This window comes from Agromyces solani (assembly GCF_058349925.1).
Genome location: NZ_JBYRER010000003.1, coordinates 168,928 through 226,598 on the forward strand (window position 1 = coordinate 168,928; position 57,671 = coordinate 226,598).

General features: G+C 70.3%; 48 protein-coding genes and 3 tRNA genes (2 of these 51 only partly in view). 4 read left to right on the plus strand and 47 right to left on the minus strand.

Going from position 1 to position 57,671, the window contains the following annotated elements; all coding sequences use genetic code 11:
- The 24 genes from AC3RJ7_RS13240 to AC3RJ7_RS13355 all read right to left on the minus strand — a co-directional run.
- Nucleotides 1-143, minus strand: the start of a protein-coding gene (locus AC3RJ7_RS13240) for a class II fructose-bisphosphate aldolase (protein ID WP_491456324.1). Its footprint begins 817 nt before the window's first position; the window shows 143 of its 960 coding nt (coding positions 1-143); its start codon is at nt 141-143; its stop codon lies beyond the left edge, outside the window.
- A 7-nt stretch (nt 144-150) separates the two neighbouring features.
- Nucleotides 151-801 (minus strand): class II aldolase/adducin family protein, encoded by a 651-nt coding sequence (locus AC3RJ7_RS13245; protein WP_491456325.1) that lies wholly within the window; start codon nt 799-801, stop codon nt 151-153.
- Nucleotides 798-2,300, minus strand: coding sequence for an FGGY-family carbohydrate kinase (locus AC3RJ7_RS13250; protein WP_491456326.1), 1,503 nt, complete (start codon nt 2,298-2,300; stop codon nt 798-800). Before AC3RJ7_RS13250 ends, AC3RJ7_RS13245 begins: the two co-directional genes overlap by 4 nt.
- Nucleotides 2,297-3,187, minus strand: a complete 891-nt coding sequence (locus AC3RJ7_RS13255) for a carbohydrate ABC transporter permease (protein WP_491456327.1) — start codon at nt 3,185-3,187, stop codon at nt 2,297-2,299. Before AC3RJ7_RS13255 ends, AC3RJ7_RS13250 begins: the two co-directional genes overlap by 4 nt.
- Entirely contained in the window at nt 3,184-4,074 is an 891-nt protein-coding gene (locus AC3RJ7_RS13260; RefSeq protein ID WP_491456328.1) for a carbohydrate ABC transporter permease, read from the minus strand. Before AC3RJ7_RS13260 ends, AC3RJ7_RS13255 begins: the two co-directional genes overlap by 4 nt.
- Before the next feature lie 54 nt (nt 4,075-4,128).
- On the minus strand, nt 4,129-5,451 hold the full coding sequence (locus tag AC3RJ7_RS13265; protein ID WP_491456329.1) for an ABC transporter substrate-binding protein: 1,323 nt from the start codon (nt 5,449-5,451) through the stop codon (nt 4,129-4,131).
- A gap of 263 nt (nt 5,452-5,714) precedes the next feature.
- A complete protein-coding gene (locus AC3RJ7_RS13270) occupies nt 5,715-6,710 on the minus strand; it encodes an aldose 1-epimerase family protein (protein ID WP_491456330.1) in 996 nt (331 codons plus the stop codon).
- A 5-nt stretch (nt 6,711-6,715) separates the two neighbouring features.
- Nucleotides 6,716-8,239 (minus strand): L-arabinose isomerase, encoded by a 1,524-nt coding sequence (gene araA, locus AC3RJ7_RS13275; protein ID WP_491456331.1) that lies wholly within the window; start codon nt 8,237-8,239, stop codon nt 6,716-6,718.
- Between the two features lie 161 nt (nt 8,240-8,400).
- Entirely contained in the window at nt 8,401-10,116 is a 1,716-nt protein-coding gene (locus AC3RJ7_RS13280; protein ID WP_491456332.1) for a xylulokinase, read from the minus strand.
- Nucleotides 10,113-10,859, minus strand: coding sequence for an L-ribulose-5-phosphate 4-epimerase (locus AC3RJ7_RS13285; protein WP_491456333.1), 747 nt, complete (start codon nt 10,857-10,859; stop codon nt 10,113-10,115). Before AC3RJ7_RS13285 ends, AC3RJ7_RS13280 begins: the two co-directional genes overlap by 4 nt.
- A 261-nt stretch (nt 10,860-11,120) precedes the next feature.
- Entirely contained in the window at nt 11,121-12,191 is a 1,071-nt protein-coding gene (locus tag AC3RJ7_RS13290) for a LacI family DNA-binding transcriptional regulator (protein WP_491456334.1), read from the minus strand.
- Between the two features lie 59 nt (nt 12,192-12,250).
- Nucleotides 12,251-13,519, minus strand: coding sequence for a D-arabinono-1,4-lactone oxidase (locus AC3RJ7_RS13295; protein ID WP_491456335.1), 1,269 nt, complete (start codon nt 13,517-13,519; stop codon nt 12,251-12,253).
- A 10-nt stretch (nt 13,520-13,529) separates the two neighbouring features.
- Nucleotides 13,530-15,041, minus strand: coding sequence for an arabinosylfuranosidase ArfA (gene arfA, locus AC3RJ7_RS13300; protein WP_491456336.1), 1,512 nt, complete (start codon nt 15,039-15,041; stop codon nt 13,530-13,532).
- Between the two features lie 70 nt (nt 15,042-15,111).
- Nucleotides 15,112-16,068, minus strand: coding sequence for a carbohydrate ABC transporter permease (locus AC3RJ7_RS13305; RefSeq protein ID WP_491456337.1), 957 nt, complete (start codon nt 16,066-16,068; stop codon nt 15,112-15,114).
- A complete protein-coding gene (locus AC3RJ7_RS13310) occupies nt 16,068-17,015 on the minus strand; it encodes a carbohydrate ABC transporter permease (protein ID WP_491456338.1) in 948 nt (315 codons plus the stop codon). The genes AC3RJ7_RS13305 and AC3RJ7_RS13310 overlap by 1 nt, the downstream gene beginning before the upstream one ends.
- Before the next feature lie 81 nt (nt 17,016-17,096).
- Nucleotides 17,097-18,428, minus strand: a complete 1,332-nt coding sequence (locus AC3RJ7_RS13315) for an ABC transporter substrate-binding protein (RefSeq protein ID WP_491456339.1) — start codon at nt 18,426-18,428, stop codon at nt 17,097-17,099.
- 172 nt (nt 18,429-18,600) lie between these two features.
- The gene (locus AC3RJ7_RS13320; protein ID WP_491456340.1) at nt 18,601-19,650 is read right to left on the minus strand and encodes a LacI family DNA-binding transcriptional regulator; all 1,050 of its coding nucleotides are present in this window, start codon (nt 19,648-19,650) and stop codon (nt 18,601-18,603) included.
- A gap of 167 nt (nt 19,651-19,817) precedes the next feature.
- A complete protein-coding gene (locus AC3RJ7_RS13325) occupies nt 19,818-22,775 on the minus strand; it encodes a carbohydrate binding domain-containing protein (RefSeq protein WP_491456341.1) in 2,958 nt (985 codons plus the stop codon).
- A gap of 215 nt (nt 22,776-22,990) precedes the next feature.
- Entirely contained in the window at nt 22,991-24,046 is a 1,056-nt protein-coding gene (locus AC3RJ7_RS13330; RefSeq protein WP_491456342.1) for an ABC transporter permease, read from the minus strand.
- Nucleotides 24,043-25,128, minus strand: a complete 1,086-nt coding sequence (locus AC3RJ7_RS13335) for an ABC transporter permease (RefSeq protein ID WP_491456343.1) — start codon at nt 25,126-25,128, stop codon at nt 24,043-24,045. Before AC3RJ7_RS13335 ends, AC3RJ7_RS13330 begins: the two co-directional genes overlap by 4 nt.
- Nucleotides 25,125-26,753, minus strand: a complete 1,629-nt coding sequence (locus tag AC3RJ7_RS13340) for a sugar ABC transporter ATP-binding protein (RefSeq protein ID WP_491456344.1) — start codon at nt 26,751-26,753, stop codon at nt 25,125-25,127. Before AC3RJ7_RS13340 ends, AC3RJ7_RS13335 begins: the two co-directional genes overlap by 4 nt.
- A gap of 130 nt (nt 26,754-26,883) precedes the next feature.
- Nucleotides 26,884-27,879 carry an ABC transporter substrate-binding protein gene (locus AC3RJ7_RS13345; RefSeq protein ID WP_491456345.1) on the minus strand — a complete coding sequence of 332 codons (996 nt, stop codon included), beginning with the start codon at nt 27,877-27,879 and terminating at the stop codon, nt 26,884-26,886.
- 253 nt (nt 27,880-28,132) lie between these two features.
- Nucleotides 28,133-29,695, minus strand: a complete 1,563-nt coding sequence (locus AC3RJ7_RS13350) for a sugar ABC transporter ATP-binding protein (protein ID WP_491456346.1) — start codon at nt 29,693-29,695, stop codon at nt 28,133-28,135.
- On the minus strand, nt 29,692-30,720 hold the full coding sequence (locus tag AC3RJ7_RS13355) for a LacI family DNA-binding transcriptional regulator (RefSeq protein ID WP_491456347.1): 1,029 nt from the start codon (nt 30,718-30,720) through the stop codon (nt 29,692-29,694). The genes AC3RJ7_RS13350 and AC3RJ7_RS13355 overlap by 4 nt, the downstream gene beginning before the upstream one ends.
- A 224-nt stretch (nt 30,721-30,944) precedes the next feature.
- On the opposite strand from AC3RJ7_RS13355, the gene AC3RJ7_RS13360 reads away from it, so the two are divergent.
- Nucleotides 30,945-31,379 carry a DUF1761 domain-containing protein gene (locus AC3RJ7_RS13360; protein WP_491456348.1) on the plus strand — a complete coding sequence of 145 codons (435 nt, stop codon included), beginning with the start codon at nt 30,945-30,947 and terminating at the stop codon, nt 31,377-31,379.
- A 66-nt stretch (nt 31,380-31,445) separates the two neighbouring features.
- Here AC3RJ7_RS13360 and AC3RJ7_RS13365 read toward each other — a convergent pair whose 3' ends face one another.
- The 5 genes from AC3RJ7_RS13365 to AC3RJ7_RS13385 form a co-directional block, all read right to left on the minus strand.
- On the minus strand, nt 31,446-31,679 hold the full coding sequence (locus AC3RJ7_RS13365; protein WP_491456349.1) for a hypothetical protein: 234 nt from the start codon (nt 31,677-31,679) through the stop codon (nt 31,446-31,448).
- Nucleotides 31,680-31,708: 29 nt separating this feature from the next.
- Entirely contained in the window at nt 31,709-32,176 is a 468-nt protein-coding gene (locus AC3RJ7_RS13370; protein ID WP_491456350.1) for a hypothetical protein, read from the minus strand.
- A gap of 214 nt (nt 32,177-32,390) precedes the next feature.
- Nucleotides 32,391-32,467, minus strand: a tRNA-Met gene (locus tag AC3RJ7_RS13375).
- A gap of 44 nt (nt 32,468-32,511) precedes the next feature.
- Nucleotides 32,512-32,583 (minus strand) — tRNA-Thr (locus AC3RJ7_RS13380).
- A gap of 118 nt (nt 32,584-32,701) precedes the next feature.
- Complete coding sequence (locus tag AC3RJ7_RS13385) at nt 32,702-34,621, minus strand: glycoside hydrolase family 13 protein (protein WP_491456351.1); 1,920 nt, start codon at nt 34,619-34,621, stop codon at nt 32,702-32,704.
- A gap of 107 nt (nt 34,622-34,728) precedes the next feature.
- Here AC3RJ7_RS13385 and AC3RJ7_RS13390 point away from each other — a divergent pair, with 107 nt between their 5' ends.
- On the plus strand, nt 34,729-35,661 hold the full coding sequence (locus AC3RJ7_RS13390; protein WP_491456352.1) for a hypothetical protein: 933 nt from the start codon (nt 34,729-34,731) through the stop codon (nt 35,659-35,661).
- Nucleotides 35,662-35,805: 144 nt separating this feature from the next.
- Here AC3RJ7_RS13390 and AC3RJ7_RS13395 read toward each other — a convergent pair whose 3' ends face one another.
- The 3 genes from AC3RJ7_RS13395 to AC3RJ7_RS13405 form a co-directional block, all read right to left on the minus strand.
- Entirely contained in the window at nt 35,806-36,741 is a 936-nt protein-coding gene (locus AC3RJ7_RS13395; protein WP_491456957.1) for a sugar ABC transporter permease, read from the minus strand.
- 92 nt (nt 36,742-36,833) lie between these two features.
- The gene (locus AC3RJ7_RS13400) at nt 36,834-38,456 is read right to left on the minus strand and encodes an ABC transporter permease subunit (RefSeq protein WP_491456353.1); all 1,623 of its coding nucleotides are present in this window, start codon (nt 38,454-38,456) and stop codon (nt 36,834-36,836) included.
- A 180-nt stretch (nt 38,457-38,636) separates the two neighbouring features.
- Nucleotides 38,637-39,872, minus strand: coding sequence for a sugar ABC transporter substrate-binding protein (locus AC3RJ7_RS13405; RefSeq protein ID WP_491456354.1), 1,236 nt, complete (start codon nt 39,870-39,872; stop codon nt 38,637-38,639).
- A 240-nt stretch (nt 39,873-40,112) separates the two neighbouring features.
- On the opposite strand from AC3RJ7_RS13405, the gene AC3RJ7_RS13410 reads away from it, so the two are divergent.
- Complete coding sequence (locus tag AC3RJ7_RS13410) at nt 40,113-41,906, plus strand: glycoside hydrolase family 13 protein (protein ID WP_491456355.1); 1,794 nt, start codon at nt 40,113-40,115, stop codon at nt 41,904-41,906.
- 461 nt (nt 41,907-42,367) lie between these two features.
- Here AC3RJ7_RS13410 and AC3RJ7_RS13415 read toward each other — a convergent pair whose 3' ends face one another.
- The 3 genes from AC3RJ7_RS13415 to AC3RJ7_RS13425 all read right to left on the minus strand — a co-directional run bounded on the left by AC3RJ7_RS13415 (nt 42,368) and on the right by AC3RJ7_RS13425 (nt 46,607).
- Nucleotides 42,368-43,102: an endonuclease domain-containing protein gene (locus AC3RJ7_RS13415; RefSeq protein ID WP_491456356.1), complete on the minus strand. Its 735-nt coding sequence runs from the start codon at nt 43,100-43,102 to the stop codon at nt 42,368-42,370.
- Nucleotides 43,103-43,615: 513 nt separating this feature from the next.
- Nucleotides 43,616-44,680 (minus strand): M23 family metallopeptidase, encoded by a 1,065-nt coding sequence (locus AC3RJ7_RS13420; RefSeq protein WP_491456357.1) that lies wholly within the window; start codon nt 44,678-44,680, stop codon nt 43,616-43,618.
- A gap of 1,090 nt (nt 44,681-45,770) precedes the next feature.
- Complete coding sequence (locus AC3RJ7_RS13425) at nt 45,771-46,607, minus strand: inositol monophosphatase family protein (protein ID WP_491456358.1); 837 nt, start codon at nt 46,605-46,607, stop codon at nt 45,771-45,773.
- A gap of 63 nt (nt 46,608-46,670) precedes the next feature.
- On the opposite strand from AC3RJ7_RS13425, the gene AC3RJ7_RS13430 reads away from it, so the two are divergent.
- Nucleotides 46,671-47,111 carry a VOC family protein gene (locus tag AC3RJ7_RS13430; protein ID WP_491456359.1) on the plus strand — a complete coding sequence of 147 codons (441 nt, stop codon included), beginning with the start codon at nt 46,671-46,673 and terminating at the stop codon, nt 47,109-47,111.
- 55 nt (nt 47,112-47,166) lie between these two features.
- Here the strand turns inward: AC3RJ7_RS13430 and AC3RJ7_RS13435 are convergent, their stop codons facing one another.
- The 12 genes from AC3RJ7_RS13435 to AC3RJ7_RS13490 form a co-directional block, all read right to left on the minus strand.
- Nucleotides 47,167-47,754, minus strand: a complete 588-nt coding sequence (locus tag AC3RJ7_RS13435; RefSeq protein ID WP_491456360.1) for a hypothetical protein — start codon at nt 47,752-47,754, stop codon at nt 47,167-47,169.
- Nucleotides 47,755-47,866: 112 nt separating this feature from the next.
- Nucleotides 47,867-47,951: transfer RNA gene (locus AC3RJ7_RS13440), tRNA-Tyr, on the minus strand.
- A gap of 150 nt (nt 47,952-48,101) precedes the next feature.
- Nucleotides 48,102-49,451, minus strand: coding sequence for a hypothetical protein (locus tag AC3RJ7_RS13445; RefSeq protein WP_491456361.1), 1,350 nt, complete (start codon nt 49,449-49,451; stop codon nt 48,102-48,104).
- Nucleotides 49,452-49,535: 84 nt separating this feature from the next.
- Nucleotides 49,536-50,312, minus strand: coding sequence for a PH domain-containing protein (locus AC3RJ7_RS13450; RefSeq protein WP_491456362.1), 777 nt, complete (start codon nt 50,310-50,312; stop codon nt 49,536-49,538).
- 18 nt (nt 50,313-50,330) lie between these two features.
- Nucleotides 50,331-50,495 carry a hypothetical protein gene (locus AC3RJ7_RS13455; protein WP_491456363.1) on the minus strand — a complete coding sequence of 55 codons (165 nt, stop codon included), beginning with the start codon at nt 50,493-50,495 and terminating at the stop codon, nt 50,331-50,333.
- A gap of 185 nt (nt 50,496-50,680) precedes the next feature.
- Nucleotides 50,681-51,169 carry a YajQ family cyclic di-GMP-binding protein gene (locus AC3RJ7_RS13460; RefSeq protein WP_491456364.1) on the minus strand — a complete coding sequence of 163 codons (489 nt, stop codon included), beginning with the start codon at nt 51,167-51,169 and terminating at the stop codon, nt 50,681-50,683.
- A 135-nt stretch (nt 51,170-51,304) separates the two neighbouring features.
- Nucleotides 51,305-52,324 carry a LacI family DNA-binding transcriptional regulator gene (locus tag AC3RJ7_RS13465; RefSeq protein WP_491456365.1) on the minus strand — a complete coding sequence of 340 codons (1,020 nt, stop codon included), beginning with the start codon at nt 52,322-52,324 and terminating at the stop codon, nt 51,305-51,307.
- A 220-nt stretch (nt 52,325-52,544) separates the two neighbouring features.
- Nucleotides 52,545-53,501 (minus strand): alpha/beta hydrolase, encoded by a 957-nt coding sequence (locus AC3RJ7_RS13470; protein ID WP_491456958.1) that lies wholly within the window; start codon nt 53,499-53,501, stop codon nt 52,545-52,547.
- A 131-nt stretch (nt 53,502-53,632) separates the two neighbouring features.
- Complete coding sequence (locus AC3RJ7_RS13475; RefSeq protein WP_491456366.1) at nt 53,633-54,526, minus strand: type II secretion system F family protein; 894 nt, start codon at nt 54,524-54,526, stop codon at nt 53,633-53,635.
- Nucleotides 54,526-55,482 carry a type II secretion system F family protein gene (locus AC3RJ7_RS13480; RefSeq protein WP_491456367.1) on the minus strand — a complete coding sequence of 319 codons (957 nt, stop codon included), beginning with the start codon at nt 55,480-55,482 and terminating at the stop codon, nt 54,526-54,528. Before AC3RJ7_RS13480 ends, AC3RJ7_RS13475 begins: the two co-directional genes overlap by 1 nt.
- Nucleotides 55,479-57,014, minus strand: coding sequence for a TadA family conjugal transfer-associated ATPase (locus AC3RJ7_RS13485; RefSeq protein ID WP_491456368.1), 1,536 nt, complete (start codon nt 57,012-57,014; stop codon nt 55,479-55,481). The genes AC3RJ7_RS13480 and AC3RJ7_RS13485 overlap by 4 nt, the downstream gene beginning before the upstream one ends.
- Nucleotides 57,001-57,671 carry the end of a CpaE/TadZ family protein gene (locus AC3RJ7_RS13490; protein ID WP_491456369.1) on the minus strand. It continues 673 nt past the right edge of the window, so only the last 671 of its 1,344 coding nucleotides appear in the window; the start codon falls outside the window, past its right edge — the gene reads right to left on this strand; it ends in the stop codon at nt 57,001-57,003. Before AC3RJ7_RS13490 ends, AC3RJ7_RS13485 begins: the two co-directional genes overlap by 14 nt.

Here is a 57,671-nt window from a genome sequence, read left to right on the forward strand (position 1 = left end):
GCCTGGACGATGACCGGCGACCGGTTGGCCTCGGCCGCGTCGAGCACCGCGATGGCCTGATCGAGGCTCGACACGTTGAACGCGCCGACCGCATAGCCGCCTCGCTCCGCATCGGCGAGGGCTTCGTCAAGGGTGAGCAGCATGGGCGGTTCAGAGCGCGTGGTCGATGCCGAGCTTGTCGTACTCGAGCACGATGGGCGTGTCGGTGATGCCGCGCGCGTACGCCTGCACCTTCGCCGCCGACTCGACGGCGACGCTCGTCTTGAATGCGTCGCGGAGGTTCGGCCCGACCGTCAGCAGGCCGTGGTTCGCCCACACCACCGCGTTCAGGTCGCCCATGACGTCGCACATGTGCTCGCCGAACGAGGTGTTGTTGCTGAGCTCGAAGGGCATGATCGGCACATCGCCCTTGGTGTAGATCACCATGTTGACGAGGGTGCCGAGGATCGGCTCGCCGATGACGCCCCACACGTTGGAGAACACCGGCTCCGAGTGGACGATGGCGTTCACGTCGGGGCGCCGCTTGTAGACCGCCATGTGGACGGTGACCTCGCTCGACGGGCCGAGGCGACCGTCGATGACCTCGCTGTCGCCATTCACGAGGACGATGTCCTCCGGCGACATCTTGTCGTACTCGAGATCCGTCGGAGTGATGAGGAAGCGGTCCTCGACACCGGGAACCCTGATGGAGATGTTGCCCTGGGTGTTGAAGTTCAGGCCGTACTCCATCGACCGCAGGCAGTAGGCGTGGATCTCGCGCTTCGCAGCTGCGAGGTCGAAGGCGGTCTCGGTGATGCTCATGGTGTGTTCTCCTTCTTCTGAGCAGGTTCTTCGGCCTCGAAGGGCCCGGGTATGAGGGATCGGGTGGTCTCGTAGAGCGCGCGGTATCGTCGGCGCTGCGCGACGTACCAGGCGCGCGTCGAGGGATCGGGGAACTGGGTCTCGCCGGTCGCGGCGGGCACCGCCCGGAGGCCCGGCGCATCGACACCGACTCCGCGAGCGGCGAGGACCGCCGCGCCACGCGCGGAGGCATCCTTCGTCACCGGGGTGAGTGGCGAGCCGGTCGCATCGGCCCGCGCACGCAATGCCGCGGCGTTCTGCGCACCCGTGCCGCTGACCCTGAGCACGCCGAGCCCGACACCGCGCTCGGCGAACGCGTCGATGATCTTCGCGAACTCGAAGCCGGCGCCCTCGACGACCGCGCGAGCGAGTTCGGGCGTCGTCGTCTCGAGCGTGAGACCGACGACGATCCCGCGCGCGTTCGGGTCGTTGTCGAGGGTTCCGGAGCCGGCGAGATACGGAAGGACGATGAGCGACGGAGGTTGCGGGGCGAGGTCGCCGAACACCTCGCCGACGGCGCCGCCGACGAGCGCGGCGAACCACTCGAGCGCCCAGCCGCCGGCCGCCGTTCCGGCGAGCGTCACCCAGAGGTCGTCGTCGACCCGGTACGACGCGAAACCGGTGCCGTCGAGGCCTTCCGGGCGACGGGCCGTGCCGACGGTGACGCAGTCGCTGGAGCCGAACGCGATGACCGAGCTCTCGCCCGGAACTCCGCCGCCGCCGAGATAGGCGGCGGCCTGGTCGTGCGCGCCCGCGACGACCGGCAGTCCGGCATCGAGGCCGAGCCGCGCGGCGGCCTCGGTCGTCACGCGGCCGGCAATGAGCCCGCCGGCGACGGGCTCGGGCAGCCGCTCGCGGCGCAGCCATGGCGCGTCTTCGGCGAGCGCGTCGATGATCTCGTCGCTCCACGTCGCGCGCTCGACGTCGAACAGCCCGGTGCGGGCGGCCTGGCTGAAGTCGATGGCGGCGCGGCCGGTCCAGTGCTCGGTGACGTAGTCGCCGACGCAGCGATACGCGGCCGCGCTCTCCCAACCGCTTCCGCCTGCGGCGATCTTGAAACCCGAGAACATTCCGTGCAGCGGTTGACCGGTGATGGCGGTGAATCGTGCCGCGCCGAGCCGATCGTCCAGGCGGCGGGCCGCCGGCTCTCCCCGGCCATCCATGCTGACCGCGACCCGGGCGAGCGCGCTGCCGTCAGCGGCGAGCGGAAGCACCGCCTCGCCGAGCACTGCGAACGCGAGCGCTTGCGGTCGGTCGCCCTGCGTGGTCGCAGAGGTGGCGACCTGGGCCACCACCGACTCCGCGGCCCGCAGCACCTCCGCCGGATCGAGCTCGACCCGGCCGGGCGCCTCCCGGCGCAGTACGAGCGGTTCGTCGGCCTCGGCGAGTACGCGACCGTCGGCCGCGAACACGACTGCCCGGACGCCGCTGGTGCCGAGGTCGACGCCGAGAACACTCATTTGATCGCCCCCGACAGTCCGTTCACGAGGTACTTCTGAATGAAGATGAACAACGCGACGACCGGGATCGAGATCAGGACCAGGATCGCGAACAACGCACCGGGCTGGCTGAGGTACATGCCCCGGTACGCCAGTGGCACGAGCGTCAACGGTTTGAGCGCATTGTCACTGAGTGCGACGAGCGGGAGCAGGAAGTCGTTCCAGCTCATCATCGTCTGCCAGATCGCCACGACGGCGAGGGCCGGCTTGCCCAGGGGCAGGTAGATGCGCCAGAAGATCTGCCAGGCACTCGCGCCGTCGAGGCGGGCCGCCTCGTAGGTCTCGAGGGGGATGGCCAGGTACGAGGTCCGGATGATGATCACCGCGAACGGAAGTCCGAGCGCCGTGTAGACCAGGACGAGGCCGAGCAGGTTGTTGTACAGCTGCAGCGACTGCAGGATACGGAACGTGGCGACGACGATGCTCGACATCGGAAGGATGAGCGCGAGGATCAGGGCGCCGAAGATGAGCGCCTTCAGCGGGACCCGAAGCCGGGCCAGTGCGAACGAGGCCATCGAACCGAGCAGGCAGACCAGCAGCACCGAGGGCACCGTGATGATCAGGCTGTTGAGCAGGTGCAGGAAGATCGGGTTCTGCTCCCAGATGATGACGTAGTTCTTGAAGCTGAACACCTCGGGCAGCATCCCGAAGAACTGCGTCGAAGGATTCTCGGGCGGCATCAGCGACAGCCCGACGGTCATGATGAGCGGCACCATCCACAGCACCGCGAGCGGAATGAGCACGAAGTGCAGCCAGTTGCGGTGGACCCCCGGCGTACCGCGACGATGCGGGCGTAGTTGCTCGGCCTCCGGCACGGTGATATGCCGGGTCTCCGTCATGACGGTCATTTCTCGTCTCCCGTGATGAAGCCGGCTCCGAACACGCGGACCATGGACAGCGAGCTCGCCACTGCGATGATGAGGAGCACGACGCTGATCGTCGAGGCGTACCCGACGCTCTGCAATTGGAAGGCCTCTTGGAATGCGAACGTCGGCAGCATCTCCGACGCGTGGTTCGGCCCGCCCTGCGTGAGGACGTAGACGAGCTCGAACGTCTTGAGCGAGCCGATGACACCGAGCAGCACGAGCGAGAGGGTGGTGTTCTTCAGCAGCGGGAAGGTGATCCGCACCATCGTCTGGAACCCGTTGGCGCCGTCCATGCGCGCCGCTTCCGTCAGGCTCGGGTCGATGAGCTGGAGGCCCGCGAGGTAGAAGAGCATCGAGAACCCGGTCCACATCCACACGTTCACGAAGATGACGGTGAAGATCGCCGTGTCGGGGTTCGTGAGGTAGTCGCCGGAGAGGAACGTGAGCCCCGTCGCCCGCCCGAACTGGGCGAGCACTCCGTTGAACGGGTCGAGGATGCTCTGCCACACGATGCCGACGACGACCGGCGAGAGGATCGCCGGGATGAAGAACAAGGCCCGGTAGACGGTGCTCCCCCGGATCTTCTGGTTCAGCGCGACCGCGAGCAGGAATCCGCCGACGGTCTGCGGGATGATCGTGAGCACGATCCAGAAGACCGAGTTCCGCAGGGTGATGAGGAACGTCTGGTCCTGGATGAGCTCGAGGTAGTTGCCGAACCCGACGAACGTCCCCGCGTTCACGCCGTCCCACTTCAGCGTGCTCGCCTGCAGGTTGTAGAAGATCGGGTAGACGACGAACACGAAGAAGAGGACGAGCGTCGGGAGCAGGAATGCCAGGCCCGTCAATCGCTCGCGCGTGAGTTGCTTCATGGAATGCCTCCGAGGGAGAGGGCGCCCGGTTCGTCCCGGGCGCCCTTCAGAGCGTTAGCCGTTCGAGTCCTGGACCTTCTGGACCGACTCGGCCGCCTCCTGCGGCGTCATGTCGCCGGTCGCGATCGCGGCGAGGGCGTCGGCCACCGCCTGATCGATGTCGGGCGACTCGAAGTACCGGGAGTACTTCACCTGGGGAAGCCAGTCGTTCACGAAGGTGTTCCAGATCTCCTCCTGCTTGTCACTCGTGAACTCCTCGGGGTTCAGCCCGGTGACGGCGGGGATGTCGTTCATCGTGTTGATGAGCTTCTGCGCACCCGCACCGGCGATGAAGTCGGTGAGCACCTTGCACGCGAGGTCCGGGTTCTTCGAATCCTTCGAAATGCCGAGTGCGACATCGATGCCGCCCACGTACTGCGACTCCGCCGCACCCCCGGGGATCGTCGGGAACAGGAACGGCTCGTAGCCGGCCATGCCCTTCGAGAGCTCGGGGATCGTCGACTGGTCCTTCGTCGGGTCCGACTGCTGGATCCACCACGCACCGAGCGGGATCATCGCGGCCTTCCCGGCCTCGAACTGGTTCACACCCGACGGGTACGCGTCGAGGCCGATCGCGCCGTCCTGCGCGATGCCCTCGGTGAAGAGCTTCTGCCAGTAATCGAACGCCGAGACGATGCTCGGGTCCGTCCACGCGACGTCGCCGTCCTCGGCCGCCTCGACCACGCCCGGCTCGATGTTGTTCGCGATCTGCATGAACACGACGTTTCGGAGCCACGAGTCCTTGGCGGGCAGGAGGAACGGTGCGAAGTCGTTGCCGCCCATCGCGTCGGCGCTCGCCTCGAGATCGTCCCAGGTGGCCGGGACCTGCTGGCCCTGCTCGTCGAGGATCTCGGTGTTCGCCCAGAGGTTGACCGTCTGGGTGAGCAGCGGCAGCGAATAGAAGTTCTCGTCGCCCTCGGGATTGCCCATTCGAGCCTGGTCGATGCCGATCGGGTAGAACTTGCTCTGCCAGTCGTCGCCCCAGGTGTCCGCCGCGCAGTCCTGCAGCGGCATGAGGTAGTCGCGGTACTGCTGCGTGAGCGCCCCCGGCTGGAGGCCGACGAGGTCGGGCAGCGTGTTCGAGCTCGCACGGTTCTGGAGGTCGACGATGTACTCGGGGTAGTTGAAGATCGTCGCGTCGATCGACCCGTCGTTCTCGGCCTCGAATGCATCGATCATCTGACGTGTGGTCTGCTCGATCGGGCTCCATGACCGGAACGACACCGTGTCGGCGCTGCCGCTCTCGGTGTTGGTCGGTGCCGCGCCGCCCGCGCACGAAGCAAGCGTGACCGTTGCGACGATCGCACCTGCGGCGGCGAGGATCTTTCGCTGCGCCATTGCTGTGTCCTCTCTTTACTGCGTTGTAACGAGGCAGCCACGTCGGGTCCCGTGCTGCGATTTCGACGTTAGAACATTTGCGTTCTCGCCCCCAAGAATCCGCGGAGCAATAGTCGATATCTGGCCGAACCTTACGAATGGCTCATCGAATTCCTTTCGAATTCGAAAGTCGACGACGAGCGACGAGGTGGCATCGGGATGGCAGGCATCATCGGCGTCCGGCCGCCGGAACGCATCCGAGACCAGACCGATGGAAGAGCTGCTCAGCGCGCCGCGATCCGCCATCCGCTCGCGTGCGCGGCACCCGGAGCGAGCACGACGAGGTCGACCCCCGCGTTGAAGGCGTCGGGCGGGCACGTCATCGGCTCGACCGCGAGCCCGATGCGATGGGTCGCCGCCGGGCCCGGGGTGTCGGCGGTGTGCACCTGCACCCACGGGCAGGCCGCATCCCACACCATCTCGACGCCGGTGCCGCCCGGCGCGGTGAGCACGACCCGATGCGTGGATGCCGCGCCGGAGTCCCCGGCGGACGCGTCGACGTCGCCCGAGGCCGCGAGGCCCGTGAACGCGTGGTCGATGAACGTGCCCTCGATCGCGCGCGGCACGCGGAAGTCGAAGCCGGGGTGCACCTCGACGGGTTCGACGGCGACGGGGCTCAGCCGATCGGGCGTGACGGTCAGCACCTCTGCGGCGGGCAGCTCGAGCGTCCAGTCGTCGACGCGCCCGGGGCCCGCGACGAGGTACGGGTGCGGGCCCGCGCCCCACGGCGCCGCATCGGCTCCGAGGTTGCGGCCGGTCACCGTCTGCGCGAGCCCATCGGCGTCGAGCCGGTACTCGACCTCGACATCCACCCGGAAGGGGTAGCCGGCCTGCGGCTCGACGACCGCGCCGAGTACGACCCGGTCTCCCTCGACGACGCGGGGCCCGAATTCGAGCCACGCGGCGAGGCCGTGCAGGGCCTGCCCGCGCGCGGGCTCGGTGAGCGGCAGCTGATGCTGGACCCCGTCGAACGTGTACCGCCCGTCGACGACGCGGTTCGGCCAGGGGGCGAGCGTCGCGCCCCGGTAGCCGGGTCGCACCTCGTCGGCCTCGAACGGCACGACGAGGTCGCGCCCCTCGAAGCGCAGCGTGCGCAGGCTCGCGCCGATGCTCGCGACGTCGGCGGTGTACCCGTGGGCCGCGAGCGCGAACTGCCGGCCCGAGCGGGGCACGAGATCGGCCGAGGTCGACCGCCCCGAGGCATCCGTCGCCGTCGTCATCGCCGTCAGAGTCCCTGGGCGAGCCGGTAGTACGCCTGGTTCCAGCGCACCTGTCGGCCGAACTCGGCGGTCGTGGTGTCCTCGTCGATGACGAGGAGCTCGAGTCCGGCCATCTCGGCGAAGTCGCGGAAGACGTCGACGCCGACGGCGTTCGACATGACGGTGTGGTGCGCGGCGCCGGCGGCGAGCCAGGCCGCGGCGCTGGTCGTGAAGTCGGGCGCGGGCTTCCAGACGGCGCGGCCGACCGGGAGCTTCGGCAGCGGCTGGCGCGGCGCGACGTTCTCGACGACGTTCGCGGTGAGGCGGAACCGGTCGCGCAGGTCGCTCATCGCGACGACGACGGCGGGGCCGGGGTCGGCGGTGAAGACGAGGCGCACGGGGTCGTCCTTGCCGCCGATGCCGAGCGGGTGCACCTCCAGGGTGGGGCGAGCCGTGGTCAGCGAGGGCGAGACCTCGAGCATGTGCGCGCCGAGGATCAGCTCGTCGCCCGGGGTGAGGTCGTAGGTGTAGTCCTCCATCAGTGAAGCGCCGCCGGGCAGGCCCGCGCCCATCACGTTCGCGATGCGCACGAGCACGGCGGTCTTCCAGTCGCCCTCGGCGCCGAAGCCGTAGCCCTCGGCCATGAGCCGCTGCACCGCGAGGCCCGGCAGCTGCTTCAGCTCGCCGAGGTCTTCGAACGACGTCGTGAACGCGCCGAAGCCGCCCTCCTCGAGGAACGAGCGCAGGCCGAGCTCGATCGCCGCGCCGTCGCGAAGCGACTGGTGGCGGTCGCCGCCCCGGCGCAGCTCGGGGGCGACGTCGTAGAGCTCCTCGTACTCGGCGACGAGCGCGTCGACGTCGGCCTCCGCGGCCGCCGCGACAGCCGCAGCGAGCTCGCCCACGCCCCACGTGTTCACCTGCACGCCGAGCCGCAGCTCGGCCTCGGTCTTGTCGCCCTCGGTGACGGCGACGTAGCGCATGTTGTCGCCGAAGCGGGCGAGCTTCAGGTCGCGCGAGGCGGCGAGGCCGGCGGCGGCGCGCTGCCAGGTGCCGAGCTCCCGCTGCACGGCCGGGTCGGACGCGTGCCCCACGATCGTCTTGCGCGGCACGCCGAGCCGGGTCTGGATGTACCCGAACTCGCGGTCGCCGTGCGCGGCCTGGTTGAGGTTCATGAAGTCGAAGTCGATGTCCGACCACGGCAGCTCGACGTTCGCCTGCGTGTGCAGGTGCGCGAGCGGCTTCTGCAGCGCGTCGAGGCCGGCGATCCACATCTTGGCCGGGCTGAACGTGTGCATCCACGCGACGAGGCCGATGACCCGGTCGTCGGCGTTCGCCTCGAGCGCGGTGCGCTTGATCGCGGCGGAGTCGGTGAGAACGGGCTTCCAGACGATGCGGACCGGCACGTCGGACGCCTCGTCGAGCAGCCGCGCGATGGCCTGCGACTGCTCGGCGACCTGGGCGAGGGTCTCGGGGCCGTAGAGGTGCTGGCTGCCGGTGAGGAACCAGACCTCGTAGCCGTCGAGCGAGGTGGTGAGCTTCGTGCGGGTCATGCGCGTTCCTTCTGCTGGTCTGCTGATGCGGTCGATCTGGTTCGGATGATCTCGATACGGCGCAGGGCGCCTACTCGATCCGGCGGCTCCGGGTCCGAGCCCGGCGGGGGCGCGAGGCCCCCGCCGGAACGGTGGTGGCGCGCCGCGGCCACCGAAGTCGACTACTTACGTTTCGTCGACTCGTCCGGAAGGTCTCGGGTCGGCTCGAGCGCACGCACCGCGGCCGCCTCGGCGGCGAGGCCCGCGCGGTAGCGCTCGAGGTGGGCGGTGAACCCCGCGACGTCGGATGCCTCGGGCACGACGACCTCGACCGCCGAGCCCGCGAACACGCGGTCGTCGAGGTAGGTGCCGAGTGAGGCATCCCCGCCGGCGGTCGCCCGCTCGCGGAGGTGGGCGGCGAGCACCGCGATGCCCCACGCCCCGCCCTCGGCCGCGGTCTCGCCGACCGCGACGGGGGCGTCGAGGGCGCCGGCGAGGAACCGCTGCGCGACGCCCGCCGTGCGGAAGACGCCGCCGTGACCGAACATGCGGTCGATCTCGACGCCCTCGCCGTCGAGCACCCGCATGCCGAGCGCGAGCGTGCCGAACACGCCGTACAGCTGGGCGCGCATGAAATTCGCGAGCGTGAAGCGGCTGTCCGGGGTGCGCACGACCATCGGCCTGCCCTCGTCGAGCCCGGCGATCGGCTCGCCGGCGAGCGTGTTGTAGGCGAGCAGGCCGCCCGCGTCGGGCTCGCCGTCGAGCGCCTCGCGAAAGAGGGTCTCGAAGACGTCGTCGCGCCCGATCGGCGCGCCCTCGCGGGTCGCGCCGACCGCGGTCGAGAACCGCTCGAACAGGCCGACCCACGCGGCGAGTTCGGAGGCGCCGTTGTTGCAGTGCACCATCGCGACGGGGTCGCCCGCGGGCGTCGTGACGAGGTCGATCTCATGATGCGCGCTCGCGAGCGGGCGTTCGAGCACGACCATCGCGAAGATGCTCGTGCCCGCGCTCACGTTGCCCGTGCGGGGTGCGACCGAGTTCGTCGCGACCATGCCCGTGCCGGCGTCGCCCTCGGGCGGGCACAGCGGGATGCCCGGTGCCAGGGCGCCGGTCGGGTCGAGCAGCCGGGCGCCCTCGGCCGTGAGCGCGCCCGCCGGCTCACCCGCGGCGAGCACCTCGGGCAGCAACTCGGCGACCCGCATGCCGCGACCTCGACCCGCGCGCTCGGCCGGCTCGGCGGCGAGGTCGTCGTAGCGCGCGAGCAGGCCGGCGTCGTAACCGCCCGTGGCGGAATCGATCGGGAACATGCCCGAGGCGTCCCCGATTCCCAGTACTTTCCGGCCCGTGAGCCGCCAGTGCACGTAACCGGCGAGGGTGGTGAAGAAGTCAAGGCGGTCAACATGCGGCTCCGCGTCGAGCACCGCCTGGTGCAGGTGCGCGATCGACCAGCGCAGCGGGATGTTGAGCCCGAACGCCGCGCTCAGCTCGGCCGCCGCCCGGCCCGTCGAGGTGTTGCGCCACGTGCGGAACGGCACGAGCAGCCCGCCCTGCGCGTCGAACGCGAGGTAGCCGTGCATCATCGCCGAGACGCCCATCGCTCCGAACGTCGTCGGCCGCACACCGTGACGGCGCTCGGCGTCGGCGACGAGCCCGACGTAGGCCGCCTGCAGTCCCGACCACACCGCGTCGAGCCGATAGCTCCAGCGGCGGTCGTCGGTGAACTCGTTCTCCCACTCGTGGCTGCCGACGGCGAGCACGCGGGTCGGGTCGCCGGCGTCGACGAGGCACGCCTTGATGCGGGTCGATCCGAGCTCGATGCCGAGGGCGGTGCGGCCGTCGAGGATCGCCCGCGCCGAGGCATCCGTGCCGGTGTTCGCGGTGCCGGTGTCGTCGCTCATCGCCGTGCGTCCCCCGCCTGTCCGTAGACGTTCTGGTAGCGGTCGTAGAGGCGGTCGATCGCCTCCTGCGGAATCGGGATGAGCTCGCCGGCCTCGCGGGCGTGGTGCACGGTGCGGGCGACGTCCTCGACCATGACCGCGGCCTTCACCGCGTCCTTCGCGTCTTTGCCGATCGTGAACGGGCCGTGGTTCTGCATGAGCACCGCGCGCGAGCGGTGACCCGTCAGGGTCTCGACGATGCCGCGGCCGATCGAGTCGTCGCCGATGATCGCGAAGGGGCCGACCGGGATCGGCCCGCCGAATTCGTCGGCCATCGCCGTGATCACGCACGGGATCTCCTCGCCGCGGGCCGCCCAGGCGACGGCGAAGGTCGAGTGGGTGTGCACCACTCCCCCGACCTCGGGCATGTTGCGGTAGACGTAGGCGTGCGCGGCCGTGTCGCTCGACGGGCTCCGTTCGCTACCCGGGGTGCCCGGCACGACCTCGCCGTCGAGCGTGCAGAGGATCATGTTCTCGGGCGCGAGATCGTCGTAGACCACGCCCGACGGCTTGATCACGAAGAGCTCGGCGCCCGGCACCCGGCCCGACACGTTACCGCCCGTCCACACCACGAGGCCGTTGCGCGTGAGCTCGCCGTGGAGCCGGGCGACGTCGGCGCGGACCTGCGCGATGGCGGCCTCGACCTCGGCGGTGAACGGCGGTGCCGACGGCGCCGCGCCTGGCGTCTGGGCTTCATTGCTCACGATGTGCGACCTCAGGTTCCGTGACCGGTCACTGTGACCGGTCACGGAACATGGAACCACGACCGGCCGAGCGCGTCAAGCCGGGGCGATTCCGAAGTGTAGGAACTTCCGTGGCGGGCGCGGCACGTCGTCGGCTCCGGCACGGCGTGTCGGACGATTCTTCCTACATCGGCGAAGCGGGCACGACGCCACTCGCGAACTGCGCACGACGCCACTCGCGAACTGCGCGCGACGCGTCGACGGCGAACGGGGCCGCTTCGATCAGGGTTGCGGCGGCGTGACCGACGCGCGCTCGACGAGCACGGGCACGATGCGCTCGGCCTCGGTGCCCGACACCGCGGTGGATGCTTCGACCGTCGCCCCGCTCGCCCCAGCGAGCAGCGCCTCGACGGCGCGATGCGCGAGCTCCTCGAAGTCCTGCCGCACGGTCGTGAGCGGGGGCCACAGGTAGGCCGCGTCGGGGATGTCGTCGAACCCGACGAGACTCACCCGTCCCGGCACGTCCACGCCCGCCTCACGCAGGCCGCCGAGCAGCCCGAGCGCCATCTGGTCGTTCGCGACGAACACCGCCGTCGCGCCCGAGTCGATCACGGCGGCGGTCGCCTCGTGACCGGAGCGGGCGGTCCAGTCGCCGGCGATGACCGCACCAGGTTCGATGTCCCGCGCGGCGAGCTCGGCGAGGTAGCCGGTGCGACGCGCCTCGGCCTCGAGCCAGTCGGCCGGCCCCGCGAGGTGCGCGATGCGACGATGGCCGGCGTCGGCGAGGCATCCGACCGCGGCCCTGGCGCCCGCGACCTGGTCGACCGAGAAGCTGTTCGCGCCGTGGCCCGCCGAGTGCAGCGTGACGACCGGCACGCCGATCTCGAGCGCCGACAGGGCCTCGATCGTGCGTGCGTGCGGCGCGACGACGACGAGTCCCTCGACCCCCTGCGCCTGCAGGTGCACGACGGCGGCCGCGACCGACGCCGCATCCCCGGAGTCGGCGAACGCCGCGCTGACCCAGTAGCCGGCCGCCCGGGCCGCCGCCTCGACGGCGGCGATGCTGCGCGACGGCCCGTACTGCAGGGCATCCGAGGCCAGCAGGCCGAGCGTGTGCGAGCGCTTCGTGCCGAGCGCGCGTGCGGCGTTGTTCATGCGGTAGTCGAGCTCCCGCATCGCCGCGAGCACGCGCTCCTTCGTCGCCGCCGCGACCTCGGGGTGGTCGTTGAGCACGCGCGAGACCGTCTGCCGCGAGACGCCGGCGAGCGCCGCGACCTCGCGCACGCCGATGGCCCGCGCCGGACGGCGATCGCCCGTGGCCGCCGCGGACGCCTCGTGATCGATCTCGCTCACGCCGTCACCTCCATCGCCCGAGTGTACGACCACCGTGACCGGTCAAGGCCGAGGGCGCGTCACAGACCGAGCCGCTCCAGGTAGGTGTTCGTGAAGCGGCGCTCCGGGTCGACCCGTGCGCGCAGCGCGGCGAAGTCGTCCCACCGCGGGTAGCGTGCGCGCACCTCTTCCGCGGGGAGGGTGAAGAGCTTGCCCCAGTGCGGGCGCGCCGTCGCCGGCAGCGCCCCTTCGACGAGCGGCAGCAGTGCTTCGACCGCCGCCTGCTCGCGGCGCCAGGTGAAGTGGATGGCCACGGCGTCCGTTCCGTACGACGGGCTCAGCCAGAGCCGGTCGGCCGCGATGGTGCGGATCTCGCACACGAGCAGCAGCGGCGCGATCCGCGCGGCGAGCCCCCGCACCGCCTCGATCGCCGCGACCGCGTCGGTTCGCGGCACGAGGTACTCGGACTGCAACTCCTCCCCCGCCGACGGCGTGAACGCGAGGCGGAAGTGCGGCAGCCGCTCGTGCCACGGGCCGGGCGCGCCGAGCTGCCCGGTCGTCGCCCGGACGTCGCCGCCCGGCACCGGATGCCTCGGCGCGCCCGCGGCGGTCGCCCCGAGCGTCGTGGCGACGGCGGATGCCTCGTCGGGGAGGCCTCGCCCCGAGGCATCCCCGCGCTGTTTGAGCCACAGCAGGTCGGCCCGCTCGGTGGACTGCCAAGTGGTGAAGATGCTGACGCTCGTCGCGAGCGAGGTGACCCGGTCGAGGTCGGCGAGCACGGCCTCCCAGCGCGGGCCGTCGAACACGTGCTGGGCGACGTCGTACGTCGGTTCGACCTCGAGCTCGAGGGCGACGACGACCCCGAGGGCTCCCAGGTGCACGACCGCGCCGTCGAACTCGGCATCGCCGCGCCGCAGCGTGCACACCCCGCCGTCGGCCCCCACGAACCCGATCGCCCGCACCGCGCTCGCGAGCGAGCCGAGACGGTCGCCGGAGCCGTGCGTGCCGGTCGCGACCGCCCCCGCGACCGAGATGTGCGGCAGCGACGCGAGGTTCGCGAGCGCGAGGCCGCGGGCGTGCAGCGCCTCGGCGAGCGCGCCGTACCGCAGCCCGCCCGAGACGCGCACGGCGCCCGGCGCGCTGCCCGCGTCGATCTCGGTCGGCAGCGCACCGGTCTCGATGAGCGTGCCGCTCGTGTCGGCGATGTCGTTGAAGCTGTGCCGGGAGCCGAGCGCGCGGAGCCGGCCGGTCGAGCCGGCGATGAGCTCGCGCAACTCGTCGACCGACTCCGGGCGCACGACCTGCGCGGCACCGTACTCGAGGTTGCCCGCCCAGTTGCGCTCGCTCATGCAGCCATCATCACCCGAGCGAGAGCGCCGTCCACGACACGGGCGGCAGCGTCACGGTGAGCGTCCCGCCCTCGATGCGGACCGAGCGGTTCGCGCCCGGCGCCACCCGCTCGGGCTCGGCCAGCGTGTTCTTCGCGTACACGTCGTCATCGGCGAGCGTGTGCGACTCGAGCAGCGACACGTCGCCCAGGGCGGCGACGTCGACAGTCACCTCGAGCGGCTCGGTCGTCGACCGGTTCACGAGGAAGACCGCCGAGCTCCCCGCCTCCGCGTCGTGCGTCGCGACGGCATCGACGAGCGGCACGACGCCGTACTCCTTCGTCTCGTAGCTCGGGGCGTCGAGCTTGAGTTCGAGCGCCGCGCCCTGCGCGAGCCGCGAGGTGATCGAGAACGGGAAGAACGTCGTCTGGCGCCAGGCCGGCCCGCCCGGCTCGGTCATGATCGGCGCGATGACGTTGACGAGCTGGGCGAGCGAGGCGCTGGTGACCCGGTCGGCGTGCTTCAGCAGCGAGATCAGGAGGTTGCCGAACACGACCGCGTCGGCGACCGAGTAGACGTCTTCCAGCAGGCGCGGCGCGACCGGCCAGTTGTCGATGCCCTCGATCTTGTCGACGTTCTGGAATCGCGAGAGGTACCAGACGTTCCACTCGTCGAACGAGATGTTCACGGTCTTGTCGCTGCCGCGCACGGCCTTCACGTGGTCGGCGGTCGCGACGACGGTCTCGATGAAGCCGTCCATGTCGACGGCCGAGGCGAGAAACGAGCCGAGGTCGCCGTCCTTCTCCTCGTAGTAGGCGTGGCACGAGATGTAGTCGACGTCGTCGTAGGCGTGCGTCAGCACGACCCGCTCCCACTCGCCGAAGGTCGGCATGTGCGCGCTCGACGAGCCGCAGACGACGAGCTCGATCGACGGGTCGAGCTGGCGCATCGCCTTCGCGGTCCGCGACGCGAGCTTGCCGTAGTCGTCGGCCGACCGGTGCCCGAGCTGCCACGGCCCGTCCATCTCGTTGCCGAGGCACCACATCTTCACGCCGAACGCGTCGGTGCGGCCGTTGTCGATGCGGCGCTGCGACAGCGCCGTGCCGCCCGGGAGGTTCGCGTACTCGAGCAGGTCGAGCGCCTCGAGCGTGCCGCGCGTGCCGAGGTTGACGGCGAGCATGAGCTCCGAGCCGACCTTGTCGAGCCACGACGAGAACTCGTGCAGGCCCACCTCGTTGGTCTCGGTCGAGTGCCACGCGAGGTCGAGCCGGCGCGGGCGCTCGTCGCGGGGGCCGACGGAGTCCTCCCACCGGAAGCCCGACACGAAGTTGCCGCCGGGGTACCGGATGGTCGAGACCCCGAGCTCCTTCACGAGCTCGACGACGTCGGCGCGGAAGCCCTCCGCGTCGGCGGTCGGGTGGCCCGGCTCGTGGATGCCGTCGTAGACGTGCCGGCCGAGGTGCTCGACGAAGCCGCCGAAGACGCGGCGGTCGATGCGACCGACCGTGAAGTGCGGGTCGATGGTGAGATGTGCGCTGGGCATGCGGGTGCTTTCTGTTTTCGAGGTGGTTCGAGGGGGCGGATGCCTCGGCCGAGGCATCCCGCCCGCTGCGCTACTTGATCGAGCCGACCGACAGGCCGCCCTGCCAGTACCGCTGGAGGAAGAGGAAGGAGAGGATGAGCGGCAGCACCGAGATGAACGCGCCCGAGGTGATGAGGTTCCAGACCTGCTCGCCGCCGGCGCCGGCGTTCGAGAGCGCGGTCCAGCGGTTGAGGCCCACGGTGACGGGCAGCAGTTGCGGGTCGGTGAGCACGGCGAGGGGCAGGAAGAAGTTGTTCCAGGTGCCGACGACCGACAGCAGCAGCACCGTCACGATCGCCGGGCGCAGCAGCGGCAGGGCGACCTGGAAGAAGGTGCGCAGCTCGCCCGCCCCGTCGATGCGGGCGGCCTCGAGCATCTCGTCGGGCACCGCGTCCTGCGTGTAGACCCGCATGAGGTGGACGCCGAACGGGCTGAGGAGGCTCGGCAGGATCACGGCCCACGGCGTGTTGATGATGCCGTACTGGCTGAGCAGCATGAACGTCGGGATCACGAGCGCCGTGAGCGGCACCATGACCGAGCCGAGCACGACGGTGAACACGGCGCCCCGCCCTCGGAAGTCGTACTTCGCGAAGCCGTACCCGGCGAGGATCGCGAGGATCGTCGCGCCGATGCCGCCCGCGAACGCGTAGACGAACGAGTTGGCGAGCCAGCGCCAGTAGATGCCGCCCTGATGGGTGAACAGCTCGGCGATGTTCGAGAACAGCGCGAAGTCGCCGGAGAACCAGAACGCGGGGCTCGAGAAGAGGCCTGCCGTGTCCTTCGTGGCTGCCACGACGAGCCACCAGATGGGCACCACGAAGTAGATCGCGAGGATCACGAGGAACACGTGCGAGCCGATGCGTCGGCCGCCCGACCGGCCGCCGCGGCCGCGCCCGCCGTGGACGCTGCGGTCGACGTGCGAGGGCACCCCGGTGGCGGTGGTGAGCGGCTCGGCCGCGTCGGTCGTGCGCTGGGTGAGGATCGACATCACTTCAGTCCGCTCTGCTTGCGGGTGAGGAACAGGAAGACGAACGACCCGGCGAAGACGAGTGCGCCGAGCGAGAAGGCGATCGCCGAGGCGTAGTTGAACTGGCTGTACGAGAAGGCCAGCGAGTACGCGTACATGTTCGGGGTGTAGGCCGCGTCGATCGCCCCCTGGGCGACGTTCCGCAGCACGACGGGCTCGGTGAAGAACTGCAGGGTGCCGATGAGCGCGAACATGACGATCATGACCATCGACGACCCGATCATCGGCACCTTGATGCGCAGCGCGGTCTGCCAGCCGTTCGCGCCGTCGATGCGCGCCGCCTCGTAGATCGACGGGTCGATCGCGCGCAGCGCCGCGTAGATCACGACCATGTAGTAGCCCGCCCACTGCCAGGTGACGATGTTCACGAGGCTGCCGAAGATGGTGCCCGGGGCGAGGAAGTCGGGCGTCGGCAGCCCGACGAGCTCGAAGAGGGTGCCGGCGGGGCCGAAGCGGGGGCTGTACAGGAAGCTCCACATGAGCGCCCCGATGACGCCGGGGATGGCGTACGGCGCGAAGATCAGCAGTCGCGAGAGATTGGAGAGCTTCGTCGCGAGCGTGTCGAGCACGAGCGCCGCGGCGATCGCGACGATGAGCTGGGCCGGGATCATGACGAGCGCGAACGCGAGCACCCGCAGCATGCCCTCGAGGAAGAGCGGGTCGGTGAACGCCTTCGCGTAGTTGCCGAGGCCGGTGAACTCGGTGCCCGTGGCGAGCGTCGAGGTGAACAGGCTCATGCCGAACGCGTACGCCAGCGGGAACACGAGCAGCAGCGCGAAGACGGCGAGGAACGGCGAGACGAAGAGCCAGCCCCAGCGCTGCCGTCGACGCAGGAGGGTGGATCCGCCGGCGCGCGGCGCCCGGCGACGCGGCACCGCGGGTGCGGCGACGCTGGTCTGGGTGGTCATGGCTCGTTCTCCTCGTCGAGACGGTCTGGGGGCCGGGTGGGTGGATGCCTCGGCGCGAGCCCGAGGCATCCACCCCGCCGATCACTGGAGGGTGAAGCCCTGCTCGGTCGCGTACTGCTCGAGCGAGGCCTGCAGGTCGTCGAGCGCCTGATCGGCGGTCTTCTCGCCCTGCACCATCGCGAACTGCTCCTCGGTCAGCTGGTCGTAGGCGTAGTTCTGGAAGGGGCTGAACGTGAAGCCCTGGTAGCCGGCCGCCGCCTCGAGGAAGACGTCCTTGTTGATCTGCTGTCCGCCGAAGAACGGGTACTCGAGGTCGCGGAAGTAGTCGGACTCCAGGATCGGCTTCCACAGCGGGAAGAGCGCGGCCTGCTCGATGCCGATCTTCCAGGCCTCCTCGGTGCCGAAGATCTCCTTCGCGACCGTCGCCGCGGCCTCCTTGTCCTCCGCCTGGCTCGTCACCGCGAAGGTCGAACCGCCCCAGTTGATCTGCACGGGGTTCGCCGGGTCCCACTGCGGGACGGGCGCCGCACGCCACTCCGCGTCGCTGTCGGCGTCGGAGAGGCCCTGCAGGTAGCCGGGACCCCAGGCCGCGGCGACGTAGATCGCGTACGAGCCGTCGACGAGCTTCGTGTTGTAGTCCGCGGTGAACGCGTCATCGGTCGCGACGAGGCCGCCCTTCACGAGCTCGTCCCAGTAGGCGAGCACCTGCTTCGAGCCGTCGTCGTTCACGTCGATGCCGATCTCGGTCGGGTTCTCACTGTCGTAGGCGTAGGGCACCGAACCGGCCTGGGCGAAGAGCGCCTGGTTGTACGCACGCCCGTTGGTCGGGAAGTCGGCGAGCACGCCGGGCGCACCCGCGTCCTTCAGCGCCTGGGCCGCGGCCTTGAACTCGTCCCACGTGGTCGGGGCGGCGATGCCGTACTGGTCGAGGATGTCCTTGCGGTAGAGCATGCCCATGGGGCCGCCGTCGACGGGGATGCCGAAGACCGCCTCCCCGCTCGAGACGTCCTTCCAGGCGCCGTCGGTGTAGTCGGCCTTCACGTCGTTCGCGTCGTACTCGGTGAGGTCGACGAGCGCGTCGCGGATCGAGAAGCTCGAGAGCACCTCGCTCTCGAGCATGATGACGTCGGGGGCGCCCGACCCGGCTTCGATCGCCGTCGAGAACTTCGTGTACTCGTCGTTGCCCTGCCCGGCGTTCGTCCAGCAGATCTGCACGTCGTCGTGGCTCTCGTTGAACAGGTCGACGACGTCCTCGAACGCGGGGTACCAGGCCCACACGCTGACCTGGGTGGCGTCGGCGTTGACGATCTCGTTGGTGCAGGAGGCCTCTTCGGCGCCGCCGGCCGAGCAGCCGGTGAGCGCGGCGGCCGCCACGGCGGCGACGCCGCCCACGGCCAGGAACTTCGACTTCATTGTGCTGTGCTTCCTCTCGCGGTGGGGACACCGATGTCTCTGGGGACCGCAGCGACCACGTCGGCGCGGCGGGGATCCGCTTGATTTACAACGTTGTACGTAAACGTTGTAACGGACATGATGCCCCGCCCTCGGCGACGTGTCAACCTCGCTGGGACGCTCGGCGCGCCGGTCAGCCGGCGACGGAGGCGACCGCGGCCGCAACCGGCTCGGTCGCAGGCGCCGACTCGCGCGCGATCACGGCGAACTCGGCGAGGCGGGTGCGCGGGCCGCCCGCGGCCGCGCCGTGCTCGATGCGTTCGATCAGCGTGCCGACCGCGGTCGTCGCGATCCACTCCCGCCCGGGGTCGATCGTCGACAGCGACGGCACCGTGTACTGCGCCTCGTCGATGTTGTCGAAGCCGATCACCGCGACGTCATCGGGCACGCGGCGCCCCGCCTCGAGGAGGGCGCGCATCGCACCGAGCGCGAGGGTGTCGTTCATCGCGAACACCGCGTCGAACGGCACCCCGCGACCGAGGATCTCGCGCATCGCACGCGCCCCGCTCTCGCGGTGCCAGGCCATCGAGGGCCCCACGAGCGCTTCGTCGAACGCGATGCCGTTCGCCTCGAGCGCCTCGTGATAGCCGCGCAGGCGCAGCCCGGCCGAACCGATGACCTCGCCCTCGTGCACGCCGATGACCGCGATGCGGCGCCGCCCGCCGGCGATGAGGTGCTCGGTCGCGGCCCTCGCCGCCGCGACGTTCTGCATCGTGACGTGGTCGGTCGGGCCGTCGAAGATGCGCTCGCCGAGCAGCACGAGCGGGAACGGCACGTCGAGCACGTCAGCGTCGTCCTGCCCGAGGCCGAGCGCGCTGAAGATCAGCCCGTCGGTCATCTTCAGGCGCGGGCTGCGCAGGAGCTCGAGCTCGCGGTCGCGGTCTCCGCCGGTCTGCTCCACCAGCACGACGAGCCCCGACGCCTCGGCCGCGGCGATGACCGAGGCGGCCAGCTCCGCGAAGTAGGCGAGGGCGAGGTCGGGCACGGCGAGCGCGATCGCGCCGCTCCGCCCGGATCGCAGGCTGCGCGCGGTCAGGTTCGGCGTGTAGCCGAGCTCGGCGATGGCCCGCTCGACCTTCTCGCGCGTCGCCGGCCTGATGTGCGGGTAGTCGTTGATGACGTTCGAGACCGTCTTGATCGACACCCCGGCGACCCGGGCGACGTCGTGCAGCGTCACCGCCATCGCGCCCTCCCTCGCCGAACTCGGATGGAGTCACTGTACAACGTTGTGAACCGGCGTCGGCCATCCGTCGTCGACGGCGCGTCCGACGCGGCCCCGGTCGGACGCCTCCGCACGCGGTGCGCGCACGAACGGGCCGGACCGCAGGGGCCCGGCCCGTTCGCGTGCGATCAGCCGCCCGGCTTCGAGGGCGGTGTGGCCGGGGTCGCCCTCGCGACGCGCGGGCTCGCCGTCACCGACTCGGACGCCTCGGAGGTGCCGACCTCATTGGTCGCCGTCACCGTGACGGTGTAGTCGACGCCGTTGCGCAGGCCGGCGAGGGTCGCGGCCGTCTCCGTCGTCTCGACGACGACGGGCACCGCCTGCTTCGACTTGCCGCCGGTGACCACGGGGGTCGCGGTCACGCGGTACGAGGTGATCGTCGCGTGGCCGTCACTCGCGGGTGCCTGCCACGTCACGGTCGCACTGGCATCGCCCGAGACGACGGCGACGGCCTGCGGCGCCGTGGGGGCCGTCGGCTGCACCGCCGCGAACGCCCAGTTGTCGACCTCGACGAGATCGGCCTCGGCGTCGAGCCCTTCGGGCGCGGCGAACACGAAGAACACGTCGTGGGTGCCCGCGGCACCGCTCACGTCCGCCGTGACCGTCGTCCACTCGCCGATCTCTCCGTCGACCGGGATCTCGGCGACGACCTGCCCGTCGGCGTCGTCGAGGCGGACCTGGATGCTCCCGCCCTCGACCAGCGGCTTCACCTTCGCCGAGACCGACGTGGCCCCTGAGCCGAAGTCGACGCCCGAGAGGCCGGCGAAGTCGCCGTCGTCGACCCGCGACAGCACCATGTTGCCGTTCCCGTTGTGCTCGGGGAACTCGGCCGAGGGCACGTCGGTCTTCGCCGTGCTGAGCCCGAGCTGCCAGGCGAGGGTCTCGGCCTCGAACGTGCGGTACGGGTCGAACGCCTCGACCTGCTCCACCCCGGCGCGGGTGCCCGTGATCGGCTTGATCGTGCCGTCGGCGTTGAACTCGAGCTTGTCGATGTGCACCGAGCGGTAGCCCTGCGTCGCACCCGGGGTGCCGAGCGCGGCCGCCCACGCAGCCCCGCGCGTCTGCGCGTGGTAGGTGAAGTAGGTCTCGCCCTTGTAGGTGAACATGTCGGAGTGGTTGTTGCCGCCGTTGCCCGCGCCGAAGAACGTGCCCTGGTTCTGGAACGCGACGCCGGCGTACTTCGCGGCGGGCAGGTCCATCGGGTCGTCCGTCATCATGTAGGCGATGGCGCCCCGGGAGGGGTACTGCCCCGGCACCTCGTTCACCTGGAAGTTCGACGAGTACGAGTAGTAGTACTTGTCGCCGTGCTTGAACATGCTCGAGGCCTCGAACATGCCGGGCCCGTCGATCTCGACCGGGTCGCCGTCGAGGGTGACCATGTCGTCCTTCAGCTTCGCCACACGCGTCGACTTCGGGTTCTGCGGCCCCTGCACGTTCGGCGCGGTGCCGATCTGCGAGTTCCCGCCGAAGTACAGGTAGCCCTGCCCGTCGTCGTCGATGAAGACCTCGGGGTCGAAGAGCCACATGCCCGCCGGGAACCCGCCGCTCGCGATGTAGTCCTGCGAGACGGTGTCGGGGATGATCTTCTTGCCGAGCGGGTCGGTCCACGGCCCGAGCGGCGAGCCGCCCACGACCACCGCGGTGCCGGTTCCGCTGTCGCAGAAGTAGAGGTAGACCTTGCCGTCCTTCTCGATGGCCGCCGGAGCCCAGGAGTTGCGGGCCCATGGGGCGGCGCCGCCCTCACGGGCGACCGGAACGGCACCGTGGTCGACCCAGTTGACCATGTCGCTCGTCGACATGACGTTCAGCCGGGTGATGCCGCCGTAGCCGTTCGACTGCGTCGGCAGGCCGTTCGCGTCCTTGCTGTTGAGCTCGTACTGCTGGGTGTCGTCGGTCGAGTAGATGTAGAGCCGCCCGTTGTACACGAGGTGGTGCGGGTCTGCGCCGAACTTGTGGCCGACGAGCGGGTTGTGGTCGCCGACCGGCTTCGTCTGCACCTTCTCGAGGCTCGTGAACTCCGGAGCGGGCGGGGCGTCGGCGATCTTGATCAGCGAGACGTCGTCGACCTTGAAGTCCTGCAGCGCGTTCGATCCCCACGGAGTCTCGACGAAGAGCCAGTTCGCCGCCGCATGCTTCGCCTCCGCCGTGAACTCGCGCGAGAAGGTGCCCCACTCGCCGCGCGTGAAGCTCTGGCCGTAGTCGGCGCAACCGTTGAAGTTCGAGGGGCAGAAGGTGAAGTTGAACTGCTGGGTGTCGTTGCCCTGGTCGTACTTCAGCTTGCCGCTCATGCGGTAGGTCGCGCCGGCCTCGAGCTTGCCCGTGACGTCCGCGAACGGCCCCGACTGGGTGTTGGCGCGGCCGGTGACCTGCAGGGAGTTGGCACCGCTCGCGGCATCCGTGCTGAGCGCGAGCGTGCCGCCGCGCACGTTGCTCCACCCCGTGAAGCCGTCGACGAAGCGACCGTCGGGGAGCAGGTTGCCGGCGACGGCGGGCGGCTCCTCGACGGCCGGTCCGGACCCGCCCTCGGTCGTGAGCGACACGTCGTCGATGACGAACGTCTGGATGTCGGTGTTCCACGGGGTCTCGACGAAGAGGATGTCGTAGTCGGCCGAGAGCGGCGTGAACGTCTTGTCGATGGTGGTCCATTGGCCCGCGGTCACCGCCGCGGAGGCCACGACGTCGCAACGGCTCCGCGATGCCGTGCAGAGCACGACGTTGAAGTTCTGGGAGGCTCGTCCGGTGTCGAACTTGACGGCGAGGCTCAGGTCGTAGGACGTCTCGGTGTCGAGCAGGCCGGTGACCGTCGCCGCGGGACCGGACTGGAAGCTCGTCCGCCCGCTGATGGCGAGCGCCTTCGCCCCCGACTTCGCGTCGCCGCTCCCCGCGAGCGTGCCACCGAGGGGCGCCGTCCATCCGGCGATGCCCGTCTCGAACGTGCCGTTCTCGATGAGGTCGACCGTGGCGCCGTAGGCACCTCCCCCGACGCTGAGCGCGGAGGCGAGCAGGGCGCCGATGCCGAGCGTCGCGGCGAGCGCCCGGGCCGGGCGACCGCGTCCGCGGCCCGCGAGTCGTTCATGTCGTTTCACGTCTTGTCTCCTTTGATTCGATCGCGATGAGCTCCGCCCGCCTCCCGCCGCGCACGCCGGAACACCGGCTCGAAGCAACGTCTGGACACGATGGCTGAGCTCGATGGTGCTGCCGGCGGCAGCCGGTTCGCGTGAACCGTCCGCCCCGGCCCCTATCGGGCTTGTGGGTGTGAGGAAGTGCCGTCGACGAGATCGCCGGGTATCGGGAGGGGCGGCTACTCCCGCCGACGCATGAGCACGAGGCGTTGCAGGAGCACGAACACGAGCAGGATGCCGCCGGTGATGATCGTCGTCATCTCGGGCGGGATTCCGCCGTCGCGGGTGATGAGCACGTTCATGAGTCCGAGCACGAGGGCACCGACGACCGATCCGAGCACGTAGCCGTAGCCACCGGTGAGCAGCGTGCCGCCGATGACGGTGGCGGCGATCGCGTCGAGCTCCCACCCGATGCCGGTGATGTTCTGCGCGATGCCGAGGCGCGACGTGTACACGACCGCCGAGACGCCCGCGAGCGTCCCGCTGATGACGTAGACGAGCACCTTCGTGCGCGGCACCGCGAGACCCATGAGCGAGGACGAGCTCTCCGACCCGCCGATCGCGTAGACGGTGCGGCCGGTGCGGGTGCGGTGGAGCACGAAGAACGCGACGAGGACGACCAGCACGGCGATGATGACCCCGGGGGTGATGACGACGTCGTTCACCTTCTCGCCGTCGATGACCTTGAACTGCTCGCCGAGCCAGAGGATCGGCGAGTCGTCGGCGAGCCGCTCCGGCTTCGTGCTGAGCAGCGATGCGAGGCCCCGCCCCAGGAACATCATGGCGAGCGTCGCGATGAACGGCTGCACGTTGAAGTACTGGATGAGGATGCCGCTCGCGAGGCCGAACGCGGTGCCGATGAGGATCATCAGCACGATCACGACCCACGGGTTCCATCCCGCGTTCGAGAGCATGACGCCAGCGACGCTCGACAGCGCGATCACCGACCCGACCGACAGGTCGATGCCCCCGGTCAGGATCACGAACGTCATCGCCACCGCGAGGATGATGAGGTGCGCGTTGTTGATGAGCAGGTTCGACAGCGTGTTGTTCTGCACGATGCGCCCGTACGCGATCTCGCCGTAGATCACCATGCCGATGAAGATCACGATGGCCGCGGCCGTCGGCAGCACGGACGGGTTCGAGGCGACGACGCGCTTCACGCGTTCCCAGAGGCGCGAGGGCGGGGATGCCTCGGCCGGCGTCTCGAGACGGGGGGACTGCAGCGCGGTCATGCCGGCACCTCTTCCTTCGCGGTCACGGCGTTCGGAACGGTTCGCTCCTTCGGAGGCTTCCGACGTTGCACGAACCAGCCGCGCACCCGGTCGGACTGCAGCAGGCAGAGCACGACGATGACGATCGCCTTGAACGCCGGCGTGGCCGACGACGAGATACCGAGGAACACGACGGTCTTGTCGAGCGTCGCGATGAGGAGGGCGCCGACCACGGCGCCGCCGATGGAGAACTTGCCGCCCGACAGCGACGTGCCGCCGATGACGACCGCGAGGATCGCGTCGAGCTCCATCTGGTAGCCGGTTCGGGAGACGTCGACCGTCATCACGGTGCCGACCGACATGATGCCGGCGATGCCGGCGAGCACGGCGCTCAGCACGTAGACGGTCAGCAGCAGTCCGCTCGGCCGGATGCCGGCCATGCGGCTCGCCTTGGGATTGATGCCGATCGCCTCGATCATGAGTCCGAGGGCGCTGCGGCGGACGACGAGCCCGACGAGCCCGACGATCGCGAGTGCGAGCAGGAACACCACTGGGAGGCCGACGACGAAGCCGTTCGCGAGCCAGCGGAACGGATCGTTCGTCGCCGAGGTGTTCTGGCCCTCCGTGATCACCTTCGCGATGCCGCGCCCGGCGAGCATCATGATGAGCGTCGAGATGAAGGGCTGCAGGCCGATGTAGGCGACCAGCACGCCGTTCACGAGACCGAGCACGGCGCTCACGGCGAGCGCGAGCCCGATGGCCCCTAGGGCGACGCCGAGGGAACCCGACTGTCCGGCGTCCTTCATGAACACCATCGCGACCGCACCCGACACCGCCATCACCGACCCGACCGAGAGGTCGATGCCGCCGGTGGCGATCACGAGCGACATGCCGACGGCGATCATGAGGATCGGCGCCGAGGCGCGGAGGATGTCGACCAGGTTGCCGACGAGGTTGCCGTTCTCGGGGTTGACCGAGATCGCCAGGTAGGTCGGGTCCTTCACGACGTTGAGCAGCAGGAGGGCGATGATCGCGACCACGCCCCAGAAGAACGGCTTGCGCACGAGGTCGTGCAGCCAAGTGGGTCGAGCGGCGGTGCTCATGAGTGTTCCTCCGTCAGCTCGGGCAGCTGCCCCTTGATGGTCGAGGCGGTCGGGTGCCGGTCGTCCTCGGCATCGATGATGCCACTGCGCGCGGCGGCCTCGACACCGTGGGCGGCGATGACGTCGACGACCTGTTGCGCCGTCACCTCGGGGCCGTTCACGATCTCGCCGATCTTCTGGTGGTCCTTGAGGACCACGATGCGTTCGCTGAGCCGCACGACCTCTTCGAGCTCGGAGGAGATGAACACGACCGAGACGCCGTCTTCGGCGAGTCGGGCGACGGCCTCCTGGATCTCGGCCTTCGCGCCGACGTCGATGCCGCGCGTGGGCTCGTCGAGGATGAGCAGGTCGGGCTTCGTCGCGAGCCAGCGGCCGAGCAGCACCTTCTGCTGGTTGCCGCCGGAGAGGTTCTTGATGAGGCGGTTCGGGTCGGCGGGGCGCACATTGAGCGCGGTGACGTACCGGTCGACGATCTCGTCCTGCTCCTTGCGCGACATCGGCCGGGCCCAGCCGCGCTCGGCCTGCACCGCGAGGATCATGTTCTCGCGGACCGTGAGATCGCCGATGATGCCCTCGTCGCGCCGGTTCTCGGTCGAGAAGGCGATGCGCTTGCCGAGGCCGTCGGCGGGGTTCCTGATGTCGACGCGCTTGCCCCGCAGGGTGATGGCGCCCTCGTCGACGCGGTCCGCCCCGTAGAGCAGGCGGGCGAGCTCGGTGCGACCCGAGCCGAGGAGGCCGGCGAACCCGACGACCTCGCCGGGATGGATATCGAGGTCGGTCGGTTCGATCGAACCGCGACGGCCGATGCCCGTCGCGGTGAGCAGCGGCTGCTCGGCGGTGTAGTCGCGCTCCTCGACGCGGCGGTTGCCGCCGAGGGAGGAGAGCACGTTGAGGTCCTTGCCGATCATCTTCGAGATGAGTGCGTGCCGGTCGAGCTCTCGCGTGAGGTACTCGCCCTCGTAGCGGCCGTTGCGCAGGATCGTGATGCGATCGCTGATCGCATAGATCTGGTCGAGGAAGTGCGAGACGAAGAGGATGGCGACGCCCTCGTCGCGCAAGGTCCGCATGACGCGGAAGAGACCCTCGACCTCCGCCGCGTCGAGGCTCGAGGTCGGCTCGTCGAGGATGAGGACCTTCGCCTTGATCGCCATCGCCCGGCTGATCGCGACGAGCTGCTGCATCGCGATGGAGAGTGTCGAGAGGGGCTTGCGAGTGTCGAGGTGCTCGAGCCCGAGCCGGGCGAGCGCCTCGGTGGCGGCCTGGTGGGTGGCCTTCCAGTTGACGCCGAACGCGCCGCGCACCTCGTGCCCGAGCATGACGTTCTCGCCGATGGTGAGGTTGGTGACCAGGTTCACCTCCTGGTACACGGTCGAGATGCGCGCGTTCTGCGCGTCGGCCGTGCCGTTGAACTGGCGTTCCCGGCCGGCGACGACGATCGAACCGCGGTCGATCCGGTAGACACCGGTGAGCGCCTTGATGAGCGTCGACTTGCCGGCGCCGTTCTCGCCCATCAGCGCATGGACCTCGCCCTGGAAGAGACGGAAGTCGACCCCGTCCAGCGCTTTGACGCCCGGGAACTCGATCGAGATGTCGCGCATCTCGACGATGGGCAGTGCTTCACTCATGGCAATCGCATCCTGTGACGGGGTCGCGTCGTCACGACCCGCTTCGTGGGGGCGGTGCAGGGTCCCTGTGGAAGCAGACCCCGCACCGCCGGTACTCGTGCGCACCTCGGTCGGCGGTGGGCTCGACCGATCAGTACTGGCGGTCGGCGAGCACGGCCTGGGCGGCCTCGGGCGAGTCGAACGCCTCGCTCGGCACGATGATGTACGAGTCGACCGACTCGCCGTCGAGCGTCTTGTTCACGACGTCGAGGGCGGTCTCGCCGAACAGCGGGTTGTACTCGTGCACGTAGCTGAGCTGGCCGTTCGCGAGGGCCTCCATGGCCGCCGCGGTGCCGTCGATCGTGGCGATCTTGACGTCGGTTCCGGGCTTCAGGCCCGCCTCTTCGACGGCCTGCGCCGCGCCGAGGCCCATCTCGTCGTTCTGGGCGAAGATGAGCTGCACGTCGTTGTTGTTCGCCTTGAGCAGCGTCTCGGTCACGCTCTTGCCCTCTTCGGCGGACCAGTTCGCGGTCTGCGCGGCGACCTCGACGAGCTTCGAGCCCTCGACCGAGGCATCCCAACCCTCGTTGCGCTCGTTCACGACGCCGACGCCCGCGGGGCCCTCGAGGGTGATGTAGTTGCCGCCGTCGGGGAACTGCTCGACGGCCCAGGCCCCGACCTCCTTCGCGACCTCGACGTTGTCGGGCGCGATGCGGGTCACGTAGAGGCTCGTGTCGTCGGGCTCGATGCCGCGGTCGAGCAGGATCACGGGGATCTCCGCCTCCTGGGCGCGCTTGAGCGAGTCCTCCCAACCGGATGCCTCGGTGGCCGACAGCAGGATGACGTCGACGCCCTCGTCGACGAACGACGTGAATGCGTCGATCTGCGACTTCTGGTCGAGGTTCGTCGCGGGTGCGTACTTCAGCTCGAACCCGGCGTCCTCGGTGAACGTCTCCTGGATGTTCTTCTCGTTCGCCTCGCGCCAGGCGCCTTCGGGACCCACCGCGACGAAGCCGACGGTGGTGAGGTCGCCCTCGCTGCCCGATGCGCTGTCGCCGCCGCCGCTCGAGCACGCGGCGAGGCCGATGCTGAGCGCGCCGACGGCCGCCAGGCCGAGGACCTTCGCGAATCGCCTCTGAACTGACATGTGATCTCCTCCTTGAGACCCGGCGTTCGTGCGCCGGTAACTGCCCGGAAAGCGGGCTTCGGGTGATGGCAACGAACGCTCGGTGCGTGGTCGCACGAGTGATGTTACCGGGAACAAAATCGGAAACGCAAGCACTTTGTTCCCGGGAACATTTCGTCTTGGGCACGCGGCTCCGAGGCCGCCCCCGAACGGGTCGCGCCCGGGTCGGCGAGGTCGGCGGGCGGACGATCAGGTCGCACGCCGCCAGGCGGGCTCAGGCGTCGTCTTCGTCGTCGGCCGCGATCATCTCGATGATCGTGTCGACGCTGAGGCCCGGACCGTTGCTGACCTCGCCGATCTTGCGCCGGTCCTTGAGGATCGCGATGCGGTCGCTGAGCCGGACGACCTCGTCGAGCTCGGACGAGATGAACACGACGGCGACGCCCTCCCGGGCCATCTCCGCGATGCGCGCCTGGATCTCGACCTTGGCCGCGATGTCGACGCCCCTCGTCGGCTCGTCGAGCACGAGCACGTGCGGCCGCGTCGCGAGCCATCGCGCGAGCAGCACCTTCTGCTGGTTGCCGCCGGAGAGCTGGCGGGCCGGTGCGTCGGGCCCTGGGGCGACGATCGCGAGCGACTCCATGTAGCGGTCGACGAGGGCGTCGCGCTCGGCCCGCGAGATCGGGCGCGCCCAGCCGCGGATCGCCTGCAGCGCGAGCACGATGTTCTCGCGCACGCTCAGCTCCTCGATGATGCCGCCGTCGCGGCGGTCCTCGCTCGCGAAGGCGATGCGCCGCCTGAGCGCCGCGGCCGGATTCGGCAGCGCGACCTGCCGGCCGTCGATCTGGATCGTGCCGGTGTCGCGACGCGCGACCCCGGCGAGCAGTTGCCCGAGCTCGCTGCGGCCCGATCCTCGCAGGCCGCCCAGCCCGACCACCTCGCCGCGATGCAGCTCGAAGTCGGTCGCCTCGAACTCGCCCCGCCGGCCCACGCCGATCGCCCGGTAGACGGGCTCGCCGACGGGGTCGGCGCGGTGCGCCCGGCGTTCGGACCCGATGCGCCGCAGCTCGGCCAGGTCCTTGCCGATCATCTTCGAGATCAGCTCCGCACGATCGAGCTCGCGCGTGCGGTACTCGCCCTGCCCGCGACCGTCGCGCAGCACCGTGATCCGATCGCTGATCGCGTACACCTGTTCGAGGAAGTGCGAGACGAAGAGGATGGCGACGCCGTGATCGCGCAGCCGGCGCAACGCCCGGAACAGGGTCGCGACCTCGTCGGCGTCGAGGCTCGAGGTGGGCTCGTCGAGCACGAGCACCTTGGGACGGGTGACCATGGCACGGGCGATGGCGACGAGCTGCTGGATGGGCGGCGGAAGCGCCGACACCGCCTGCCGCGGATCGAGGTCGCCGAGGCCGAGCTCGTCGAGCACGTCCACCGCCCTGCGCCGGGTCGCCGACCACGAGATGCCGTACCAGCGGCGCTCCTCGTGCCCGATCATGATGTTCTCGGCGATCGAGAGATTGCCGCACAGGTCGACGTCTTGGAAGGCGGCCGCGACGCCCGCGGACTCGGCCGCCGCGGGCCCCGAGAGCACGACCCGCTCGCCCGAGATGCGCACCTCGCCGCCGTCGACGCGGTAGGCCCCCGTGAGCGCCTTCACCATCGACGACTTGCCCGCGCCGTTGCCGCCCATGAGCGCGTGGATCTCACCGGCGCGGAGTCGCAGATCGACGCCGTGCAGCACCCGCGTGCCGTCGATCTCGACCGTGATGCCGGTCATCTCGACGACCGGCTCCGGCTCGGGGAACGCCCGCCCCGCGGCATCCTGCCCGATCATGACGACCTCGGCGCCGCGGTCGAAGCCCGCACGACGAGTTCCGACGGGATCTTCGAGCGCTGCGGGATACCGCGTCCCTCGAGCGCCGCGCGCAGCACCTCCATCGCCTTCGCGCCGAGCGCGTGGAAGTCCTGCCGGACGGTCGTGAGCGGCGGGATGACGTGCCGCGCCAACGGCAGGTCGTCGAAGCCCACGATGCTCACGTCGTCGGGGACGCGGATCCCGCGGTCGTGGAACCCGTGGATGACTCCGACCGCCATCTCGTCGTTCGCCGCGAACACCGCCGTGTACTCGGGAACGCCCGTGAGGCCCACCGCATAGTCGTAGCCGAAGTCCGCCGTCCAGTCGCCGACGACGACGGGGCGCGCCTTCAGCCCCCACTGCTCGATGCGCGCGTGGAATGCGCGCTCCCGACCGCGCGCGTCGAGCCAGTCGAGGGGCCCCGAGATGTGGAGGATGTCGCGGTGTCCGAGCGCGACGAGGTGGTCGACGGCGAGCGTCGTGCCGAGCTGCTGGTCGACGCTGACGGTGAGGAAGTTCGGATCCTTCGCCGCCTTGACGACGAGGACCGGGACGTCGATCGAGATCCGGCGCAGCGCCGAGACCGATGACGAGCGCGGAGCGACGATGCAGAGCGCGTCGACGCCCTCGGCGATGAGGTGGCCGACGGCCATCTCGGGCGTGAGGTTCGCGTCGTCCTGCATCGCGACCGACGTCACCGAATACCCGGCCGATCGCGCCGCGAGTTCGAGCCCGCGCAGGGTGCTCGTGGGCCCGAACTCCACCGCGCTGTCGACGATGACGCCGATGCGCTGCGTGCGCTGCGTCGCGAGCGCTCGCGCGGCGCTGTTGGGCTTGAAGTCGAGTTCCTGGATGACGTCGAGCACGCGCTGGCGCGTCGCGGGGCGGATGTTGGGGTGCCCGTTGAGCACGCGCGAGACGGTCATGTGCGAAACGCCGGCGAGCGCGGCGACCTCGCGGATGCCGAGCTTCTCGGGGCGCTCGCCCGTCTCGAGGTCACTCACGCGCAACAGCCTATTCGTTCGGCGCAACCGTGGCCCCGTGCCGCCGGACGTCTTCACGCCGCGGCCCCACCGCTCGATCGAGTGCGGCAGCCGCGTGCTCGAAATACCGGCCGCCCGCCTCCGGGAGGAGCAGAATTCGGCCTAGAGGATGCGGCTGCGCGGTTCTCCTCGCCGCGGAGACAGCCTCGAGACGCCGCGTCCCACCACCACGGAAGGGTGAAGTCATGGTTCCCGAGATCAACTACTGGGCAGTGCTCATCGCGACCCTCTCGAGCATGGTCGTCGGCTCGATCTGGTACGCCCCGAAGGTCTTCGGCATGAGGTGGGCGAAGCTCGCCGACGTCGACATCGACCGGCCCGGCGCGAGCGCCGTCGGCCCGATCGTCGTCACGGTCATCGTGAGCTTCATCACGGCTTGGGTGCTCGCGGGCAGCACGGCGATCGCCTGGCACTTCTACGGCGGCGGCGGATTCCTCCTCTCGGCGATCATCACGTCGATCACGCTCTGGGCCGGCTTCACGGCCGCCCGCTTCATCACGCACGACGCCTTCGAGGGCCGCCCCGCCGCCCTCACCACGATGAACATCGCGCACGAGCTCGTCACGGTCATCGTGATGGCCGTCATCATCGGCGTCTGGCCGCCCGAGGGCACCGTCTGAGCGCGGGCGTCGCCGACCGGACGCTCGAAAAGACGGGCGAAGTGCGCCGGATACGCGGTGGTCGCGTCACACGGTGGTCGCGACCCACCAGCCGATGATGAAGAGCCCCATCGCGATGAAGAGCAGGCCGATGATCACGAAGAGGGTCGGACTCGGGGCGCGCGCCGCCGCGCGACCCGGGCGGGATTGCCGCTCCGCCGCGATCGTCTCGGCGAGCCACCTGCGCCGGATGACGAGCGCGATGCCGGCGACGAGCGCGAGCACCGCCCATGCGAGGGCGAAGACCAGGCCGAGTTGCACCACGACAGCCTAGCGGTGGGCTATTCGCATCATCCCCCGTACCAGCCGAGAACCGCTCCGTCGGAATCAGCCTCCATGCAGATCGCGTTGATCTCGTCGGTCGCGGCACTGATCTCGTCGAGCTGATCCGACCATTCCGCGGGGTCATCCGTGGTGCCCATTCGGGAGTGCACCGCGTTGGCCGCCTCACTCAGGCTCGTCACCGGTGCGTCGAGTCCCGAATCGCTCAGCTCCTCGTCGATCCGGCGCAACTCCCACGCAGCGGTGAAGTAGAGGCCGCGCGCGGTCTCGGTGTCCATCGCGCCCTCCGGCGCGACCTGCGCATTGAAGATCAACGACAGGGGCACGGTGAGCTGCTCGCAGGCCTCGGCATCCGTGTCCTCGGCGGCGGCCGGCGGCGTGCTGATGACGGGTGCGTCGGCGGCGCTCGGGGTGCAGGCCGCCAGGAGTGCAATGGTTCCGCAGGCGATGATGAACGGTGCGACCTTCAGCAACATGTCCGGAGTTCCTCCTCGATCGGGTTCGACGCGGGTACCGCGTCGCTCGTGTATACCGATATGTCCGGTCGAGCCGATTGGTTCCAAATTGGGTCGGCTTCGATCGTTTCCTGTCGCGAGAGTGAGGAACTCGGGCAGACGCTTCGGTGCGCCTGCCGCGACGCCGGCCCCGGATACGCGAAAAGCCCGGCGGTTCCGAAGAACGCCGGGCTTCTGGTAGCGAGGGCGGGACTCGAACCCGCGACACCACGATTATGAGCCGTGTGCTCTAACCACCTGAGCTACCCCGCCGCGAGGCTTCGGGACGAAACGCGAACGCTCGAACCGAGAACCAGAGCCCCGAGTCAGGATTGAACTGACGACCCCTTCCTTACCATGGAAGTGCTCTACCACTGAGCTATCGGGGCGTATGCCGAGAATCGGCAACCAGACGAGGATATCATCTCTCGAGGGGTGCTTCGTACCATGTGGAGCCGATGACGCCGGGCGACGCGACGTTACGCCCGGCGACCATCGATCGACGCGTCACGACGCCGGCACCGCCACCGCCGGCAGCGCCCACACCGCGAACTCGGGACCCTCCGCCGAGAGCACCACGGCGCCCTCCGACGACGAAAGCCCCGACCCTCCGTACACGCGAGCCGCGGCATCCGCACCGGTCAGCGCCCCCGCGGCGAACGACAGCGTCGCCGCCGCGCGTGAGGCGAACACGAGCAGGGATGCCTCGGCCGATTCGCGCACGAACGCGACGGCGTCGTCGCCGACGGCGAGCCAGCGGACGCCGCCCGTCGCGAGCACGGGGTGCTCCCGACGCAGCGCGACGAGCGAGCGGTACGCCGCGAGCACCGGTTCGACCGACGGCGACGCCTCGCTCCCCCACGGCATCGGCGTGCGCGACGCCTCGCCGTCGACGCCCGTGAGGCCGAACTCGTCGCCCGCCCAGACGACGGGCACCCCGGGCAGCGTGACCGCGAGCCCGAACGCGACCGGCACGGTGCCCGGTCGCGCATGCGTCGCGAAGCGCGGGGTGTCGTGCGTGTCGAGCGCGTTCATGGTGCCGAGCCGCGTGCGCCACGGGTAGCCGGCGGCGAACCGCAGGTGCGCGTCGACGAACTGGCGGCCCGTGAAGGCCGGCACGCGGCCGAGCGCGAAACCGATGCCGCCGCCGGCCGGGCTGCCGGGCTCCTGCAGCCAGCTCCACAGCGGGCGCGTGAACGGCGCGTAGGTCATCGCGCCGTGCCACGCATCGCCCCGGAAGTCGTCGGCACCGTCGTTCGTCGACTCGCCGATGAGCATCGTGTCGGGGTTCACCTCGAGCATCGTGCGCCGGATCGCCTGCCGCACCTCCGCGTTGAGGTCGACGTCGCCGAGCCGCCCCGTCATGTTCGCGACGTCGATGCGCCAACCGTCGAGCGAGTACGGCGCCTTCAGGTACTTGGCGACGACCGAGTCGGAGCCCTCGACGAAGCGCCGGCGCAGCTCGCGCGACGACCAGTCGAACTTCGGCAGGCTCGGCACGCCGAGCCACGACTCGTACCCGTGGCCGCCCTCGGCCTCGTCGTCCCGGAAGTAGTAGAACTCGCGCTGGGCCGACGCCGGGTCGGCCTGCGCCGTGCGGAACCACTCGTGCGCGTCGCCCGAGTGGTTGCTCGTCAGGTCGCCGATGACGCGGATGCCTCGGGCATGCGCCGCCTCGACGAGCCGCACGAGCGCCTCGTCACCGCCGAGCAGGTCGTCGACCCGGTCGAACGTCAACGCGTCGTAGCGGTGGTTCGACCGGGCCGGGAAGACCGGCGTCAGGTAGAGCAGGTTCACGCCGAGCCCGACGAGGTGGTCGAGCCTCTCGCGCACACCGTCGAGGTCGCCGCCGAACACCTGCTGCGACCGCCCCGGCGGCACCGGGTCGAGCGCGTCGCCCCACTCGGCGGCGATCGCCCACTCGGGCAGCTCGCCGCGCTCCCGCAAGCGGTCGAACGGCGCATCGGCCGACTTGGCGAACCGATCGGGGAACACCTGGTACAGCACGCTCTCGGCGACCCAGTCGGGCGCGGCGTCGTGCGCGACGAGCGCGAAGTCGTCGCGGTCGCGGGTCTCGACCGACGACAGGCCGACCTGGTTCAGCCAGTGCTGCCGCCCGTCGTCTCCGACGAGCAGCCACCGGTACCCGTGCACCGGGTTCTCGATCTCGACCTCGGCCTCCCACCAGCTCCAGCCGTCGAGGGCTTCACCCGACTCGGATGCCTCGGACCGCCGCCGCGCCTCGTCGAACCGCGGCTCGCGGTTCGGGTTCGAGCGGGTGCCGACCCACGCGAGCGGGCCGATCGTCGTGCCGTCGGCGGCGAGCGCCCCCTCGGGCACGCGCAGCCTGACCCGAACGGTCTCGCCGAGCGCGGGGTTCTGGGTCGACACGTGGAGCGGCGATCCGTCGTGGTGCGGCGTCAGCATGGAGTCATCCTCTCGTGCACCACCGTCACGGTCGCCCGGCGCGGCCGCGATGCGGTGCTGTTGCAGAATGGAGCGTCGCGCCCGACCGCGACGCGAAGGGAGCGCCCGTGGCGACCGCATTCGACCTGCTCGCCCGACACGACGGGCTCGCGGCCTTCGCCGCCGCGAACGGCTGGGCGTTCGACGCCGTCGGCGACCCGCCCGCCCTCGGCGACCGGCTCTGGGAGCAGGTCTCGAACGGCACCGCGCACGACAAGGTCGTCGCCGACGGCTGGCAGACCGGGCACCTCCGCGGCGGCACCCGCAGCGCCGAGTCGGTGCGCACGACGAAGTCGGGCATCACCGTGACGACGCGCGTGCGCTCGGGCTCCCCCGTGTCGAGCATCGACATCGGCTACCTCGCGATCGACCTGCCGCGATACCTGCCGAACATGATCCTCGACGCGGGCAGCAACGACGGCCTCATCGGCTCGAGCCTCGCGAGGCCGCCGAGGGAGGACCAGCGCCTCCCGCTCGAGGGCGACTTCGACCGGCACTTCCGCCTCTACGTGCCGAAGGGCTACGAGCGCGACGCGCTCTACGTCTTCACGCCCGACCTCATGGCGCTGCTCATCGACGAGACCGGCGACCTCGACGTCGAGGTGCGCGACGACCTGCTCATCGTCATGAAGCCCGGCGGCTTCGCATGGACGGAACGCGCGACCTGGGAGCGCTTCGACCGCATCCGCGCGGTCGTCGGCGCGAAGTTCCACGACCGCACCGACCTCTACGTCGACGAGCGCGTGCCCGGCGCCGAGACGCCCGCGTCGCGCCTCGCGGCCGTCGCCGGCGGGGCGGCGCCGACCGGTTCGCCCGAAGCCGGCCGTGCGTCGGCGAACCCGATCGCCCCGGCCGGCCGCCGTCTCCGCCGCAACATGGATCGCGCGACCGCGATCGGCATCGGCTTCGGCATCGGCGGTGCGGCGATCGCGATCGCCGCGGTCGTCGTGGCGCTCATCGCGACGGCCGACATCCCGGCCGGCACGTCCGTCTCGTTCTGATCGGATGCCTCGGGGCCCTGCGGGTCGGCGCCCGCCGACGGGCACCGAGGCCGAGGCATCCACGTCGCTGCTACAGGATGAGCCGGTCGGCACCCCGGTATGCGCGGGTGCCGAGCGGCTCATCCTGCACGTGGCTCCCAACCGCTACTTGACCGCCCCCGCGGTCAGCCCGCCGACGATGTACTTCTGCAGGAAGAGGAACAGCGCCACGACCGGCAGCGCCGCCATCACGGCACCGGCCGAGAACGCGCTCCAGTCCGCGTAGCGGGGGTTCGAGACGAGCTTCGTGAGACCGACGGCGAGCGTCTGCTTCTCCGTGTCGACGAGCAGCACGGATGCCACGACGAACTCGTTCACCGACGCGATGAACGAGAGCAGCGCGACGACCGCGAGGATCGGTGCGACGAGCCGCAGGATGATCGTGAAGAAGATGCGCGCGTGGCCCGCGCCGTCGAGCTTCGCGGCCTCGTCGATCGACGCCGGCACCGTGTTGAAGAAGCCGTACATGAGGTACGTGTTCACGCCGAGCGCGCCGCCGAGGTACACCATGATGAGGCCGACGTGCGTGTTGAGGCCGATCGCCGGGAACAGGTCGCCGACCGCCGACATGAGCAGGAAGATCGCGACGACGGCGAGCAGCTGCGGGAACATCTGCACGACGACGATCGAGATGAGCCCGACCCGGCGCCCGGTGAACCGCATGCGCGAGAACGAGTACGCGGCGAGCGCGCCGAGGAACACCGTGCACACCGCCGTGATGCCCGCGATGATGAGCGTGTTGCCGAACCAGGTCGTGAACGGCACCTGCGGGTCGGTGAGGATCCGGATGTAGCTGTCGAGGCCGATCTGCGAGAACAGGGCGTTCGAGCCGGTCAGGGTGCCGTGCGGGTTGAGTGACGACGACACGACGAACATGATCGGGAACAGCGCGAACACGACCATGACGACGCCGATGACGTGCCGCCAGCCGGTCGCCCAGAACCAGCGGCCGAAGTTGAACGGCCGCTTGGGCAGCTCGAGCGGGGCGCCGCCGCCGGGGCCGCCGCCGACCGACGCGTGCGCGCGGGTCGAGGCATCCATCTCCTCCATCTCGGCGACGGCGAGGCCGACGCCCGTGGGTGCGACGAGGCCGGGGCCCGGCACCTCACCGGTCTTGTCCTTGCGAGCGGCCATCAGTTCAGCTCCTCGAGGCTCTTGGTGCGACGGAAGGCGATGATCGAGATCACCGCGACGACGATGAAGATGATGATGGAGTAGGCGCTCGCGAGACCGTAGTCGCGGTTCTCGCCCGTGAAGGCGACCTTGTAGACCATCGTGATCAGGATGTCGGTGAAGCCGACGGGGATCGGCGCGTTCGCGTCACGCGGCCCGCCGTCGGTCAACATGTAGATGGTGTTGAAGTTGTTGAAGTTGAACGCGAACGACGCGATGAGCAGGGGCGCGACCGACACGAGCAGCAGCGGCAGCTTGATCAGGCGGAAGATCGCCCATGGCCTCGCGCCGTCGACGGTCGCGGCCTCCTGCAGCTCCTCCGGGATCGACTGCAGCGCGCCCGTGCACACGAGGAACATGTAGGGGAACCCGAGCCACAGGTTGACGATCAGGATCGACACCTTGGCGAGCGTCGGATCGGTGAGCCACGGCACCTCGGCGCCGCCGAGGAGCACCTGGTTGATGAAGCCGAAGCTCTTGTTCATCATGCCCGCCCAGACGAGCGCCGACAGGAACGACGGGATCGCGTACGGCAGGATCATGAGCACCCGGTAGCCCTTGCGGCCGCGCATGCGCATGTCGTTGAACGTGATCGCGAGGAACAGCCCGAGGAAGAACGTCGACGCGACCGAGATGAGCGCGAACGCGAAGGTCCAGAGCGTGACGTAGACGAGCGGGCCCGCGAGGCGGGTGTCGGTGACGGCCCGCACGAAGTTGTCGAAGCCGATCGTGATCTGCCAGCCGGGCAGCAGCTCATCGCCGTTCTCGGCGGTGAACGCGCCGACCCCGGTGTCGCTGTAGACCGTGCCCGTCTCGAGGTCGGTCATGGTGCCGGCCTCGGCGTCGTACTCGAGGGTCGAGATGTAGAGGTAGCCCTTCGAGCCGTCGGGCGTGCGGATCGCCCCGTCGTTCGGGTCCTCCGAGTACGGCACCGCCAGGGCGGTGACCTCGTCGGTGCGGGCGAGCACGTCGGCGAACTTCAGCGAGGTCCAGCCGTCGGCCGAGACGGCGACGTCGCCCGAGAACTCGACGCCGGATGCCTCGTGCAGGGGCTCCTCGTTGGTGCCGACGAGGGCGTCGCCGTCTGGGTCGGTCACGAGCAGGCCGAGCTCGCCGCCGCGCTCGACGACCGTCACGCCGTAGGTCGGCGAGTCGGGCACGCGCTCGAGCGACGAGGCCATGAGCGACGAGACCGCCTGCTCCTTCGACCCGTTGTGGCCCGTGCCGTAGTTCGTGAAGGCGATGTACGCCGTGTAGCCGAGCACGAAGACCTGGAACACGACGAGGAAGATGACCCCGGGCGTCAGGTACTTCGCCGGCAGCTTCTTGCGCGAGAAGTAGATCCAGTTGACGATCACGGTGACCGCGGCCACGAGGCCGAGCACGAGCCACTGCTCGTGCATGGCGAGCACGAAGACGGCGTACAGCGCGAGTGCGTCGACGATGCCGACCCCTGCGAGCTTCACGAGCAGCAGCTTGATGCCGCCCGACGCCTCGTCGGCGATGTTCGCCGCACGACGCTGCTGCTTCGTGGGCTTCGGTGGGGCGTCTTCGCGGACGTCGTCGTCGGTCGCGGTGCTCATGCTGCTGCCTGGTCTCTCGTGTCGCGTCTGGGGATGCAGGAAGTCCGTCGGTCGAGTAATGGAATGCCGCCGGTCGAGTAGGCCCGCCAGGGCCGTATCGAGACCCGGTGACCAGGTCTCGATACGCGCTTCGCGCTACTCGACCGCCGTTCGGACTACTCGACCGACGGACTCACCGGATCAACCGGCGTCGATCGCCGCCTGCACGTCGGAGGCGAGCTTCTGCCACGTGGCGACCGGGTCGGCGCCGTTGATGATCGCGGCCTCGGCGATGCCCCAGTACTGCCAGACCTGGCCCATGGCCGGGATGGCCGGCATCGGCACGGCCTCGGCGCCGACGGTCGCGAAGCCCGCGACGATCGGGTCGCTCGAGGCGGTCTCGGCGGCGGCGGTGAGGGCGGGCAGGACGTTGCCGGCCTCGAAGAGCTCGAGCTGCACGTCCTCGGTGCCGATGTAGTTCACGAGGAAGTCGTTCGCGGCGACCTTGTTCTTCGACTCGGCCGAGACGAAGAAGCCCTTGACGCCGGCGAACGGCTGGGCGACCTCGCTGGTCGGGCTGGGGATCGGGTCGATCGCGACGTTGATGCCGGCGTCGACGGCCGCGCCGACGTTCCACGGGCCGGTCAGCCAGAAGGCCGCCTTGCCGGTCGTGAACGCGTCCTTCGCGATGTCGCCGTCGATGTCGGTGTTGAACGCGCCCGTGCCGTTCTTGCCCTGCGAGCCGAGCCAGGTGGCGAACTGCTCGCCGCCTGCGTTGCCGAGCTGGAGGTCGTCGGGGTTGTAGCCCTCGGCGTTGCTGCCGAACACGGGAGCGCCGAACGCGGTCTGGTACGGGTAGAGGTGGTACGGGTTGCCCTCGGCGCCCTGCTCGACGACGAACGGGTGGTCGAGGCCGGCGGCCTTGCCCTTGGCGAGCATGTCGTCGAAGCTCGTGGCGGCCTCGGGAACGAGGTCGGCGTTGCGCAGCATCGCGAGGTTCTCGACGGCGTAGGGCAGCATGTAGACGGTGCCCTCGTAGGTCGAGGCGTTGATCGCCACCTGGAGGTAGTCGGCCGCCGAGTCGCCGAGCTCGAGCGGCGCGACGACGCCGTTCGTCGAGAGCTCGCCGAGCCAGTCGTGGGCGCCCATGACGACGTCGGGGCCCTTGCCGGTCGGAACCTGCTGGATGAAGTCGCTCTTGATGTCGGCGTTGTCCTTGCCGACGAGCTTGACCTTGATGCCGGTCTTGTCCTCGTACGCGTCGGCTGCGCCCTGCACGGCGTCGATGCGCTCGGCGTCGACCCAGACGGTCAGCGTGCCGCTCGCGCTCGACGAGTCGTCGGAACCGCTGTCGCTGCCCGCGCAACCGGCGAGGCCGAGCGTGACGACGACCGCGACCGCACCGGCCGCGAGCAGGCTCTTCCTGTTCACCCTCATTGGTGTGTCCTTCTCAGTGTGCGTGAGATCGGCGCCTTCGCCGGTGGCTCTGATGCCGACCGAGCCCGAAAGGCCGTTCTGCAATTGACGCTCGCGATTGCAAGCGATTACAGATATACCTTGCGTTGCGCGCATTACCAAACCGGGATGTCCCGATCGATACCAGTTCGTGATGGTTGTGTGACGCGTGTGAACTGCAAGCGTTTCCATCCGGTATGGAGATGACGTACAGTTTCGGACATGACTTCCGAATGGTGGCGCACCGCCGCGATCTACCAGATCTACCCCCGCTCCTTCGCCGACGCGAACGGTGACGGCATGGGCGACCTGGCCGGCATCACGCAGCGGCTGGGCGCGCTCGAAGAGCTCGGCATCGACGCCATCTGGCTCTCGCCCTTCTTCACCTCCCCCCAGAAGGACGCCGGCTACGACGTCGCCGACTACTGCGACGTCGACCCGCGCTTCGGCACCCTCGCCGACTTCGACGCCATGGTCGCCGAGGCGCACGCCCGAGGCATCCGCGTCATCGTCGACCTCGTGCCGAACCACTCGAGCGACCAGCACGACTGGTTCCAGGCCGCCCTCGCGTCGCCCGTCGGCAGCGCCGAGCGCGCCCGCTACCTGTTCCGCGACGGGCGCGGCCCCGGCGGCGACGAGCCGCCGAACAACTGGGAGTCGGTCTTCGGCGGTCCCGCGTGGACGCGCGTCGTCGAGGCCGACGGCACGCCCGGCCAGTGGTACCTGCACATCTTCGACTCGTCGCAGCCCGACTTCGACTGGACCAACGAGGAGGTGCGCGAGGAGTTCCGGCGCATCCTGCGGTTCTGGCTCGACCGCGGCGTCGACGGCTTCCGCGTCGACGTCGCCCACGGCATGGTCAAGGCCGACGGACTGCCCGACTACACGCCGCCCGCCGAGGGCGGCAGCATGGGCGGCGCCGGCGGCGGCGCGATCGATCCGCCCGCGGGCACGGCCGTCGGCACGGGCCACGACGTCGGCACGGCGCACGGCGCCGGCCCCGAGGCATCCACCGGAGTGCCCCTCGAGCCCGAGATCTCGACCGAGGCCGACGACCTCGCCCCGTACTGGGCGCAGGACGGCGTGCACGAGATCTTCCGCGACTGGCGGGCGCTCCTCGACGAGTACCCCGGCGACCGCATCCTCGCGGGCGAGGCCTGGGTCGACCCGCTCGCGAAGCTCGCCCGGTGGGTGCGACCCGACGAGATGCACCAGACGTTCAACTTCGCCTACCTCGAGACGCCGTGGCAGGCCGACGCACTGCGCCGCGTGATCGACGACTCCATCGACGCGTTCGGCAGCGTCGGCGCCCCGTCGACGTGGGTGCTGTCGAACCACGACGTCGTGCGCCACGCGACCCGCCTCTCGGTCATCGAGCCGAACCCGCAGGGCCACGGCCTCGGGCCGCGCTCGCGCGGCATCCCCGCGTATCTTGACGGGCTCCGCCGCGCTCGCGCCGCGACCGCCCTCATGCTCGCGCTGCCCGGCTCGTCGTACCTCTACCAGGGCGAGGAGCTCGGCCTGCCCGAGGTCATCGACCTGCCCGACGACGCCCGGCAGGACCCGACGTGGTTCCGCACCGACGGCGAGCGGTACGGCCGCGACGGATGCCGCGTGCCCCTGCCCTGGGCCTCTGATGCGCCGTCGTACGGCTTCGGCCCCACGGATGCCTCGTGGCTGCCGCAACCCGCATCGTGGGCCGCGCTCGCACGGGACGCCCAGCAGGACGACCCCGACTCGACCCTCTCGCTCTACCGTTCGCTGCTCGCCGCGCGTCGCGAGCACGGGCTCGCGGCCGGGACGCTCGAGTGGCTTTCGCCCGCGACCGGGGCCGAGTCGGCGTCGGGTGACGCCGCCGGCGTGCTCTCGTTCCGCAACGGCGACGTCGTCGTCGTCGCCAACACCGGCACTGCGCCCGCCGCGCTGCCCGCGGGCGACATGCTCGTCGCGAGCGGCCCGGTCGACGAGGCATCCCACCTGCTGCCGCCCGACACGACCGTCTGGCTGCGCGCGTAGCCTCGCGCGCTCCGCGCACGCTCCGCGCACTCCGCGCTTCAACAGGATGAGCGGGTCGGCATCGCCCCATTTCAGGGCGCCGACCCGCTCATCCTGCACCAGTGACCGAGCCGCCTCACCCGATCGGCCCGCCCTCCCCGAGCGTTCCCGCCTTCTGCAGGACCAGCCGACCGGCACCCCCGTATTTCGAGGCGCCGACCCGCTCATCCTGCACCAGTGACCGATCCGCCTCACCCGTTCGGCCCGCCCTCCCCGAGCGTTCCCGCCTTCTGCAGGACCAGCCGACCGGCACCCCCGTATTTCGGGGTGCCGACCCGCTCATCCTGCAGCAGTGACCGAGCCGCCTCACCCGATCGGCCCGCCCACCCCGAGCGTTCCCGCCTTCTGCAGGACCAGCCGACCGGCACCCCCGTATTTCTATGTGCCGACCCGCTCATCCTGCACCAGTGAGTTGCGCCGGCTCACCGCCGACCGAAATACTCCGCCGGGGGTGCATCATCGTGCCGGTCGAGCCGTCGCAACGCGACGTCGAGCCCGATCGACCGACGGCTGCGACTGCCCCACCGGTGCTCGCCGCGTGCGACGAGTTCGAGGATGCCGCGGCTCGTCACCTCCCAATCGTCGACGACCATGCGGTAACTGAGACGCAGCACGACATACCCGAGCATCGCCAGTTCGAAGTCTCGCCGGCGATCGTTCTCGAACTCCTCGGCTCCGGCATGGAAACGCGAACCGTCGACTTCGATCACGAGCCGGTCACCGACCAGCAGATCGACCCGCCCCACCCGCGCAATCGACACCTGTGCACGGTGACGGATGTTGTGAGCCCGCAGGAGCAGGCGCACCTTCGTCTCGGTGCCCGACTCCGACCTGTCGGAACAGCGATCGACGAGTCGGCGCCGCGCCGGACTGGCGAGCGCACGGACGTCGTCGAGCGACACCTCGCCCCGCGCGAGCGCCGCATCGATCGTGGCCACTGCGGCGTCGGCTGCGCTGCAATGCAGCATCTCCGCCAACGCGAGCGCCAGCGGGTCACGCCCGCTCTCGAGCGGAGGCTCCGAACGATAGTGCACGCACACGCGGTCGCGCGAGGGGTCGAGGGGCGCGCCGGCACCGGTGTCGGCGACGACCGCGGGTGACTTCAGCCGCGAGGCGGTCCGGGGCACCCGCACGTGCAGTGCGCCGCCGTCGGCCACCCAGAGTCCGTGTATGCGGGCGACGGAGTGAGCAGTGGCGGGCCACCGACGCGGACCGCTCGAACGACGTCGGCCGGTGCGTCGGGTACGGCGTACCACCCTCGACGCACCCGGACGACGGTCGCTGCGGCGAGCTCTGCCCCGACTTCATCGCGGCCGAGTCCGGCGGCATCGAGCCGGCGCAGGTGCACAGCCCCTCCATGCCGGCGGATCCAGCTGGAGACGCGGCGACGATCAGGCTGCATGCGTCGAGTCTGCGGGCCTCGTGGCGACGATGGCCGGGAGATGGCGGAACTGTGGATAACCGCGGTCGATCCAACGTCGTCCGGAACCTGCTCGGCTCCGCGATCTCCGTTACTTCAACAGGACCAGCCGGCCGGCGCCCTCGTATCCAGTGGTGCCGGCGCGCTCATCCTGTACAAGGTCGCGGCCCGGCCGCGCCCCGACGTACGACGCGACGCGATGCCCCGACGTGTTGCACCGACGACGCACCGACGCCGCAACGCACCGACGCTAGTTCGTGTTGGCGTAGAGCCACTCGAGCGGGTCGACCCACTCGCCGTCGATGCCGCCGACGCGGATCTCGAAGTGGAGGTGCGGGCCGGTCGACATGCCGGTGTTGCCCGTCTGGCCGATGACCTGGCCGACCTCGACCGTCTCGCCCTCTTCGACGAGGCGCGAGCCGTAGATCATGTGCGCGTAGACGCTGACGATGATCTGCCCGTCGATCTCGTGCTGGATCATGACGACGGTGCCGAGCGACCCGCCCTCATCGGTCGAGTTCACGACCACGCCGTCGGCGATCGACTGGATCTCGGCGCCGTAGCCCGGGTTGAAGTCCTGCCCGTGGTGGTCGCTGGAGCAGCCGGCGCAGTCGCGATAGCCGAAGCGGTCGCCGATGTGCACGCCGATCGCGAACGGCCACTGGATGGTGCCCGAGGGGTTGTTCGTGAAGGTCGCCTCGGGCCGGATGCCGGCTGCCTCGGCGTATTCCTCGATCGTCTGCGTCTTGTAGCCCTCGCTGTCGACGCCCTCGGCGATCACGCCGTCGGCGATCTCGACGCGCTGGCCGTCGATGGTCGTCGTCGTCGTGGACTCGAGCGCCATCGCCTGCACCTCGGCCGGTGTCATGAGCGACATCGCCGGCACCGAGGTCGTCACGGCGAGGAGCGCCGCGAACCCCATCGCGACGACGGGCGCGAGACGCCGGCCGGTACGGCGCGCGGCTGCGGGCCGCGTCGAGGCGGGCGGGGTCGGTGCTGTGCGTTGCACCGGGGCGGATGCCGCGGGCCCGGCACCGATCGCGGCGCCGCGGCGCGGCGCACGCTTCGCACGACGGGCGGATGCCGCGGGGTGGACGTCGGCCGCGGGCGTCGGGCGTGATCGACGGCTCGAGGATGCCGCGCGGCCCGTCGACGTCGCGGCCGAGCCGACCGGCTCGTCCGACTCGGACGGTGCGAGATCGACACCGGCGATCAGGGCGGCGAGGTCGTCGATCGCCGACTCGCCGCGCGCCGGGGCGGGAACCGGAACGGCGACGGGCGCGGCGTCGGCCGCAGCGGTCCGTGCTGCGGGCACCGCGGTCCGCGCGACGGGCGCGGGTGCCGCGGTGCGCCCGCCGGGCATGGCGGGCGTGGGAGCGGCCGAGGGAGTGGGAGCCGCCGGAGCAGCGGTCGCCGCAATCGACGCCACTGGCGCGGCATCGGCTGCGACAGTCCGCGCGGCGGCGGGTGCCATCGACGCCGAAGCGGCCGCGGGAGCGGGAGGCGCGGCTGCAGGGGCGGGACGCGCGGCCGCAGGAGCCTGCGACCGCGGCGTCGACTCCGAGGCGCCGAGGTCGGCGAACAGGTCGTCGAATGCCGGGCGGCGCGGCGCGGCGGCGGGAGCCGGCCGCGAGACCTCCGCCCGCGGCACGGCGGCCGAGGCGCCGGGCGTCGTGGGAGTCGGGGCGGGCGCCCGGGGGGTCGTGGGAGCCGGGGCCGGCGCCCGAGTGACCGGCGCCGAATGCGCCGCCACCGGCGCGGCGCCGGCAGCAGTCGGGACCGGAACACCAGCCGCCCCGGCCGAAGCCGCCTGGACTGAAGCCGCGGCCGTCGGCGCCGAAGCCGCCGGAGCCGGCGCGGCGACCGGCGCCGCCGAAGCCGACGTGAAGACTGGAGCAGGAGCCGACACCCCGTACGGCGCGTACGACGGCGCAGCAGGAGCCGCTGCCGGCACACCCGCGGGACCAGACGCACCCGCAGGACCAGACGCACCCGCAGAACCAGGCCCACCCGCAGAACCGGGAGCCCCCATCGAACCAGCCGAACCATCCGCGCCCGCCGAAGCCTCGTACCGACGAGCTGCCGCGGCCTCGCGCTCCCGCAGCTCGCGACGGGTCAGTGCACGCTCGGGCCGCACAGCGGCCTGGGTGCCTGGCGAAGATCCGTCGGGCACGAGGGGGGACTCGAGCACGTGTTGGGGGCTTTCGGCGTCGGGGACGAGAGGTTTGCAGGGGAGGTACTCATCCCGACGCGCGCGCCGAGATAACAACTCGATAAAGGGTACCCGCAATCGCCCGTGAACACCACGCGAACATTCGGTATTCGTTGTAAGCACCGCGACTGAACGGGCGTTTCGCCCGACTCGCGTCGCCGCCGCCGCTCACCCCTCGACGTGCACGAGCGCCTCACTCACCGCCGGATGCGGCCGCGATCGCGGCGGACAGCTCCTCGAACAGCCCGGGCGCGGCCGCCACGACGAGCTCGTCGCTCTCGCGCGCCCCTCGCGGGCCGCCGACGAGCGCGCCGGCCTCGCGCGCGATGAGGGCGCCGGCGGCGTGGTCCCACGGGTTGAGCCCGCGCTCGTAGAACGCGTCGAGCCGCCCGGCGGCCAGCGAGCACAGGTCGATCGCCGCCGACCCCGCGCGCCGGATGTCGCGCACCTGCGGCAGCACCTCGAGCAGCACCTGGGCCTGTTCGCGCCGGCGTTCGGCGGAGTACCCGAAGCCCGTGCCGACGAGCGCCCGCCCGAGCGGCACGCCCTCGTTGACGCGGAGCGCCTGGTCGCCCAGCTGCGCTCCCCCGCCCGCGCTCGCCTCGAAGACCTCGCCGGTCGTCGGGTTGACGACGACCCCGGCGAGCGCGCGCCAGCTCGACGGCTCGGGCGACCCCTCGACGACGGCGATGCTCACGGCCCACCCGGGCAGCCCGTAGAGGAAGTTGACGGTGCCGTCGATCGGGTCGACGACCCAGGTGAGCCCGCTCGCGCCGATGAGCATGCTGTCTTCTTCGCCGAGGATGCCGTCGTCGGGTCGCGCCTCGAGGATGAGCGACCGGATGAGCGCCTCGGTCTCGCGGTCGGTCGCGGTGACCACGTCGGTGGGGGTCGACTTCGTCGCCGCGACCTCGACGCCGCCCCGACGCGCGGCCGCCGCGAACTCCGCAGCCTGTACGGCGATCTTGCGTGCGAGCGCGCGCAGCGCCGGCAGTTCGGCAGGGTCGATGGATGCCTCGTGCACGGTCATGGCTCCCACGGTAGCGCCGCCCGACGACGACCGCCTCCGGCGGACCCGGCGTACGCTGCGAGCATGACGATGCCGCGGATGGACCATGTCAGCATCGTCGTCGACGACCTCGAGGCCGCGACGGCGTTCTTCAGCGAACTTGGCCTCGAACGCGAGGGCGACGCGGCGGTCGAGGGCGACTGGGTCGATCGCGTCAACGGCATCGACGACGTGCGCGTCGACATCGTCATGATGGTCGCGCCCGACGGTCACGGCCGGGTCGAGCTGACGCGGTTCCGCTCGCCCGAGGTGCTCACGCCGGCCCCGTCGAACGCGACGCCGAACCTGCTCGGGCTCCGAAGCGTGATGTTCGAGGTCGACGACCTCGACGACACCGTCGATCGGCTGTGCGCCCGGGGCGGCGAACTCGTGGGCGAGATCACCGACTACGAGCCGTACTACCGCCTCTGCTACCTGCGCGGCCCCGCGAGCATCATCGTCTCCCTCGCCGAGAAGCTCGGCTGACTGCCGAGATCCGCTGTGCCGCGGCCGCGGGCGCCGGCGACGGCGCCGGCCGCCCTCACACCGCCGTGCGCACGGCCTTCCTGAATCCGTTCATGGTGACCCTCTGCACGCGGCTCGCGAGCAGCGACTCGGCGGCGCGCGGGTCGTCGAACGAATCGAGCGGAACCGCCTCGACGAGCCCGTGCCGCACCAGCAGCGCGAGGTGGTCGACCACGACGAACGCGGCGTAGGCGCTCCACGGCCACGTCACCGTTCCGGTCGCGTCGTGCTGCGTCATCCCGTCGCCGGTCAGGCGCACCTCGATCGGGCCCACCTCATCGGCCGTGCGCTGGAACCGGGCCTGGAGCAGGCGCACGGTCGAGCGCCGGTTCCACGCGTAGAGGATGACCGCGATCAGCACGGCCGCGGTCGACATGACGATGATGGCCGCGCCGAGGTACTGGTCGCGCCCCGGCCGGTTGAAGATCGCCATCGCGCCGAAGATCGCCAGCGGGAGCGCCATGAGCCACAGCACGACGACGCCCTGCCACGGCAGCAGCACCGAGACGACGGCGCCCGCCGTCCGCGGCGCATCGATCGCGTGCCGCGCCACGGGCACCCGGTGGCCGGGCTCGGCCGGGCCGACTCCACCGATGTCGCTCATCAGCCGCTCCCCTGCTTCCTGCGGAGGGCCCGCGGTCGTGCCGGCCACGAGCCCGAGCCCGCCCCTTCGCGTGCCCGGATACGCGAAAACCCCGGTGGAACCGGGGTCTTGCTGGTGGCGAGTGAGGGATTCGAACCCCCGAATGCAATGCAGTCTGATTTACAGTCAGATCCCTTTGGCCGCTTGGGTAACTCGCCGTCGCACCCGACCACGTTCTGCACACAACCGGGGGCCTGACAAGGATACCCGCAGAGGCCCGCTCGGGGAAATCGAGGCCGCACGGGCCCTGGTGCGCCCGGATTCCGGGGCATCCGGGTCCTGCCGACGGTCGTCGATGCCCGTCGCCGCTACTCGCGATCGTGCTCGTCGCCCGCCGGCGCACCGTCGTCGGGCTTCGCCGACACCGCCCGCCGGCGACGTGCGGCGACCAGCAGCGCGATCGCCCCCGCGACGATCACGGCGGCCGCGATCGCGATGAACGGCGCGACGTTCGCACCCGATTCCGCGAGTTCATCGCTCACGGCGGCGGGTGCACTCGACGGCGAGGGCGTCGCAGACGGCGACGCGGGCGGGGATGCCGGCGGCGAAGCCGGCGGAGTCGACGGCGGGGTGACGACCGGCTCGAGGGCGATCGGCGGCACGATGACCTCGGCCGAGGTTCCGTCGACCGTCACCGGGTCGGGCGCGACGTAGCCCGCGGGCGGCACGACGATCAGGGTGTAGCCGTCGTCCTGCGGCAGGTCGACGGCGAACGTGCCGTCGTCCTCGACGGGCACCTGCAGCGTCTCGCCCTCGATGTCGAGCACGGATTCGCCGGAGGCATCCTCGATCTCGACGACCGTGCCGGCGGGCGGCGCTTCGCCGCCTTCGAGTTCGACCGTGCCGGTGACGGTGGTCTTCGCCGCGGCGGCGGCGATCCAGAGCTGGTACGACGGCGCGCCGTTGACGGCGCCGTAGAGCAGTTCGATGCGCCGCACCGACGCGTCGGGGCGGAAGCCGAGGTACGCGCCCGAGGTGTCGTCGAAGTTGCCGACGACGGTGCCGGGCACGAACGTGATCCCGTAGTCGTCGATGTCCGCCGACTCGTCCCAGCGGGGGATGTCGATGAACGGCCCCGGGCCCGCGCAGGCGCCCGGCTTCGGCGAACCGGCCGCGCAGGAATTGCCGGGCGTCATGGCGCCGAGCGCCGAGACGGGCAGCTGCGCGCCGCCGTCGTCGAACGCGGTCACGAACACCCAGTCGGCGTCGACGTCGCCGAGCACGAAGCCCCAGTCGTCGCCGCGGTCGGCGCCCAGGTCGACGACGGTGCGCGACGGGGGCGGGTTGCCGGCCGAGGGCGGCGTCGGTGCGAGCGCGCCCGACTTCGGGCGGATGGAGAGGTACGGCTGCAGTCGGCTCGATCCGTACTCGGCGCCGAAGTCGGTCGACCCGTTGAGGAACGCGCTCGATCCCGAAGCCTCCGACAGCGTGATCGAGTCGCTCGTCAGCGTGATCGGCCCGCCGAACCCCGTCGACGGCGGCAGCGTGCCCGTCGCGGTGAACGCGTTCGCCGAACCGCCGACCGTCCAATCGGCATACGCGCCGATCTCCGTCGCCGGGTCGACCGCCGCCGCCGGCACAGCCCCCGTTGCGATGCCGGTCACGGCCAGTGCGATGACCCCGACCACTCCTGCGAGCGATGTCCCCCGATTCGCCATGCTCGCCATGCTGGCACACGCGGGCCGGCGGCGCCAGCGTGCCACGGAGGGTCACCGACTCGGGCCGGCGTACCCCGACGCGCCTCAGTCGGACGGCCGCCACCACGGTGCTTCGGCGGTGTCGCCCTGGTCGCGGCGCGTGCCGTCGGCGCGGATGGGCGACGTCGAATTCGCGTCGCCGCGGGTGGTCGAGGCGGTCGACAGCCAGCCCTGGTGGCTGCCGTTCACGATGGGCACGGGCTGCGTGCGTGCCTCGCCGTCGTCGAACGGGCGCGGTTCGCGCTCGTCCGATCGGCCGCGCTCGTCGACGGGCTCCTGCGGAGGCATCCCCGCCGCCATCGCCGCTGCACCACCGCCGCGACCGCCGCCCCGGAGGCCGGCTCGCTGGATGACGCGCTGGATGGTGAGGCCGCGCTGGTCGGGCGAACCGACGAAGCGGATCTCGCGCAGCCCCTGGTCCTGCGCGGCCGACTCGAAGATGAAGTGGCCGTAGTTCAGCACGCGGCCGATGATCGGCTTGTGCACCGAGATGTCGAGGATTCGGGTGAGCGGCATCGTCGCGATGCGCTGCGACAGGATGCCGTGCACGCGGAACACGCGCATGTTCGTCACGACGAAGCGGTCCATGCGGCGCCCGAGGATGCGGCGGAGGCCGTCGAGCACGAGGTACAGCGCGCCGAAGATCGGGATGAAGTACAGCTGCGAGGGCAGCACGCCGATCAGTAGAAGCACGGGCACCGCCGCCGCGATCTCGAGCGCGGCCGCGACGTTCGCCGCCCAGTGCTTGGTGACCTCGTCGACGATCACCTCGCCCTCGTCGGCGATGAGGTGCCGCTCGACGTGCGGATCGAAGAAGCCCACGAGGTCCCCCGCCCGGCGCTAGGAGACGAGCGACATGAAGAACGTGCCGATCGACGAGATCGCGTTGAAGACGGCGTCGACGGCGCCCTGCACCGCGCTGGCCGCGTCTTCGGGGCGCGTGATCAGGTAGAACGCGGCGAAGACGATGACGAGGCCGAGGAGTATGCGCTTGACCAACTTCATGGTTCTGCGTTTCCCTTCATGTTCGTGCGGCGGCGTGCCGCCACCCCACGAGCGAGCCCTGACCCGGCATTCTTACCGCATGGATGCCTCGGGGTGGGCGCGGCGCGCCGGGCGGGGCTCACCCGCCGGTCGAGTAGGCGCTCACCCGCCCGTCGAGTAGGCGCGCAGCGCCGTATCGAGACCCTCTACCGGAAGTTCGTGAACTGCAGCGCGACGTCGAGGTCTTTGCCCTTGAGCAGCGCCATGGTCGCCTGCAGGTCGTCGCGGCTCTTCGACGAGACGCGCAGTTCGTCGCCCTGGATCTGGCTCTTCACGCTCTTCGGCGCCTCGTCGCGGATGATCTTCGAGATCTTCTTCGCGTTCTCGCTGTCGATGCCGTTCTTGAGCCCGATCTCGATGCGGAACTCCTTGCCCGAGGCGTACGGCTCGCCGGTGTCGAGGGCGCGCAGGGTGATGCCGCGCTTGATGAACTTCGACTCCACGACCTCGAGCACGGCCTTCACGCGCTCTTCGGTCTGGGCCTTCAGCAGCACCTTCTCGCCGCTCCATTCGACCGAGGCGCCGACGTTCTTGAAGTCGTAGCGCTGCTCGACCTCTTTGCGCGCCTGGTTGACGGCGTTCTCGGCCTCCATCTTGTCGACCTTGCTCACGATGTCGAACGTTGCATCTGCCATGCGCGCCAGTTTACCGAGAGAGCGATTGGATGCGCCCCGTCGGTCGAGTAGGAGCGGAGCGGAGCGACGTATCGAGGCCACCAGCGATGCGTGGTCTCGATACGCTCCTTCGTCGCCACTCGACCGACGGAGGGGTCACTCGGGCGGTCGAGCCGTCGACGAGCGAACGCGCAGTTCGTACGGCAGCGGCGTCGCGTCGGGCTGGGGTGCGCGGCCCGCGGCGGGCTCGAGCTCGTCCATGAGGATCTCGACGGCGTGCTCACCCTGCAGGCGCGGGAACTGCGCGACCGTGGTCAGCCCGAAGAAGTCGGCGAGATCGTGGTCGTCGATGCCGATGATCGACACGTCGCGCGGAACCACGAGCCCGAGGTCGCGGGCGGCGAGCGTCGCGCCGATCGCCATCTCGTCGGAGGCCGCGAAGATCGCGGTCGGCCGGTCGTGCGGGGCGCCGAGCAGCTGCTTGGCGGCGTGGTAGCCGCCGCGGATCGTGAAGTCGGCCGGGGCGAAGAGACGCCCGTCGGGTTCGATCCCCGCGTCTCGCAGCGCCCCCTCGTAGCCGAGCCGACGGTTGGTCGGCAGGTGGAAGTCGACGTCGAACTCGAGGTCGCCGCCGATGTGGGCGATGCGCCGGTGGCCGAGGCCGATGAGGTGCTCGGTCGCGAGGCGTGCGACGGCGACGTCGTCGATCGTGAGGGTGCGCACGCCCGGAATCGGTCCGCCGACGCCGACGAGCGGCTTGCCGAGCTCGTGCAGCCGGGCCACCTCGGGCTCGGTGAGTTCGAGCGACACGGCGATGACCGCGTCGACGCGCTGCCGCAGCAGGAAGTGCTCGAACACGCTCGCTCGCTCCTGCCCGTCGCCGGAGAGGTTGTAGAGCGTCAGGTCGTACCCGTGCCGCAGCAGCGCCTGCTGCGCCCCCTCGAGCACCGACGAGAAGAACCAGCGGTTCAAGAAGGGGATGACGACGCCGATGTTGCGCGTACGCCCCGACGCGAGCGACGACGCGTTCGACGAGACGACGTACCCGAGCCGCGCGGCGGCCTCGAGCACCTTCGCCTTGGAGGCGGCCGACACGTGGCCGCGCCCGCTGAGCGCGCGCGACACCGTCGCGGTCGACACTCCCGCAAGCTTCGCGACCTCTTCGATGCCGGCCATGGCCCCTCATTCTCCGGCCCACGCCGAGCCACTCGTGAGAAATCCTATCGGCGGCCGCCGTCTCTTCCGGCCGGTCGAGGAGCACCAGACGAACAACCCGGCCGGTCGAGTAGCGCCCGACGAACAACCCGGCCGGTCGAGTAGCGCCCGACGAACAACCCGGCCGGTCGAGTAGCGCCCGACGAAGGAGGACGCGTATCGAGCCCCCCGGCGCCGCCCCTCACCCGTACGCCCGCAGCCACCTCGTGATGGCGGCGTACGCCGCACCCCGCGCCGGCTCCGCCGACAGCACCACATCGTGCAGCGCGCCGTCGATGCGTTCGATCGCCACCGTCGGCCCGAGCCTCGTCGCCCGCTCGGAGATCTCGTCGACGACGAGCACCGAGTCGGTCGACCGCATCGCCTCGTCCCACCGGGTCAGGATCGTCGACCGCTTCGACAGCAGGGTGAGCACGGGCGCTCCGACGTCGATGCCGGCGGCGACCGTTGCGTGGCCTGCGAGCACCGCCGACAGCCACGCCGAGTTGGTCGCGAACCCGCGGTCGGGCCGCCAGTCGTGGTCGTACTCCCACTCGCCGCCCTGCTCCTTCGCGACCGCGCGCGTGTAGAACCCGAGGTCGACGTTCGGCAGCGGCGCGAGCGGATGCACCCGCGCTCCGAACTGCATCATCGGCGCGATCGCCTCGCGCCCGATGCGCGAGAGCTGGAACTCGAGCCACGGGCTGTTCAGCACGATCGCCGACGCCCGTCCGGGGTGGCGCGCGGCCCACAGCGACAGCGTCAATCCCCCGGTCGAGTGCCCCATGACGAGCAGGCGCCGGCCGGAGGCATCCCCGTCGTCGTGGCCCATGACGGCGAGCGCGGCCGCGATGTCGGCGTCGTAGTCGGAGAGGTCGGTGACGAGCCCGGGCGTCTGGCCAGGGCGCAGGCTGCGCCCGTACTTGCGCAGGTCGAGCGCGAAGAAGCGCGCGCCGAGGCCCGACCAGTACGCCGCGAGTTCGGGGTTGAAGAAGTAGTCGCTCCAGCCGTGCACGTAGAGCACGTCGATGCGGGATGCCTCGGCCCGGCGCCACCGCCACCGCCAGCCGGGCCGGTGCCGGACGAGGGTCGCGACGACGTCGCCCTCGGCGTCGTCGCCGAGCGGCAGCGTGAGCCGTTCGAACCCGGGGCCGAGGATGTCGGGGCGCCAGGCGTTCTCCGCACCCGGCGCCGTGTCGGCGGGCTCGGCGGGGCTCGTGTCGGCGGATGTCGGCTCGGCCACGGCTCCCCTCCCCCAGGCGGTGTCGGGGTCAGCCTATCGAGGCTCCTTCAGTTGCCCACACCGCCGACGCCTCCGCCGAACGAGGTCATCATGTTGATCGCCGCGGGGGTGAGCAGCACGATGAAGAGCACCGGAAGGAGGCAGAACACGAGCGGGAAGAGGATCTTCACGCTGACCTTCATCGCCTGCTCCTCGGCGCGCTGCTTGCGCTTGAGCCGCATCTCGCCCGACTGCACGCGCAGCACGTCGCCGATCGACACGCCGTACTGGTCGGCCTGGATGACGGCACGGATGAAGCGGCGAAGGTCCTCGACGTTCGTGCGGCGCTCGAGCTCCATGAACGAGTCGCGACGTGTGCGGCCGATCGACATGTCCTGCAGCACGCGGATGAGCTCCTCGGCGAGCGGACCCTTGCCGTTTCGCGCGGCCTTCGCCATCGCCGCATCGAAACCGAGCCCGGCCTCGACGGCGATCGTCATCTGGTCGAGCACATCGGGCAGTGCGAGCTGGATCGCCTTCTGCCGGTCGTGGGCGCGACTGTTGATCATCACGTCGGGAAGGAAGAACATCAGCACGGCCGCAGCGATGCCGACGAGCACCTTCCACGGCTGCATGCCGCCGTTCAGCGCGAACACCGAACCGAGGATGATGCCCGAGATGCCGAGCACGATCTTCCACACGACGATGCCGTTGAGCGACCAGCCGCTCGGTCGTCCCGCGTACACGAGCTGGTTCTCGATCCAGGCGATGTAGCCGCGCGGTGCGGCGGCGACCAGTGTGGCACCGAGCGAGCCCTGTTGCACCGGACCGAGCGTGGGATGCTCCTCGACCGCTGGGTCGGTGGCGGGACGCCCCTCGGGGAAGAGCAGGAAGACGAAGAAGCCGATGGCGAGGGCAGTGACCCCGATGAGCACGTAGACGAGCACGGTCGCGAGATCCATCAGAACTTCACCCTCACCGTGAACGCGGTCCAGATCGAGCCGACGATGAGCAGGATCACCGCGACGACGAGGGCGATGATGCCGAGCGGGTTCGTGAAGAACGTGCTGAAGTACGTCGGCTGGACGACGAGGAGGAAGAGGAAGACGACGATCGGCAGCGACACGAGCACGATCGCCGAGAGCCGGCCCTCGGCACTCAGCGCGCGCACCTGGCGTCGGATCTCGTTGCGATCGCGAATCGTCTTGCCGACCTGGTCGAGCACCTCGGCGAGGTTGCCGCCGGTCTCCTGGTTGATCGCGATGGCCTGTGCCACCCACTCGAAGTCGTCGCTCTTCATGCGGTCCGCCGTGGTGTGCAGGGAGTCGGCGAGATTTCGGCCGAGGCGAACCTCGTTCACGACCCGCGCCAGCTCCTCGCTCGTCGGCGCATCGGCCTCACTCGCGACCGCGCCGATGCTGCGGTTGAGGCCGTGGCCGGCCCGCAGGCTGCCCGCGATCAACTGCACCGTGTCGTCGACCTGGTCGCCGAACTTGGCGCGGCGTTTCGAGGTGCGGCTCGAGATGACGAGTTTGGCGACGAACGGCGTCAGCAGTGCGAACAGAATCGCCCAGAGCAGCCAGGTGCCGTTCGCGAAACCGACCAGCACCCCGACCAGCGCGGCGACGCTCGCGCCGGAGGCGACCAGGATGACGAAGCTGGAGGGGTCGGTCTTGATGCCCGCGAGTTCGAGCTCCTCGGCACCGAACATGCGACTCTTGCGCTTCGAGGAGGCAGATTCGATGGCGGCCGTCGTCTTCTGGGTGAGCTTCGTGAGCCCCGACACATGCTCGACACCCGGCGCGAGTCGTCGGTCGCGTGCAACCCGCGGTGCGGGTGGTGAGATCACGAAGAACAGCAGCACGCCTACCGCAAGCATCGCAACGCCGATGCCGAGCCCGAGCGCAAGCGGGTTCATCGGACTTCCCCGAGCATCTCGCGCAGGTCGGGCTGGAAGAGCGAGATGGGCAACTGGATGCCGTGGTCGGCGATGCGTTCGGCGAATCGCGGACGCACACCGGTCGGCTCGATACGGCCGCGCAAGCGGCCATCCTCGTCGTAGCCGGCCGAGTAGTCGAACGTGAACGCGTCCTGCAGGGTGATGATCTCGCCCTCCATGCCGTGCACCTCGGTGATGTGCGTGACGCGGCGAACACCGTCCTTGTGGCGACCGATCTGCACGATGATGTCGATGGCCGACGCGATCTGCTCACGGATGGCGCGCAGCGGCAGGTCCATGCCGGCCATGAGCACGAGCGTCTCCATGCGCGAGACGGCGTCGCGCGGCGAGTTCGCGTGGAGGGTCGAGATCGAACCCTCGTGACCGGTGTTCATGGCCTGCAGCATGTCGAGCGACTCCGCCCCGCGCACCTCGCCGACGACGATGCGGTCGGGCCGCATTCGAAGGGAGTTGCGCACGAGGTCGCGGATCGTGATCTCGCCGCGTCCTTCGATGTTCGCCGGCCGCGACTCGAGCCGAACGACGTGCTCCTGCTGCAGCTGGAGCTCGACCGCGTCTTCGATCGTGATGATGCGTTCGTCGCCGGGGATGAACGCGGAGAGCACATTGAGCAGCGTCGTCTTACCGGTACCCGTACCGCCCGAGACCAGGATGTTCATCTTGGCGCGCACGGCCGCATCGAGCACGGTCGCGACCTCGCGGGTCATGCTGCCGAAGCCGATGAGGTCGTTCACGGTGTAAGGGGTGCCCGCGAACTTTCGGATGGTGAGCGAGGCACCGTCGACCGCGAGCGGCGGAATGATCGCGTTCACGCGCGAACCGTCTTCGAGGCGCGCGTCGACGAGCGGCGACGACTCGTCGATGCGTCGGCCGACCTTGGCGACGATGCGTTCGATGACTCGACGCAGTTGCGGTTCGCCGGTGAACCGATGCGGGGTCTCCTGCAGGCGTCCGTTGCGCTCGACGTACAGCCGGTCGAAGCGGTTGACCATGATCTCACTGACGCTCGGGTCGGCGAGCAGCGGTTCGAGCGGCCCGTAGCCGAGCACGTCGGCGCCGATGTCATCGATCAGTCGGTTGCGTTCAGCGGTCGAGAGCGCCAGCTGTTCGCCCGCGACGATGTCGGCGAGTTCGGCCCGGGCGAGTGCGTGCAGCTGTTCCTCGGTCATCGAGGCGTCGTTCAGGCGCGTGCCGATACGGCCGAAGAGCTCTTCGGCGGCCTTCTCCTTGACCGCAGCCAGCGGATCGGTCGCACCGGTCGGCCGCGACGGTTGCATACCGGGCGTCGCCTGCGTCTGGAAGAAGGCGGCGGGCTCGCTCGCCGGCTTCGTCGAGGGCGCCACGATCGTCGCCGCCGGCTCCTTCGAGATCGGCGCGCCGGTCGAGGCCTCGAGTGTGCTGAGCTCCACCTGCTCGGCCTGCGCCGCGGGCACGTACGGCTCGCCCGATTGCTGGGCGCGAAGGGCATTCAGTCGATCATTCAGGTTCATTCGATCGCCGCCTTCTCTGGATCTTGCTGCGCTTCGGGAACGCGTCGGGCGCGATGCGCAGCACGATCGAACGGATCGCCTTCGCGGCGGGGTCGCGCACGTCGTCGTGGATGAGGGGCACGCCGCGGTTCGACGCGAGGAGCACCGCCGACGACTTCGGCACATCGATGTCGACCGGTGCGCCGATGATGTGCTCGACGTCCTTGATGGTGAGGCCGCTGTTCTTGTCGGTCTGGTTGACGACGATGTGCCGGTTTCCGGGCATCAGCCCGAGCTTCGTAAGGAGCTCGAACTCGGTGCGCATCGCGCGCAGGCTCGGCACTCCCATGTTGGTGACGAACACGGCATCGGTCACGTGCTCGAGCGCGACGAGCGTGTGCTCGCCGAGGCCGGGCGTCGTATCGATGACCACGTAGCGGAAGGTGGCACGCAGTCGGTCGATCAGCAGGGCGAGCGCTCTAGGCGGTACCTGGTCGCCGAGTTCGGGCGACGGCGCGCTCGCGACGACGAAGAAGCCGTCGTCGTGGTGGGTGAGCGTGGTCTTGAGCACGAGTTCGTCGGCCGCGGCATCGGCGACGGCGTCGACGATCGTGCGCGCGGGCGCGAGCGCGAGCGCGGCGGTGATGTCGCCGAACTGCAGGTCGGCGTCGACGAGCA

Bases quoted from the DNA above. Each gene is read 5' to 3' on its own strand.
- AC3RJ7_RS13445 (WP_491456361.1), bottom strand. From the start codon at position 49,451: ATGGCGAATCGGGGGACATCGCTCGCAGGAGTGGTCGGGGTCATCGCA.
- AC3RJ7_RS13405 (WP_491456354.1), bottom strand. From the start codon at position 39,872: ATGAGGGTGAACAGGAAGAGCCTGCTCGCGGCCGGTGCGGTCGCGGTC.
- arfA (WP_491456336.1), bottom strand. From the start codon at position 15,041: ATGCCCAGCGCACATCTCACCATCGACCCGCACTTCACGGTCGGTCGC.
- AC3RJ7_RS13280 (WP_491456332.1), bottom strand. From the start codon at position 10,116: ATGAGCGACGACACCGGCACCGCGAACACCGGCACGGATGCCTCGGCG.
- AC3RJ7_RS13485 (WP_491456368.1), bottom strand. From the start codon at position 57,014: ATGAACCTGAATGATCGACTGAATGCCCTTCGCGCCCAGCAATCGGGC.
- AC3RJ7_RS13395 (WP_491456957.1), bottom strand. From the start codon at position 36,741: ATGGATGCCTCGACCCGCGCGCACGCGTCGGTCGGCGGCGGCCCCGGC.
- AC3RJ7_RS13310 (WP_491456338.1), bottom strand. From the start codon at position 17,015: ATGACCACCCAGACCAGCGTCGCCGCACCCGCGGTGCCGCGTCGCCGG.
- AC3RJ7_RS13245 (WP_491456325.1), bottom strand. From the start codon at position 801: ATGAGCATCACCGAGACCGCCTTCGACCTCGCAGCTGCGAAGCGCGAG.
- AC3RJ7_RS13480 (WP_491456367.1), bottom strand. From the start codon at position 55,482: ATGAACCCGCTTGCGCTCGGGCTCGGCATCGGCGTTGCGATGCTTGCG.
- AC3RJ7_RS13255 (WP_491456327.1), bottom strand. From the start codon at position 3,187: ATGACCGTCATGACGGAGACCCGGCATATCACCGTGCCGGAGGCCGAG.
- AC3RJ7_RS13475 (WP_491456366.1), bottom strand. From the start codon at position 54,526: ATGGATCTCGCGACCGTGCTCGTCTACGTGCTCATCGGGGTCACTGCC.
- AC3RJ7_RS13270 (WP_491456330.1), bottom strand. From the start codon at position 6,710: ATGACGACGGCGACGGATGCCTCGGGGCGGTCGACCTCGGCCGATCTC.
- AC3RJ7_RS13330 (WP_491456342.1), bottom strand. From the start codon at position 24,046: ATGACCGCGCTGCAGTCCCCCCGTCTCGAGACGCCGGCCGAGGCATCC.
- AC3RJ7_RS13430 (WP_491456359.1), top strand. From the start codon at position 46,671: ATGACGATGCCGCGGATGGACCATGTCAGCATCGTCGTCGACGACCTC.
- AC3RJ7_RS13425 (WP_491456358.1), bottom strand. From the start codon at position 46,607: ATGACCGTGCACGAGGCATCCATCGACCCTGCCGAACTGCCGGCGCTG.
- AC3RJ7_RS13360 (WP_491456348.1), top strand. From the start codon at position 30,945: ATGGTTCCCGAGATCAACTACTGGGCAGTGCTCATCGCGACCCTCTCG.
- AC3RJ7_RS13250 (WP_491456326.1), bottom strand. From the start codon at position 2,300: ATGAGTGTTCTCGGCGTCGACCTCGGCACCAGCGGCGTCCGGGCAGTC.
- AC3RJ7_RS13305 (WP_491456337.1), bottom strand. From the start codon at position 16,068: ATGTCGATCCTCACCCAGCGCACGACCGACGCGGCCGAGCCGCTCACC.
- AC3RJ7_RS13350 (WP_491456346.1), bottom strand. From the start codon at position 29,695: ATGATCGGGCAGGATGCCGCGGGGCGGGCGTTCCCCGAGCCGGAGCCG.
- AC3RJ7_RS13320 (WP_491456340.1), bottom strand. From the start codon at position 19,650: ATGGCGGTGACGCTGCACGACGTCGCCCGGGTCGCCGGGGTGTCGATC.
- AC3RJ7_RS13410 (WP_491456355.1), top strand. From the start codon at position 40,113: ATGACTTCCGAATGGTGGCGCACCGCCGCGATCTACCAGATCTACCCC.
- AC3RJ7_RS13465 (WP_491456365.1), bottom strand. From the start codon at position 52,324: ATGGCCGGCATCGAAGAGGTCGCGAAGCTTGCGGGAGTGTCGACCGCG.
- AC3RJ7_RS13260 (WP_491456328.1), bottom strand. From the start codon at position 4,074: ATGAAGCAACTCACGCGCGAGCGATTGACGGGCCTGGCATTCCTGCTC.
- AC3RJ7_RS13370 (WP_491456350.1), bottom strand. From the start codon at position 32,176: ATGTTGCTGAAGGTCGCACCGTTCATCATCGCCTGCGGAACCATTGCA.
- AC3RJ7_RS13455 (WP_491456363.1), bottom strand. From the start codon at position 50,495: ATGAAGTTGGTCAAGCGCATACTCCTCGGCCTCGTCATCGTCTTCGCC.
- AC3RJ7_RS13435 (WP_491456360.1), bottom strand. From the start codon at position 47,754: ATGAGCGACATCGGTGGAGTCGGCCCGGCCGAGCCCGGCCACCGGGTG.
- AC3RJ7_RS13335 (WP_491456343.1), bottom strand. From the start codon at position 25,128: ATGAGCACCGCCGCTCGACCCACTTGGCTGCACGACCTCGTGCGCAAG.
- AC3RJ7_RS13295 (WP_491456335.1), bottom strand. From the start codon at position 13,519: ATGAGCGAGCGCAACTGGGCGGGCAACCTCGAGTACGGTGCCGCGCAG.
- AC3RJ7_RS13315 (WP_491456339.1), bottom strand. From the start codon at position 18,428: ATGAAGTCGAAGTTCCTGGCCGTGGGCGGCGTCGCCGCCGTGGCGGCC.
- AC3RJ7_RS13345 (WP_491456345.1), bottom strand. From the start codon at position 27,879: ATGTCAGTTCAGAGGCGATTCGCGAAGGTCCTCGGCCTGGCGGCCGTC.
- AC3RJ7_RS13265 (WP_491456329.1), bottom strand. From the start codon at position 5,451: ATGGCGCAGCGAAAGATCCTCGCCGCCGCAGGTGCGATCGTCGCAACG.
- AC3RJ7_RS13460 (WP_491456364.1), bottom strand. From the start codon at position 51,169: ATGGCAGATGCAACGTTCGACATCGTGAGCAAGGTCGACAAGATGGAG.
- araA (WP_491456331.1), bottom strand. From the start codon at position 8,239: ATGACCCGCACGAAGCTCACCACCTCGCTCGACGGCTACGAGGTCTGG.
- AC3RJ7_RS13340 (WP_491456344.1), bottom strand. From the start codon at position 26,753: ATGAGTGAAGCACTGCCCATCGTCGAGATGCGCGACATCTCGATCGAG.
- AC3RJ7_RS13385 (WP_491456351.1), bottom strand. From the start codon at position 34,621: ATGCTGACGCCGCACCACGACGGATCGCCGCTCCACGTGTCGACCCAG.
- AC3RJ7_RS13400 (WP_491456353.1), bottom strand. From the start codon at position 38,456: ATGAGCACCGCGACCGACGACGACGTCCGCGAAGACGCCCCACCGAAG.